46 protein-coding genes (1 of these 46 running past the window's edge) are annotated in these 57,671 nt (G+C 54.8%); 27 read left to right on the forward strand and 19 right to left on the reverse strand.

Translation table 11 applies throughout. The features are described 5' to 3' along the window. Positions 1 to 595: 595 nt before the first annotated feature. The 6 genes from JE47_RS0101245 to JE47_RS0101270 all read right to left on the reverse strand — a co-directional run bounded on the left by JE47_RS0101245 (position 596) and on the right by JE47_RS0101270 (position 15,787). Positions 596 to 2,257: a phytoene desaturase family protein gene (locus JE47_RS0101245; protein WP_031458020.1), complete on the reverse strand. Its 1,662-nt coding sequence runs from the start codon at positions 2,255 to 2,257 to the stop codon at positions 596 to 598. Positions 2,258 to 2,363: 106 nt separating this feature from the next. After that, on the reverse strand, positions 2,364 to 4,826 hold the full coding sequence (locus tag JE47_RS0101250) for a DUF2298 domain-containing protein (protein ID WP_031458021.1): 2,463 nt from the start codon (positions 4,824 to 4,826) through the stop codon (positions 2,364 to 2,366). Continuing rightward, complete coding sequence (locus JE47_RS0101255) at positions 4,823 to 12,298, reverse strand: DUF2298 domain-containing protein (RefSeq protein WP_031458022.1); 7,476 nt, start codon at positions 12,296 to 12,298, stop codon at positions 4,823 to 4,825. Before JE47_RS0101255 ends, JE47_RS0101250 begins: the two co-directional genes overlap by 4 nt. Before the next feature lie 75 nt (positions 12,299 to 12,373). Next, complete coding sequence (locus JE47_RS0101260) at positions 12,374 to 12,625, reverse strand: (2Fe-2S) ferredoxin domain-containing protein (RefSeq protein WP_031458023.1); 252 nt, start codon at positions 12,623 to 12,625, stop codon at positions 12,374 to 12,376. 535 nt (positions 12,626 to 13,160) lie between these two features. Continuing rightward, positions 13,161 to 14,009: a 2-oxoacid:ferredoxin oxidoreductase subunit beta gene (locus JE47_RS0101265; protein ID WP_031458024.1), complete on the reverse strand. Its 849-nt coding sequence runs from the start codon at positions 14,007 to 14,009 to the stop codon at positions 13,161 to 13,163. A gap of 41 nt (positions 14,010 to 14,050) precedes the next feature. Then, positions 14,051 to 15,787: a 2-oxoacid:acceptor oxidoreductase subunit alpha gene (locus JE47_RS0101270; RefSeq protein ID WP_031458025.1), complete on the reverse strand. Its 1,737-nt coding sequence runs from the start codon at positions 15,785 to 15,787 to the stop codon at positions 14,051 to 14,053. Positions 15,788 to 16,807: 1,020 nt separating this feature from the next. Between JE47_RS0101270 and pufB the strand changes: the two genes are divergently transcribed. From pufB to JE47_RS0101295, 5 genes are all read left to right on the forward strand, one after another. Further along, the gene (gene pufB, locus JE47_RS0101275) at positions 16,808 to 16,969 is read left to right on the forward strand and encodes a light-harvesting antenna LH1, beta subunit (RefSeq protein WP_012257957.1); all 162 of its coding nucleotides are present in this window, start codon (positions 16,808 to 16,810) and stop codon (positions 16,967 to 16,969) included. A 28-nt stretch (positions 16,970 to 16,997) separates the two neighbouring features. After that, positions 16,998 to 17,171, forward strand: a complete 174-nt coding sequence (pufA, locus tag JE47_RS0101280) for a light-harvesting protein (RefSeq protein ID WP_031458026.1) — start codon at positions 16,998 to 17,000, stop codon at positions 17,169 to 17,171. Between the two features lie 262 nt (positions 17,172 to 17,433). Then, entirely contained in the window at positions 17,434 to 18,678 is a 1,245-nt protein-coding gene (gene puf2C, locus JE47_RS0101285) for a cytochrome c-554 Puf2C (protein ID WP_031458027.1), read from the forward strand. Positions 18,679 to 18,751: 73 nt separating this feature from the next. Then, positions 18,752 to 19,675: a chlorophyll synthase ChlG gene (gene chlG / locus JE47_RS0101290; protein ID WP_236631100.1), complete on the forward strand. Its 924-nt coding sequence runs from the start codon at positions 18,752 to 18,754 to the stop codon at positions 19,673 to 19,675. Between the two features lie 28 nt (positions 19,676 to 19,703). After that, positions 19,704 to 20,963 (forward strand): geranylgeranyl diphosphate reductase, encoded by a 1,260-nt coding sequence (locus tag JE47_RS0101295; RefSeq protein WP_031458029.1) that lies wholly within the window; start codon positions 19,704 to 19,706, stop codon positions 20,961 to 20,963. A gap of 66 nt (positions 20,964 to 21,029) precedes the next feature. Here the strand turns inward: JE47_RS0101295 and JE47_RS0101300 are convergent, their stop codons facing one another. Together JE47_RS0101300 and nifJ are read right to left on the reverse strand one after the other, a co-directional pair. Further along, positions 21,030 to 22,094 carry a dihydroorotate dehydrogenase-like protein gene (locus JE47_RS0101300; protein WP_031458030.1) on the reverse strand — a complete coding sequence of 355 codons (1,065 nt, stop codon included), beginning with the start codon at positions 22,092 to 22,094 and terminating at the stop codon, positions 21,030 to 21,032. Then, positions 22,091 to 25,669: a pyruvate:ferredoxin (flavodoxin) oxidoreductase gene (gene nifJ, locus JE47_RS0101305; RefSeq protein WP_031458031.1), complete on the reverse strand. Its 3,579-nt coding sequence runs from the start codon at positions 25,667 to 25,669 to the stop codon at positions 22,091 to 22,093. The genes JE47_RS0101300 and nifJ overlap by 4 nt, the downstream gene beginning before the upstream one ends. 243 nt (positions 25,670 to 25,912) lie before the next feature. Between nifJ and JE47_RS0101310 the strand changes: the two genes are divergently transcribed. The 11 genes from JE47_RS0101310 to JE47_RS0101360 all read left to right on the forward strand — a co-directional run bounded on the left by JE47_RS0101310 (position 25,913) and on the right by JE47_RS0101360 (position 35,740). Further along, a complete protein-coding gene (locus JE47_RS0101310; protein WP_031458032.1) occupies positions 25,913 to 26,464 on the forward strand; it encodes a DUF2064 domain-containing protein in 552 nt (183 codons plus the stop codon). 136 nt (positions 26,465 to 26,600) lie between these two features. Then, positions 26,601 to 27,725, forward strand: coding sequence for a heat-inducible transcriptional repressor HrcA (gene hrcA, locus JE47_RS0101315; protein WP_031458033.1), 1,125 nt, complete (start codon positions 26,601 to 26,603; stop codon positions 27,723 to 27,725). Between the two features lie 26 nt (positions 27,726 to 27,751). Continuing rightward, positions 27,752 to 28,354 carry a nucleotide exchange factor GrpE gene (gene grpE, locus JE47_RS0101320; protein ID WP_031458034.1) on the forward strand — a complete coding sequence of 201 codons (603 nt, stop codon included), beginning with the start codon at positions 27,752 to 27,754 and terminating at the stop codon, positions 28,352 to 28,354. Between the two features lie 36 nt (positions 28,355 to 28,390). Continuing rightward, positions 28,391 to 30,235, forward strand: a complete 1,845-nt coding sequence (dnaK, locus tag JE47_RS0101325; RefSeq protein WP_031458035.1) for a molecular chaperone DnaK — start codon at positions 28,391 to 28,393, stop codon at positions 30,233 to 30,235. A gap of 47 nt (positions 30,236 to 30,282) precedes the next feature. Next, positions 30,283 to 31,401 carry a molecular chaperone DnaJ gene (gene dnaJ, locus JE47_RS0101330; protein ID WP_031458036.1) on the forward strand — a complete coding sequence of 373 codons (1,119 nt, stop codon included), beginning with the start codon at positions 30,283 to 30,285 and terminating at the stop codon, positions 31,399 to 31,401. Positions 31,402 to 31,553: 152 nt separating this feature from the next. Continuing rightward, on the forward strand, positions 31,554 to 32,312 hold the full coding sequence (rlmB, locus tag JE47_RS0101335) for a 23S rRNA (guanosine(2251)-2'-O)-methyltransferase RlmB (protein WP_031458037.1): 759 nt from the start codon (positions 31,554 to 31,556) through the stop codon (positions 32,310 to 32,312). Between the two features lie 78 nt (positions 32,313 to 32,390). Further along, complete coding sequence (locus JE47_RS21910) at positions 32,391 to 32,543, forward strand: hypothetical protein (RefSeq protein ID WP_173424539.1); 153 nt, start codon at positions 32,391 to 32,393, stop codon at positions 32,541 to 32,543. 12 nt (positions 32,544 to 32,555) lie between these two features. Next, positions 32,556 to 33,203, forward strand: a complete 648-nt coding sequence (locus JE47_RS0101345; RefSeq protein WP_031458038.1) for a GNAT family N-acetyltransferase — start codon at positions 32,556 to 32,558, stop codon at positions 33,201 to 33,203. Between the two features lie 115 nt (positions 33,204 to 33,318). After that, the gene (locus tag JE47_RS0101350) at positions 33,319 to 34,584 is read left to right on the forward strand and encodes a Glu/Leu/Phe/Val family dehydrogenase (protein ID WP_031458039.1); all 1,266 of its coding nucleotides are present in this window, start codon (positions 33,319 to 33,321) and stop codon (positions 34,582 to 34,584) included. A gap of 71 nt (positions 34,585 to 34,655) precedes the next feature. Further along, the gene (locus tag JE47_RS0101355; protein WP_031458040.1) at positions 34,656 to 35,024 is read left to right on the forward strand and encodes a response regulator; all 369 of its coding nucleotides are present in this window, start codon (positions 34,656 to 34,658) and stop codon (positions 35,022 to 35,024) included. Positions 35,025 to 35,038: 14 nt separating this feature from the next. After that, positions 35,039 to 35,740: an HAD family hydrolase gene (locus JE47_RS0101360; protein WP_031458041.1), complete on the forward strand. Its 702-nt coding sequence runs from the start codon at positions 35,039 to 35,041 to the stop codon at positions 35,738 to 35,740. Between the two features lie 100 nt (positions 35,741 to 35,840). On the opposite strand, the gene JE47_RS0101365 is transcribed toward JE47_RS0101360, so the two are convergent. The 5 genes from JE47_RS0101365 to JE47_RS0101385 form a co-directional block, all read right to left on the reverse strand. Further along, positions 35,841 to 36,599 carry an SDR family oxidoreductase gene (locus JE47_RS0101365; RefSeq protein WP_031458042.1) on the reverse strand — a complete coding sequence of 253 codons (759 nt, stop codon included), beginning with the start codon at positions 36,597 to 36,599 and terminating at the stop codon, positions 35,841 to 35,843. Positions 36,600 to 36,807: 208 nt separating this feature from the next. Beyond that, positions 36,808 to 37,065 (reverse strand): hypothetical protein, encoded by a 258-nt coding sequence (locus JE47_RS0101370; protein ID WP_031458043.1) that lies wholly within the window; start codon positions 37,063 to 37,065, stop codon positions 36,808 to 36,810. An 81-nt stretch (positions 37,066 to 37,146) separates the two neighbouring features. Continuing rightward, positions 37,147 to 38,100 (reverse strand): thioredoxin-disulfide reductase, encoded by a 954-nt coding sequence (gene trxB / locus JE47_RS0101375; RefSeq protein ID WP_031458044.1) that lies wholly within the window; start codon positions 38,098 to 38,100, stop codon positions 37,147 to 37,149. A gap of 114 nt (positions 38,101 to 38,214) precedes the next feature. Beyond that, positions 38,215 to 39,423: a DUF58 domain-containing protein gene (locus JE47_RS0101380; protein WP_031458045.1), complete on the reverse strand. Its 1,209-nt coding sequence runs from the start codon at positions 39,421 to 39,423 to the stop codon at positions 38,215 to 38,217. A gap of 18 nt (positions 39,424 to 39,441) precedes the next feature. After that, on the reverse strand, positions 39,442 to 41,004 hold the full coding sequence (locus JE47_RS0101385; protein ID WP_031458046.1) for an ATP-binding protein: 1,563 nt from the start codon (positions 41,002 to 41,004) through the stop codon (positions 39,442 to 39,444). Positions 41,005 to 41,447: 443 nt separating this feature from the next. Between JE47_RS0101385 and JE47_RS0101390 the strand changes: the two genes are divergently transcribed. The 8 genes from JE47_RS0101390 (at position 41,448) to JE47_RS0101425 (ending at position 48,532) form a co-directional block, all read left to right on the forward strand. Then, positions 41,448 to 41,741, forward strand: coding sequence for a helix-turn-helix domain-containing protein (locus JE47_RS0101390; protein WP_031458047.1), 294 nt, complete (start codon positions 41,448 to 41,450; stop codon positions 41,739 to 41,741). A 67-nt stretch (positions 41,742 to 41,808) separates the two neighbouring features. Then, positions 41,809 to 42,174, forward strand: coding sequence for a roadblock/LC7 domain-containing protein (locus JE47_RS0101395; RefSeq protein WP_031458048.1), 366 nt, complete (start codon positions 41,809 to 41,811; stop codon positions 42,172 to 42,174). A gap of 71 nt (positions 42,175 to 42,245) precedes the next feature. Further along, entirely contained in the window at positions 42,246 to 42,740 is a 495-nt protein-coding gene (locus JE47_RS0101400) for a roadblock/LC7 domain-containing protein (RefSeq protein WP_028458431.1), read from the forward strand. A gap of 65 nt (positions 42,741 to 42,805) precedes the next feature. After that, positions 42,806 to 43,393: a GTP-binding protein gene (locus tag JE47_RS0101405; RefSeq protein ID WP_031458049.1), complete on the forward strand. Its 588-nt coding sequence runs from the start codon at positions 42,806 to 42,808 to the stop codon at positions 43,391 to 43,393. A 47-nt stretch (positions 43,394 to 43,440) separates the two neighbouring features. After that, positions 43,441 to 44,238 carry a DUF4388 domain-containing protein gene (locus JE47_RS0101410; protein WP_031458050.1) on the forward strand — a complete coding sequence of 266 codons (798 nt, stop codon included), beginning with the start codon at positions 43,441 to 43,443 and terminating at the stop codon, positions 44,236 to 44,238. Positions 44,239 to 44,317: 79 nt separating this feature from the next. Further along, the gene (purH, locus tag JE47_RS0101415) at positions 44,318 to 45,835 is read left to right on the forward strand and encodes a bifunctional phosphoribosylaminoimidazolecarboxamide formyltransferase/IMP cyclohydrolase (RefSeq protein WP_031458051.1); all 1,518 of its coding nucleotides are present in this window, start codon (positions 44,318 to 44,320) and stop codon (positions 45,833 to 45,835) included. A 56-nt stretch (positions 45,836 to 45,891) separates the two neighbouring features. Continuing rightward, the gene (hisIE, locus tag JE47_RS0101420) at positions 45,892 to 46,509 is read left to right on the forward strand and encodes a bifunctional phosphoribosyl-AMP cyclohydrolase/phosphoribosyl-ATP diphosphatase HisIE (RefSeq protein ID WP_031458052.1); all 618 of its coding nucleotides are present in this window, start codon (positions 45,892 to 45,894) and stop codon (positions 46,507 to 46,509) included. Positions 46,510 to 46,534: 25 nt separating this feature from the next. Beyond that, positions 46,535 to 48,532, forward strand: a complete 1,998-nt coding sequence (locus JE47_RS0101425) for a hybrid sensor histidine kinase/response regulator (RefSeq protein ID WP_031458053.1) — start codon at positions 46,535 to 46,537, stop codon at positions 48,530 to 48,532. A 7-nt stretch (positions 48,533 to 48,539) separates the two neighbouring features. Here the strand turns inward: JE47_RS0101425 and rimM are convergent, their stop codons facing one another. From rimM to ffh, 4 genes are all read right to left on the reverse strand, one after another. Next, entirely contained in the window at positions 48,540 to 49,049 is a 510-nt protein-coding gene (gene rimM, locus JE47_RS0101430; protein WP_031458054.1) for a ribosome maturation factor RimM, read from the reverse strand. A 62-nt stretch (positions 49,050 to 49,111) separates the two neighbouring features. After that, positions 49,112 to 49,339: a KH domain-containing protein gene (locus tag JE47_RS0101435; protein ID WP_031458055.1), complete on the reverse strand. Its 228-nt coding sequence runs from the start codon at positions 49,337 to 49,339 to the stop codon at positions 49,112 to 49,114. Positions 49,340 to 49,362: 23 nt separating this feature from the next. Next, positions 49,363 to 49,632, reverse strand: a complete 270-nt coding sequence (gene rpsP / locus JE47_RS0101440; protein ID WP_031458056.1) for a 30S ribosomal protein S16 — start codon at positions 49,630 to 49,632, stop codon at positions 49,363 to 49,365. An 85-nt stretch (positions 49,633 to 49,717) separates the two neighbouring features. Beyond that, complete coding sequence (gene ffh, locus JE47_RS0101445) at positions 49,718 to 51,070, reverse strand: signal recognition particle protein (RefSeq protein WP_031458057.1); 1,353 nt, start codon at positions 51,068 to 51,070, stop codon at positions 49,718 to 49,720. A gap of 338 nt (positions 51,071 to 51,408) precedes the next feature. Here ffh and JE47_RS0101450 point away from each other — a divergent pair, with 338 nt between their 5' ends. Then, positions 51,409 to 53,391, forward strand: coding sequence for a PAS domain-containing protein (locus tag JE47_RS0101450; RefSeq protein ID WP_081909975.1), 1,983 nt, complete (start codon positions 51,409 to 51,411; stop codon positions 53,389 to 53,391). Positions 53,392 to 53,524: 133 nt separating this feature from the next. Here JE47_RS0101450 and JE47_RS0101455 read toward each other — a convergent pair whose 3' ends face one another. Then, a complete protein-coding gene (locus JE47_RS0101455) occupies positions 53,525 to 53,716 on the reverse strand; it encodes a hypothetical protein (protein WP_031458059.1) in 192 nt (63 codons plus the stop codon). Positions 53,717 to 53,722: 6 nt separating this feature from the next. Here JE47_RS0101455 and JE47_RS0101460 point away from each other — a divergent pair, with 6 nt between their 5' ends. Continuing rightward, positions 53,723 to 56,173: a hypothetical protein gene (locus JE47_RS0101460; RefSeq protein WP_031458060.1), complete on the forward strand. Its 2,451-nt coding sequence runs from the start codon at positions 53,723 to 53,725 to the stop codon at positions 56,171 to 56,173. Beyond that, positions 56,170 to 56,697, forward strand: a complete 528-nt coding sequence (locus JE47_RS0101465) for a hypothetical protein (RefSeq protein WP_031458061.1) — start codon at positions 56,170 to 56,172, stop codon at positions 56,695 to 56,697. Before JE47_RS0101460 ends, JE47_RS0101465 begins: the two co-directional genes overlap by 4 nt. Before the next feature lie 67 nt (positions 56,698 to 56,764). On the opposite strand, the gene JE47_RS0101470 is transcribed toward JE47_RS0101465, so the two are convergent. Beyond that, positions 56,765 to 57,671, reverse strand: the 3' portion of a protein-coding gene (locus JE47_RS0101470; protein WP_031458062.1) for a RecQ family ATP-dependent DNA helicase. Its footprint extends 791 nt past the window's final position; only the last 907 of its 1,698 coding nucleotides appear in the window; the start codon falls outside the window, past its right edge — the gene reads right to left on this strand; the stop codon is at positions 56,765 to 56,767.

Below are 57,671 nucleotides of genomic sequence, written 5' to 3' on the forward strand. Positions count from 1 at the left end.
GGGTACGCGGGCCTCTGGCCCGCTGGTGCAGTGGTCGGCTAGAACACATTAAGCCACCCCCTGCCCCCCGTAAGCGGGGGGCTTATCTTATAGGGGGCGAGTTAACTCGGGTTGTAGCCTTCCCCCTGCTTTGCAAGATGTAAGGCTTGCGGGGGGCTTACAGGAGGGGGCTTGCGAGGATCTTACAGAGGGGCTTACAAGAGGATGCTTGCGAGGGGGGAAAGGGAAAGCTAGCGGAACAGGCCATCGTTCGTTTACGCAAGGTAGATGCGGGCCAAAAGCTAATGACAAAGAGCGGTAAGCAGGCCATTTGGTATAGGATTGCCAACATCATTCATCGAAGCAATCACAGGGTTATTCTGTCAGTCCCTACCTCGGCAGTACGAAGAGGTGTTATCCGGAAAACGGTATCACATTAATAGAGGCAGGTTGGAAACCCGCCCCTACCTGCCATGTTGCCCGGAGAAGATGAAGTCGACCGAGCTAATGGACGTCGTTACATCTGATACCGCTACCGCGTGCGGAAGAGCAATATCCTATTGATAACGACGACCACTTCCACAAATCTTTTCCTTGCACCCAATTTATCAACCGATTACGGACGCAATAGCTTCCTTCCAGCCAATATCGCCCCTGCGGCCAGGGCTCCGGCGCCAAGGGCTAGTGGCCCCCAGCGACGAGTGCGCGTATCGGCCAGGACGACACGAGCCGTATTGTAGCCGCTCGCGCCGAAAACGCCACCACCCGGATGGGTACTCGCCCCGGTCAGGTACAGCCCACGGATAGGTGTGCGATAACGGGCCAGCTCTGGCAGTGGCCGGAAGAAGAACATCTGGTCAAAGCTCATCTCGACATGCATTACATTGCCGTGCAACAAACCGATCCGACGTTCGAGGTCAAGCGGGCTTTGGATAAAACGGTCAATAATCTTCCCGCGCATATTTGGTGCGTAACGGTAGAGGACTTCGAGAATGGAGTCGGCAACTGACTCACGAATGTCATCCCAGTGTCGGCCATCACTGAGCTTGTATGGAAAGTATTGCGACCACAGGAAGACAGTGTGTTTGCCAGGTGGTGCAACATCGGGATCAATCGCCGAAAAGGTCATAGCGATGACCGCAGGTTCCCGACTCGGTTCGCCGCGCAGGTAGTCTTCGTAGGCGCGTCGTACATAATTCATACTTGGGCTGAGCAGTTGCAGCCCGTAGTGACTCTCGTGTGGCCGACCGTAGCTGCGCGCCGCGATATAGTCGGGCAATTCCTCAGCGGCACAACGCACCGTCATACCGAAGCCATTCCCGATCCGAATATGTTTAAGGCGACGTACCAGTTCGGGACTGAGGTGTTCGCTGCCCACCAAGTGTAGGAATGTCGTTAGCACATGTGCATTTGAAACGACAATCGGTGCCGAGTAGCGTTGCCCATCAGCCGTCTCTACTCCCTGCACACGACCATTCTGTACAAGAATGCGACGTACTGGCGCATCGAGCGCCACTTCGCCACCCATAGCCTGGAGCGAACGCGCCATCGCCTGGGTCAGCATGCCCGAACCGCCACGCGGGTGTTTTGCACCGCTGTAATGAAGCATCGCATGCCAGCCAAAGAAATCGCCGGCCCCGATCTCGTCTGGTGGTGGCCCACTTTGCGCAGCCAGCCAGGTCATGGCAGCCCGCATTGCTTCACTTTCAAACGTCTCTTCAATCAGTTGCGCATAGCTGGTAAAGAGCCGTCGTGTTACTTCAAGCACTTTTCGTTCTGCTTTGGGCAAGTAGGGAATGCTGGAAGCTACTTTGCCAAACAGTCGGGTGACCGATGGTGGATTGAGAAAAACGTCGAAAACCGCTTCGTTCAGCGGTGTCCAGAAATCAAGAAAGCGCCGATAGGCCTCGGCATCACGCGGACTAACAGTGGCGATGCTCTGGCAGGTACGCTCGACATCGCGGTAGAAGTAGATCGCACCACTACCATCGGGAAGCGGATAGAAGGCATACGGATCCATGTCAATGTACTCGAGACCGTAACGCTCGAGTTCGAGATCACGCACGATCGGCGTCAGATGGATCATGATGTGGGCTGATGAGCCAACATCAATCTTGTAACCGGGAATGACCTCTTCGGTGCAGACGGCCCCACCCACAATGGGGCGTCGTTCGAGCACCAATACACGCTTGCCGGCTTTGGCCAGATACCCGGCACAGGTCAAACCATTGTGACCGCCACCAACGATAATCACATCGTAATCGCTAGTTCTGGGCATGGGCAACCTTTCTCGCAGTGTTCACAAATCTCTCCATGATCAGTATACATCCATCTTGCTGGAGGTCTGGTCGAGATATTGCAACTCAATCTCAAGTACCGCCAGTCTACCGCTCTATCCGATAGATAACAACTTCATCTTGAGCAAATACGACATTTCCGACCTGCGCCAGGACTGCCAGACTGTCGGTCGGATACCGTTCACGCTCTAATTCGCCAACGTAAATGTAATCGATGGCATACTGTTCGATCAACGAGCGAATGCGGTTGAGATCGCCACTTCGGTAGATGGTATCAACGGCGATGCAGCGCGGCCCTAGCTCGGCGAGCGCCTTGGGATCGCCGCCACGCCATTGCAGCTCGTGACCCACCCATCCCAGCACTGTTGGGAAGCCACTCGCTGCGGCTACCCCTCCAAATCCCTGCCAGTTGTACGAGCCACCACAACGCGGCGACTCACGTCCTGCTGCGACCGCGGCTTCGTTTTCAACCGCTACCGCTTCGAGGACGACACTGCCTGCCGGTGCGTGGCGACGCAACCAGGCAATCGCTGCCGCTCCTGCTGCTGTTTGTTCACGAGGGGTATAACCGTTTAGTCCGATCAATGGCCCTTGTGCTATATCACGTACTACAAGCAATGGATAGATGAATGCACCGCTGAGTAGCAGCAGGGTACCGACACTAACCAGGCCGGCAGTCAGCCGCTGTCGGCCAGGTGCCTGTGCCCAGATCCACCAGAGCGCGACCGGCGCCAGAATGCCCCAGAGCAGCCAGACCTGGTAGTAGAACTTGAAAACGGTATTCATCCGAGCCGATAAGCCCTCAAAGACATCACGGATGTAGATAATTTCAACACCGAACAGAATGATACTGCCGAGAGTAGCAACGATCATCCCGAAACGAAATCCGGTTTCGGAGGAGATCAGCGCACGCCATCCAGTGTATGCCGCCAGACCACCGAGTGCGAGCAGCGGAAAGCCAACCAGGAGACCACCGATCAAGAGTATCAGTGGCAACCAGCGTAACCAGCGGGGTGTTGCTGCCTCAGACTCGGTGACGTTTGCTACACCAGATGGGTAGAGGTAACTACCGGCAATAATCGGCAGGGCCATTAGGCCAAAGATAATGACGAAAGTGTGCCAGCCGCTCCGCTCACCGAGGTAAACGCCGATGATGCTGGTTAGCCGTCCAAGCAGAGGTATATCGAGCCAGGGAGTGGCGCCGCCAACCGGTGTCCGAAAGGTGAGGTGAAAAGGGAGAAACATGACAGCAGCGATGAAGATGCTGATAACAACCTCGCGGAGCCATTGCCACCACCGAAATACCGTTGGAGAGTGCCTGTATGTCAGCGCCAGGCTTCCCCAGTAAAGCAGAAGATAGGTCGGTAGTTCCCAACTGTTTATTGCGTAGAGACTACCCAGGATGATACCGTGTAAGATGCGGATGAACCAGTCGGTACGCTGGTTGCCAGTGTCGGTCGGTGCATGGCCGGAACCCGCCAGCGCACTAACCGCCAGTGCCAGACCGATTGCCAGAGTTGCGAAAGGCAATGCCATCACATGTGGATGCATGTCGCCAAGCCGCAGGCTAAAGAAGGGGAACTCGGTAATCGTATAGCGGCGCTCACGCCGTGGCGGTTCACCAGCAATGGTGTAGCTATCCCACAACGAACGCGATGGCCACCACCAATTAAAGTTGTTCCATTTGTCAGATCGCCGCCAGCCCTCTACAACACCAAAATCCTGTGCGTTCGTCGGATATGGCAACACAATGACGGATTCACCTCGCGATGCCTGCCCTAATGCGGTCATCAACTGACGGTCATCAAGTACTACTGCCCGTTCGTCACCTACAATGACCTGGATTGCTCCCGATTGATTACCGGCAACCAGAATCATGAGCGCGCCTAAGATACCGAGTGCGTTCCGAATCAAACCGGGTGGTGGTCGGTGAAGTAGGTTCAATAGTGTGTCAATGAGACCGGCAGCTCCCTGGGCAGTCATTCCGGCCAACAGTGCGAGGGCCAGGTTGTACGCTGTTGCCGGTGGTAAGCCACTCACCATCGCCGGAACAGCCATCAGTAAATAACCGAAATAGTAGTAGTTAATGCTATATCCGGCCAGCCACGGGTCTTTGGGTGGAAAGAGACCACTCCGCTGGATGGCGTTGAAAAAGGCAAAATCCATTGGGCGTTCGGTTCCCCACGGTGTGGGGTCATGCACTCGGAGCCAGACTATTCCGATGAGCGTGATGAGAAAGATCGTTTCACCGCTTATCACTGCATTGAGCGGCGGTAAGCGGCGTTGCTTGTCGCGCCATAACCAGAACCACCCACTCACGCCGGTTACGAGCAGGCAGATCACAATCAGCGGTAACTCGAAACGGCCTAAGCCGAGCATTGCCAGCAACCACGCGGTAAATCCGGTAAGCAGCAGGCCAAGCGGGCGGGCCAGGGCAAAGGCCATACCCGGAAGATGACCAAACAAGCGCACGGCAGCCGGCCAGCCAACGATGGTAAAGAGCTGCGCTGTTAGCCACCAAACCAAAACCTCACCTGCCAGCCCACTCATGGCTGTCCTCCGTTGAGCTGCGCCAGCATCTGTCGGGCTTCGGCGGCCCAACGTCCGTCTGGCGCCAGTTGCAGATAGCGCTGCAACGCATCTTGTGCCAGTCGCGGCTGATTACGGGCCAGAAAGAGGCGTGCTAGTTGGAAGTAGGGGTCGGGTACGCTTGGATCAGCACTCATTGCCTGCCCAAGTGCAATCTCTGCTTTATCAAGCCAGCCCCAATCAATCAGCGCCGTTGCCAGTTTGTTGTAATTCCCGGCTGTCGGGCTGGCCTTGATTGCCGCCAGGTAGGCTTGCTCCGCTTCTTCGTACCGTCCGGCGTCGGCCAGAATATCACCCCAAAGATGATGTAAGCCTATATCGTTTGGATTGGCTGCCGCCGCCGTTGCTAGTATCTGCACGGCCTCGGCAAGTCGCCCCTGGCGACGATAGGCATCGGCAAGGCCAAATGCCAGCGGTGCATTGGTTGGCTGTGCAGCCACTGCCGCTTCCAGTTCAGAGAGATCAATCGTCGGTTCATTGGGTGGTGGCGGTGGCGGAGGTGCAACTGGTGGTGTTTCGGCGCCGAAGAAGCGATAACTATCGGGTAACGGAGGAACAGCGTAAATCGTTACCCCGTCTTGCTCGTATACCGGGCGCAGGTAGCGATCGCGCAGCACGGCAAACTTGGCTAACCCGGTCGGGTAGAAGGCACGCTCTACCCCACCAATATAGACATAATCAACATCGTACCTGGCCAGAATCCGCAAAGCAACCTCCGGATCGGTGGTGGTAAAGAATGTTTCAACATCGCGCACTCGTCTGGCGGTTGTTACCGGGTCACGCTGTTCATCAGCATGCAGGGCGCTGATCACCGTCGGTAAACCGGTAGCTGCTGCAACCCGAATCCCGTAAGCTCGGTAGAACCAGAGACTAGATTGCAAGACAACCGGTGTGCCATCGATCTGCTGATTGAGCCAGCGAATTGCGGCTGCATCACCGCGTAAATCAATCTGCACCGCAGTTGTGTTCGCTTCACACCCGCCAAAAGCGTTGCAATCGTAGGTAAACGTTGCCTGTTTCATAAAGGCCATGCCATCGAGTGTTGGTTCGGTATGAACCGCAAAACGGGTCACAATCCGTGATGGAATAGCAACCGGTAGGTAACTCCCGGCAATCAATGCGGGAATAGCGATCACTGCGATGCCGGCTGCCATTGCGCTGGTACCGTGACGTACCATCAGGTGACGTAAGAGTCTGGGTAAAAGACCGGCGGCTGCCAGTCCTAACAACACCCAGATATGGAGGCCAAACTTAAACACGGTGTTCATGCGGTACCATTCGCTACCATCGAGATGATCGCGGATGTACACGATCTCGATGCCCAGAGATACCGCCCAGGCTACCCAGGCCAAGAACAACGCATACCATGCCGGTTCCCCTGCTGCCCGTCGGACCAACAACGCTGTGGTGAGGAGGAGGACGATCAGCAAGCACAAACGCAGCGTAAGTTCGGGGAACGCAGCACTCAGAATGATGACGATCCCCAATCCGCTTACTAGTAGCATCCCCGGTTTTGGCGGAATCCGGTTACGCCAGCGCTGTACCGCTGCGCCAATAATGACCGGTACGACGATGGTGAGCGGTAGACCGTAGATGAGGAGATAGTCAAATGGCAGGGTGACGCCAGACGTGACGAATCCGAGACCGCGTACCATCGGCCAGTAGCGATCAAAAAATGGCGTAAAGAGGAGTAACGATCCGACTCCCAGACCGATTGCGCGTGTAACAGCAAGCACGAGAGGTTGCCAACGCCAACCGTGGCGACGAACAGCGCCAGCAATGATCGCCAATCCACTGAGCAGCCCGTACGTTGGAAAGTCCCACGAGTTGGTAACCGCCAACGTTCCCAATGTTAATGCACTGAGTGCCCAAAGTGCCTTGCTAGGGCGACGTATCAACTGCCAGCCACAGGCAATCGCCAGCAGTGATAACGGTAAGGCAATCAGATGTGGATGCAGGTCGGCATAAAGAAAACTAAACAGCGGAAACTCGTTGATCGTGTTTGGAATCACCCGGCTCGGCCCAACAAACCAGTCACTTAGTAATGTTATGTCTCCGTTTAACAGCAGGCGCAGTCCGTTTACTCCCTGTGACCAACCGGCAGGAATCAGGCTGGTGAGATTGCCAACTAGCCCGATCAGGGCCAGCGCAACGATGCCGTATCGCCGACGTTCGCCGAGCCGTGTCCCCAATTCGTAAGCGCCGGACAGCAGCATACCGTACAGAGTTGCCAGCGCCAGATTGAACCCTATCGCCGAGTCGAGGCCGAGCAGTTTTATCGGCAACGACATCAGGTAGAGGCCATAGTAGTAGTAGTTGATGTAGCCGTTGCTGTAGAATGGATCGTAGGGCGGCATTACCGGACTGCGCAAGATAGCGTTGAGAAAGCCTTGCTCCATCGGTTTTTCGCCACCCCAAACCGGATGCCACAGATCGGGGTTAAAGGCCCGAATACAGACCATCATGAAAAAACCGGCCAGGAAGATCAATTCACTGGGGATGATTGCACGCATCATCGCCCAATCGGGCCGTACCCCACGCCACCAGAGCACGACATTTACCCCTATGATAATTGCCAGTCCACATAGAACACCGACGTTGTCGTATCGCCATACACCAAGACTGGTCGGTAGCCAAATGGCGTAACCGAGCATGATCAGCCCGATTGGACGCGCCCATACCAGGCCATGATGACCCAGGGCGGCGTATGCCGGTAAGATACCCAGGCCAGCAATGAGATACCAGATCCCCAGCCAGGCAATGAGTGCCAGCCACTGCTGCTCGCTTAGCACGGTATTCCATCCCAGGTGACCAACTGCGGGAAGTTGTTGAACGGGTTGCGTCAATTCCAGGGCTGGCGTTGTGCGCATGGTCGGCGGTCTAATCGGGAGATCGTTGGTGAGCATCTGGGGTTGACCAGGTGTGCGCACTCGGTACAAGACGCTCTCGCCAGTCTGAAAGACGCGCTCGAGCGCACCACGCTCGACCAGTGTTTGAAACTTTGCTAATCCCTCTGCGCTGTAAAGCTGTCGCTCAACACCACCAACATAAACGTATTCAACGCCATAACGTCCTAATGCTGCCAATGCAATATCTGGATCAGGCGTATTGTAGATAGTAGCAATGATCTGTTGGCGATAATTGATCACCGGCGTTGCATTCACTGCACTTCGCTGCTGAATCTGATGCCATTCCCAACCGAGCAGTGTAGGCAGGCCGGTGAAGGTAGCGATACGTCCTGCCCACTGGTACGACGGTTGGTGCGCTTCGAGGATGATCGGTGTGCCACGCGCATTGCGCCGTAACCAGTCAATGGCGGCGGCATCTTCATCGAGCGAATACGCAGGACCATGTTGGGCGGCATTGATGCTGCTCAGAAACGCTGCGCCATCCAGGGTACGTGGCGCGTCCGGATTCCAGCGATCGGCAATTCGTGCCGGTATTGCGGTCAACGGGTATACCAGACCGGCAGCCAGAACCAACCCACCGATTGCTCGTAATAGCCAGCACCAGCGTGGTGCCAAGAGCCTGGTCGCTGCCCATCCCCATGGCATCGCGGCAGCCGCAGCCAGCGCCAGCAACATCCACGAGTGGAGGCCGAATTTGAAGACAGTGTTCATGCGGCCAACATCACCGCGCACGACCACCACCTCAACCATCGCCCACAAGCCGATCCCTGCCAACGTCCAGAGTACCGGTACCACAAATCCGATAGCCTGATTTCGGATGCGCCACAGGACCCAGGCAGTTATCACCAGCATAACCAGGAGCGGCAGCACTGCCACCAAGTCGAATATGAGCGCTAATACCCAGAATGCCAGTGGCCCGATCACTATCAAGAGTGTTTCACGCCGACGCCACGCCCACAATCCGATTCCCAAGAGCCAGAGAACTACCCAGTGACCGCCAATGGTAAACAGTTGACCGGCAGTCGTGCGTTCGGCGTTGATAATGGCCTCGAGCAGAGAGAAGCCAGGCCCTTGCCAGAATGCAATCCCGCTCGACTCGGTAACGAAGTTGGCAATGAATGGCGCAAAGAGCAGATTACCGATCAGTGCCGGTGCAACACCGACGACGATTGCAGCCAGCCCTGTTGCAGGCCAGCCCCATCCTGCTCGTCGCCAATGCCGTCCACTTGCCAGGGCCAGCATAATTCCGGCCAAGCCGACAAAGGTGGGGTAATCCCAGGTATTGGTTGCCCGAATGGCGCCTGCGACCAGTCCCAACCAGCCGATAATCCACCAGTGGCGTACCGTTCCCTGCCGCATCCACGCCAATGCCAATCCCAACGCGGCCAGGCTGAGCGGCATCACGAGCATATGGGCATGGAGATCGGCAAACAAAAAGGTGAAAAAGGGGAATTCGTTAATCGTTCCCGGCACAATTCGGGTGGCATCCCAGAAGGCCCACTCGTAGCGGCCCTTCCTCATCTGCTCGGCTGCATAGCCATTCAAGAACCAGCCAACCTGAGCCAGGTTCCCGATCAGCAGCATCAATACCGGTGCACTAACACCGGCAATCAAGGCTACATTGGTCCGTCGGGATTGTGGGGCCTGTGTCGCTACCAGGTTATATACGAGGCCAAAGGCCCCTAGCGCAGTCAGTGCGAAGATAGTCGCAACCCCCAGATTGTATCCGACCGCCGGCGCAACTCCGCTGAGGTGAATGAGCGCGCCAACCAGCACAAATCCGAAATAGTAGTAATTGATGTATCCACCAGCATGCCACGGATCGAATGGCGGGAAAGCTGCACTACGTAAGACGGCGTTCAGATAGGCGAGATCCATTGGCTTTTCGCCACCACGTGCCGGATGCCAAAGATCAGGGTTCAACCAGCGCAATGTGATGCCGAGCAGCAAAAAGCCCAAAAAGATGATTTCGGCTGTGAATAACACCGGCCAGCGTTCTTGCCAGATGCGACGCAGAGTTGCGCGCTCGCGCCAGCCGAATACCCCGCCGAGCGCCAGCACGACCAGCCCAATTGACCAGAGGGTTGTTGGACTAAACGGTACCAGGCGTAGGCTGCCTCCTAGCCACGCCAGATACGCTACCAGCAATAATCCCAGGATTTTTGCCAGACTGAAACCACAATCGGGAAGGTGGCGTAACCGTAGCCCAATCACCGCAAAGACGGCTAGGGCCGGTGCTTCGAGCCAGAACATCCACCATAGTGCGGTAAACGGCGCCGTTCCCAGCCATGACCACCAGTCCCCACCCTTCGTATAACGCGGCCAGATGCTCTCGGTCAGGCGCAGTGCGGTTGGATTCCGGTCGGCAATCAACAACGGCGATTTGTAAACTTCACCCCATTCGACATTGCCGGTAATCAGTTGCTCGGCTCGCTCACGACTGTAGAGCGGTGTCTTACGAAAGATCAACACTCGCGGATGGTCATAGACACTAAATGCCTCTTCTGCCATCCAATCAGGGATCCGAATGCCGAGGATCGTTGGATATGAGGTGATCTCCGCGACTAACTCAAAACCAAGTTCACCGTTAAAGAGATAATGATAGTAGCGCATTAATGCCGGATAACGCATGCGCAGCCGTGATGTGCTGTCATAGACCCGATTGCTGGTCAGTGTAATGTAGTCAGCCTGATCGAGCTGATCGAGCAGCCCAGGTTCATCCCCACGACCAAAGTATTTAACCGGTTCATCCTCGGCATACGGTGATGACTCGATACCAAAGAAGGTAACGTTCCAGGCCGCGTTTCTCGTTGCCTGCAACGGTAACGGATCATCCCAGCGCTCGTACATCACAGAGCTGCCAGGAGGTGCATGATCGGCCAGCCAGCGTGCTGCCTGTACCCGTGAATGCGGAACAGTATAGATGCGCGAGAAGGCGTATGCCCATAGTGCCGTTGCTACCAGTACTACCGGGAGCGCATACCTGGCCGACCAGACCAGGATACGCGCTATTGTTAGGCCAACGCGCCGAAACCGGTTAGTGACCCTGGTATGTGAAGATGTACGTTGTCGCCATCGTCCCCAGCGCGCCAGCACGACCAGTGCCCACGCGGCCAGGATCGTGAGTGCACCATAGATCGGCAACAAATACCTCATCGTGATCGCGAATTGATTGCCTTGCCACCCGAAGTAGAAGGCCACCCAACACCACAACACCCATGCCGGATGCCACGAACGTCCGATCAACGGTGCAGGATGCACCGCCCATTGCCAGCCACGCCGAATATGCCGACCGGCAAAGAGGAACCAACCGCCCCAGGCCGCCAGACCGAGGAATGCTCCCATCCCCCACACAACCATATTGATCCATGGGAAGAGGTACGCCGGTCGTCCAACCCATTGCTGACCAGGGGGAAAGTCGTATTCGCCGGTAACCAGCGCCCGCACCGTTGTCAGATTCTCGCGAAATCGCGGTTCGAGTCGAATATCGAAGAATCCAGCCCCATGCAAGAATGATGGGCCTTCAATGAGCGGTGAGTCAGGACGTGAGCCGATAAACGCATCAGGAGCCAGTACCCGAAACGTCACCAACGAGATGCTACCGGCCAGAATGAGTAGCCAGATTTCACGTTGCAACCAGCGATTAATCAACTCGCTCCAACTACGTCCGCGCAAGGCTCGTTGTGCGGCAATAATGGTTGCCACAATGGCCAATCCACCAATGGTCGCCATCGTAATGCGGTTGGCTGTAGCCGCACCAATGCTGAGACCGAGAGCCAGATACGAGCCGATACCACCCCCTTGGGCAATCCGTACCGTCCAGTACAGCCCCAACAGACAAAAAAAGGTTGAGAAGGCAGGGTCCACAAAAAAATGACTTTGCTGGATGTGCATCACCGTCAGCGCAGTCAGCAGTGCCGCTAGGAGCGCAATCTTGCGGTTGAATAAACGTCGCCCGATCAGATAGACGATTAGGATGCTCCCAACATCAAACGCTGCTGCCAACGCTCGCCCAACATTGACGATCTGACCATAACTGGTGAGGTCAACTCTGTCCGGATTCAACAACCAGATGAGAGGGATCAACCGCGGCCAGTTTCGTTCGGGATTATTCACCAATGGCCCATAATCGGTGCGTTTTTCGGTTGGCGCTGTCGGGTTCGCTCCAACTCGTGGTGGCCCGGTGATAGTCAGCACTTGGGCTGGCAATACTTCAGTCGGCGTCAACAGTACTGCCACAACCCGCGTAAGCATAATGGGCAATGGCCCATAGACGTACAGCGGAAACTGCTCATAGTTACGCGGATTGAGCGGTGAGCGGCTGGAGTCGTAGAATTCACCGATGGATCCTGGTAAACGAACAGTTGAGGCAACGTAGGTGAAAAAGCGCTCATCAGGATGTTGACCGGTTCGCGAATCCCAGTCGAAGAGGTTGAGAGTCCGAAAATAGATTCCCAACAGTAAAATGGCCGTCAGCCCGAGGCGGACGACCCATGGCTGATAACGGGTTACAGCCTGTCGCACAGTGGTTCTCTCGGAAAGTCCACGCATCTTGTCTAATAATGGATCGCATAGATAACAATAGCGTACACGCTGGCATTATACACCGCCATCGATAAGCTGTGCTACAAGTGACCCTATTGCCTGCAATGTGACGCAGTGCATCTGCCGTCCACCTGGATAGATACGTAGATTCGGTCCGAGTGCACAGCGATCCTGACAGCCGCCTGCGATACACTCGATCCGTTGCAACAAATGAGCCTGGCGGAGTTGTTGTTCAAGCGTTGATAGGATGTCGGCTGATCCCCGACTACGGCAATGAGGGCCAAGACAGATGTAGATACGAATCATATTCACGTGCTCAGCAGAAAAATTCAATACCAGTGTACAGATTGTATCAAAAGGTCGCTCAGGCGTAACCTGCACTATTTCCCTGGGCGCGCGGGCCTCCGGCCCGCCTCTTGCCCGCTTGCCTGGGTGCGCGGGCCTGTGGCCCGCCTCTTACCGGTCGGACACGTTTGTGGAGCGCCGCAGGCCTGGTAGCGCAGGCCTGTGGCCTGCGCCTTACCGGTCGGACACGTTTGTGGAGCGCCGCAGGCCTGGTAGCGCAGGCCTGTGGCCTGCGCCTTACCGGTCGGAAACGTTTGTGGAGCGCCGCAGGCCACAGGCCTGCGCCTTGCGGTGTATAGCCAGCACCCGGCGGGAGGCGGAGCAGCTTGCCTTGTAGCGCGGGCCACAGGCCCGCGCCTTGCCGGTCGGAAGCTCTTGGTAGCGCCGCAGTACGCCAGTGGGGTGGGATTGTTCCGTAACTTCTCTCCGAACTTGCAACAAAATGGGAGGGCAGGTTTCCCTCCCTCCTGTGCAATGAAACAGACAGAATTGACGGCTATACCCGGAAGCGTTCCAGATACGCCTGCGTATCAAATGGTTTCGGAGTGGGACGCGGTAGCGGTTCAAGTGGTGGCCGACGATAAAAAATGCCAAGCGGCAGGCGTTCACGCTCAACTGCGTAGTGCATCGCTGCATCGAGATCTGATGGATCGTGATCTGCGGGCAAATTGTACACCAGCTCCTTATACAGTTTATACGTATCGTAAAAGGTGACGCATGGACTTAACACGTGAATAAAGGCAAAACCGCGATGCTCAAGCCCGGCTTTGATCAGTTCTGCCAACTGCTTCGGCTGACTCGAAAAACCACGGGCAACGAATGAAGCTCCACTCGACAACACAATTGCCAGTGGATGAAGGGGTTGGGCCGATTGACCGTAGGGTGTGCTCTTTGTAACGTGTCCGCGCGGTGAGGTCGGAGACGTCTGCCCTTTCGTTAGGCCATAAATCGCGTTATCCATCACCACAACAGTAATATCGAGATCACGCCGTGCAGCGTGCGGTAAATGCCCCAGCCCGATACTGAAGAAATCGCCATCACCACCCACCGCCATCACGGTCAAATCGGGGCGGGCAATTTTCAGCCCAATTGCTGCCGGTAACGCACGACCGTGTACCGTATGCAATCCGTATGTCTGCAAAAAGCCGGGTAGTCGTGAACTACAACCGATACCGGAGACCACAGCCAGGTCTTTCGGATTCATTTGCGTTGCGGCCAACGCCTGCTGAATAGCAGCCAAAACGCCGAAATCACCACAACCTGGACACCAGATCGGTTTCAGATCGCTGCGGTAATCGGACGGTTTGTAAACAACGGGCGGCGTAGTAATTGGTACAGCAGTCATAATTGTCTCCGCATCTAAGCTACGTGTGAAGCATATCGTCATCAAGACAATACCGGTTCAGCAAGCCCATTTAGGACGTGAATCTGGCGTAGAATCTCTAATCGCGAGAACGGCATACCGGTATATTTGGTCATTGAGAGCACTTTAATCCCCAGTTCAGCCTGGAGTAATTTAGCAAACTGACCCTGGAAATTCACTTCCGGTACCAGCACAATCTCGACCTGTTCAAGAAATTCGTTAATCGCATCAACCGGTAATGGCGCCAGCATCTGAACCTGCAACATTGCTACCGGTACTTCTTCCTGACCGGCCAGATAGACTGCACCACGACATGGGCCAGCAGTAGTTCCCCAGCAAATAATTCCTACTTTGGCCCGCTCGGCGCCAAAGCGGCGAACGTACTCGCGTGAATGTTGCAAGGGGGCCAGCTTGCCCCAGCGCTTCTCGGTCATTAATGCGTGATTCTTCGGTGTGTAATCGGGGTTGCCATACTCATTATGTTCAAGGCCGGTTGCAGTGTATTGCGCATACGCCACGCCCGGCGCAACCATCGGCGAAATCAGGTTTGCGGTTATCTCGTAACGGCGATACTGTTTGGGTGCTAGCGAACCGTTTGGCCGCAAGCGATCAACGCGCGGATACTTGTTCAGATCAAATGGTTCGACGGTCTCGGTGCGGAACGAGAGCGAATAATCGCTGAGTAAGATAACCGGCGTCTGATATTGCTCGGCCAGATTAAACGCCCAAACCGTCAGATGAAAACACTCGGCAACGCTGGCCGGAGCAAGCACGATCCGCGGACTATCACCGTGGCCCCCGTGCAGCGCAATATTTAAATCCGACTGCTCCATCTTGGTTGGTAGGCCGGTGCTGGGACCACCTCGCTGAGCATCCACGATCACCACCGGTATCTCGGTCATACTAGCATAGCCGATTGCCTCACTCATCAGCGATAGCCCTGGCCCAGAGGTTGCGGTCATGGCGCGCTTACCGCCATACGAAGCACCAATGCAAGCCATAATCGCTGCAATCTCATCTTCAGCTTGCATATAACCGCCACCGATTTGAGGGAGCATCGCTGCCATTCCCTCCATAATATCCGAAGCGGGAGTAATGGGATAACCGGCAAAGAACTCAACGCCGGCATGCAGCGCACCGGCAACAATCGCCTGATTACCGGTCATCACGTAGCGTTCGTGTTCGGCGACCGACTCCATCCAGAACGGATCGCGTTTCTCCAGCCGCTGAGCATAGGCAATGCCGGCGCGCAACGCTGCCAGGTTGCTCTCTAGCAAGTCGGCTTTTTTGCCCAATTTTGCCCGTACAATGTCTTCGAGCTTATTCAAACCTAAGCCAAACAACGTGGCCACCACACCGAGCGCTGCCACATTCTTTCCACGGCGATTGCCGACCTCCTGCGCTATGGCGCCGATTGGTACCGGATAAGCGACACCACGAAACTCGGTTGGCAGCTCAAATTCTTCGGGATCGTAGAGGAGTACCGCGTTCGAAGCCAAATCAGCATGGTGTAAATCCCACGCTTCACGGTTAAATGCGAAGAGCACATCAACCGCATCGCCCATTGAGCGTACCGGGCTATTCGACGCACGAACCTGGAACATCACCGGGCCACCCTTGATCTCGGCTGGAGTGGTCCGAAAGGTAAAGACATGCAAACCAGAACGGGCAGCCGCTTGCGCGAGCATCTCGCCCGTCGCCGTGCTGCCATCACCGCTTTCGCCAGCTACGCGGATGACGATATCTTCCTTCTGAATCATGGCAACCTCGCCGCAGCTTCGTTGCTTTGTACCTGCGTTGGTACATAAAGCAAATGAGAGATGGATTGTCCCTATCATAGCACTGCCACAATCGCACTGCAATGCCCTTTTTATTGTGATAACTAGTGCGATGTTTGTGCAAAAATAATGCGTGATGGAGGGCAGTGTATGACAAAGCGGCGCAGCAGCCAATTGTTAGGACGAACATTGCCGGGCTATGAAAGGGTGCGCCCTGGCATACCCATTCACGGTGTGTATGCAGGTGCGCTGCTTCCCGTTCCGCATAAGCGTTATCGCCTCATAACAGATAAACCCAAGCGATGAATGGCACACAATGGACGATCAGTGCATGGTGGGGCAAGATGCCGTCTTGCCGGAGAAGTGGTTTGCGAACCTCTCCCATTGATCTTCGCCTGCAATTCGGGTATCTCGGCCAGGTTTTGTAGATGATTAAGAGCCTGATCAAAAGCCCAGATTTCTCATTGGGCATGTAGCGAACCTGCCTATCATTTCGTGTGGAGGTGCTAACATACTTTCGCATCAGCCACACTTCGTCCCCTCTTTCAACTGTGTGGGAGCGGAAGGGAGGGCAGGGGGAAGGTGAGGGGCGCCAGGCGTGCGTCGCAGCACTGGCGCTGAACTCGGTGCCACCCGTTGCTACCGCGGCGAAGAGAAGCCTGTGTTGCCTGCAACCGTTCCCGGAACCATTCTGGAGATGCCCTTGCCTGGCGCGGGAAGTGCCTCTCGTAGTCGCAGCGATGAAGGATGATGCCTTCCACAGAGGTGGCCGAGGTCGAAGCGAGAAATGCGGGAAAAATCGCAACCTACGATTATCTTTTTTCTTAAAAGCAACGGATTGACATTTTTCGTTGATTCCTATATAATTTAGGCAACACACCACCGTTGCATGGTCTTCAACGAATACCGCTGAAGGGCGCTCGAATGTAGCGGAAGTTTCGCGGGAGACCAGCCGGGTGTCGGTCGCAATCTCGCTAATAGCAGAAAAGTGGAGGTTCGCCCATGCGCGACGACGACGATCTGGTTCCACCGAAATGGCGTCCGCTATTTAACAATCAAGACTGGCTGCTGCACGATATTGTGGTGAAGTCGTTCTACGGCTTCGGTGTCATCGCCGCAATCGCGCACCTGCTGGTCTATCTGTGGAAACCGTGGCTTCCTTAGTGTAGAGTAAGATGAGGAGGGATTATTCATGCAACCTCGCAGCCCGGTGCGGACGAATATCGTCATCTTTACTATTCTTGGCTTTGTTGTAGCGCTACTTATCCATTTCATCGTGCTCAGCAGTCCGGCTTACAATTGGCTATCGAATGCCAACGGCGGAGCGCTGCTCCTGAGCGCCGTGCGTATGTTGTTCGGAGTCTGATGTGGTGGCGGGCCGGCTACGGCTCGCGTAAGACGGCAACCGCCAGCAGCGCCTCTGCTGGCGGTTGTTGTTCGCAGGCGGTTGAGATTCGGCTTTTTGCACATAGATAAAAAATTGACCTTTAGAAATAATTCGTGTATACTGAGAATCGGTGTATACTGGTTATTAGGATCGTTAGGGGCGGCGTCGCCCTTCCGCCGCAATCTCACGCTTGCATTGGCGTCACTATGTTGGGGACGCCGATCTGGATCAGGAGAGACCCATGCAATCGTCACGACCAAGTGATCGGCAACTCGCGATCGTTGTCTCGGTGGCGGTAGGACTCGTTGTCGCAGTGATTACAACAGCCACCTTCTGGTGGGTCTACGATTTGACACTAGGCCGTGCCCAACGGGAGGCTGCAAAAACAGCCGGTGCGCGCTGGAGTCCGAGCGATGGAATTACGGTTATCACCAAGTCGAAACCAATCACGCCTACCGATGGACGGCAGAATTGGTTAGGTGCGCAGGCATGGCAGGAGGGAGTACAGGCCGGTCAGGCCTGGGTTCAAAAGTATCCGAATACGGTTAATGTACAAGTTCTGGTCGGGATGAGTTCGGCCCAAATCTGGACGTACATGCAACAATACGTGTCGGGTGCGCTGGGGGTTGGTTGCCAGTACTGCCACAATATCAACAATTTCGCTAGTGATGAGTATCCGCAAAAGATTGCAGCGCGCAATATGCTGCGTCTGGTGCGTGATGTCAACGCCGAGTTTATTGTCAACTTGCCGGCCTGGAAGGGTAACTACGTTCAGTGCGCAACCTGCCACAACAACGCGCCAAACAATCTTGAAAGCTTCGGCGCCCAATTTATCAACTCGATACCACCGATTAAGGTGACTGTTGATCCGCTTGATGCCAATGGACGTGCAATCCTCGATCCCGCTCAGAAGCCCGAAGCTATTCGCGACCAGGTCTTGTTGAAGGATGCTATTCTCTACTACATCTATAACTATCAGGTCTGGAAGCCATTCGATCCAAACGATCCAGAGAGTGGTCGCGGCTCGCTGGCACTGACCTACGATGGCGGGCGCACACAAGATCAGGTGACGATTAACCAGAATGTGATGAACTATCAGTCCTGGTCGCTGGGGGTTGGTTGTACGTTCTGCCACAACTCACGTAATTTCGTTGCCTATGAGCTGAATCCCGCCGGTGACAATGTGCTTAACCCGGCTTATGCGTACAACAAACTGAAGGCGCAGCGGATGTTGCTGCTCACGACATGGCTGGCCGAAAACTGGACGCGCTACGGTGCGATTGGGAAGCCTGAGATTCCTACCGGCCCCGGGGCGGCAAGTCGCTATTCATACCAGCGCCTTGGCGATGGACAGGTGTACAACGTTCCCGGTTGTTACACGTGCCATCGTGGAAACAATATCCCGCTGGCTTCGATCAATCAGGCCGACATCCCCAATAACGATGCCGGTGTCGTGATCCTACCACCGCAGATTAGAGGCCGCTAACCTACTCCTTGAAGGGGGCGCTTGGGCGCCCCCGCGCCGCTGGCGCGCTAGAGAGCGATGCTCTATGAGCGATATGAGCGACCGAACCAGTTTGACTTCACCACCTTCACTTCCGCTACCCAAACGTCTGCGGCTACGCCTGGTCTGGCTAACGCGATCCATCCAGCTCATGAAGCCGGTAACCTGGTTTGCACCAACGTGGGCGTTTATGTGTGGGGCAATTGCCAGCGGTGCTCTGGGATGGAACGAATCGATTGGCCGCCTTCTGCTCGGTATGTTTATGGCTGGCCCAGTATTGTGTGGTTTGTCGCAGGTGGTCAACGATTACGCTGATCGTGATGTTGACGCCATTAATGAGCCACACCGGCTTATTCCATCTGGTCAGGTTTCGTTGCGTCACGTCTATATTCTGACGGCAGTGCTGACATGGCTTGGCGCGAGTATTGCGCTATTTTTGGGGCGAAATGTGGCCTTTTTTGTCGCGCTTGGTCTGATCTTCGCCCTGGCCTATAGTCTACGACCGATTCGCGGAAAGCGTAATGGCTGGATCGGTAATGCGCTGGTTGCTATTTCATACGAAGGCCTAGCCTGGATGGCCGGTCATTCGGCATTTGCTCCACTCACCGGCGAGAGCGTCACGATTGCTTTGCTCTATTCCCTCGGCGCCCACGGGATTATGACGGTTAATGACTTTAAGAGCATCCGTGGCGATACGCTGATGGGTATCCGTTCCATTCCGGTACAGTATGGCAAGGTTATCGCTGCGCGGATGGTGGTGATAACTATGGGAGTGGCCCAAATTGCAGTCATTGGTTTACTCTATTACTGGGGCCATCCTGTGGCGGCAACGGTTGTTGCCATCTTACTGGCAGCGCAGAGTATCCCGAATGCGCGCTTCATCCGTGATCCAGAGAACAATGAGGTCTTTTTCAATGCAACTGCGATCATGCTTTATGTGTGGGGCATGTTAGCAGCAGCAATTGGTCTGGCAGCTTGATGGGCATCAGCCCCTAGAAGTGTGTTCGATGGCACCACGAGTTCTGATCGTTGGCGCATCGGTGGGTGGCGCAACCGCAGCGATTACGCTGCGGTCGTTTGGTATCGAGACGATCATGATCGAGAAGGAGCTGAGTAAGGCCAAACCATGCGGCGGCGCTGTCCCACCAGCAGCGTTCCGTGAGTTTGACTTACCGACTAGCCTGATTGATCGTAAGGTTCGTCAGTGCCTGATCGTTTCGCCGTCGGGTCAAGAGACTCACGTGCCGGTAGCCGGTTCTGTGCCTAGTGATGATGATTATGTGGCGATGGTGCGGCGTGAGGTGTTTGATAGTTTCTTGCGTCAGCGTGCGCAGGAACGTGGGGCAGAATTGATCCACGCTCAGGTTACCGGTTTACGGGTTGATCGGCATGGGGTGACGGCTACCTACCGTACTCCTTCAGGTTATGAGGGTTCGGTTTGGGCCGATGTGGTGATCGGTGCTGATGGTGCTTATTCACCAACCGCAAAATTCCTCGGCCTGCCGAATCTGCCGCGGGCTGTGGCAATGCAAGAGCGGATCAAGCTGCCACCTGATAAGATGGCGCGTTGGGAAGAAACTGCTGATCTCTACCTCGGCCACGAAGTCAGCCCCGATCTGTATGCCTGGGCTTTTCCCAAACGTGACCATATTGCGGTAGGTATCGGCGCCGGTCCTGGTCATGGATCGGCTGCCAAACAATTGCTGGCTAATCTCAAACGTCGCCTTGGTTCGGCCCTCGATGGTGGTCAGGTCATTTTGCGCGAAGCGCATGCATTGCCGATGGAACCGCGTCCGCACATGGCTTTTGATCGGGCAATGCTGATCGGTGATGCCGCCGGATTGGTGGTGCATACTTCCGGTGAAGGCATTTATTGGGCAATGAAGAGTGGTCAGATGGCTGCGCAGACCCTGGCCGAGTATCTCGATGTGCCTAGTGCTGCAAACCTGCGCCACTACGAGCGCCGCTGGTGGAAAGAATACGGCACAATGTATCGCTTCCTGCGCTTTTTGCAAATCTGGGGCTATGGTAACGAGCGGCAGATGGAGGTCTTTACTGAAATGTGCCGTAACCCTGATGTGCAACGGTTAACGTTTGATAGCTACATGCACAAGAAGATGGCACCAGCGCCCTGGTTGGCCCAATTGCGTATGACCGCTGAGATTATTGTCAGTGAAGTGCGCAATTACCTGCGACCTCGCACACCGTTGCGCGAGCAGTTGGGGTTAACGGTGATCGAAAAGCAGCGGATGCTTGCCGCCGATTGATCGGCACTTACCCCACGTGATCGGCGGGACGCAGTGACTTGCACTGCGTCCCGTTAACGTTTCTGGCTACACCTCATCAATAAAGGGATACAGCATCCGACCGGTTAGATCGGTGTGACTGCCCAGCGCATAAGGCGGACGATAATCTTCAAGGACGCGCACGTAGTTGGCCCGCTCGAAGGCTGCCGGTTCAGCTACCGCTTTTTGGCTCATACTCCCGCGTAGTTGGGTAATCGACTCGTACTCGTGCTCGGTGAGCCACGCTTCCAGATCGTGTAGAATACCGCGCAACACATCAGGCGCCCGGCCACGGAGGAGCGCCGATGCCATCATTGCCACATTTGCTCCGGCCATTAGCCCTTTGAGGGCATCAATCGCACTATGGACACCACTGCTGATCGCAAATTCAAGCGGGACACGTCCGTAGAGTAAGGCGATCCAACGCAGCGGTAGTCGCAATTCAGCCGAACTACTCAGTTGCAAGTTCGGTCGTACCTCCAATTGTTCAAGGTCGAAGTCGGGCTGGTAAAAGCGATTGAACAGCACCAGCGCATCTGCTCCTGCTTCACGCAGACGGGTAGCAAAGTGTGGCAGTGCTGTGATGTATGGGCCAATCTTTACCGCCAGCGGGATCGTGATTTCGGCCCGTACTGCACGCACCAGCTCGACGTAAATATCCTCGAGTGCGCTACTGGTGATGGTGGTATCAACTGGGATGAAGTAGATATTGAGTTCGAGTGCATCAGCACCCGCCTCTTGTATGAGACGGGCATAATGAACCCATCCGCCTGCCGAGACGCCATTGAGACTACCGATGACCGGGATGCTCAACGCTTTTTTCAGTGCTACAACCTGTTCCAGATACCGTTCGGGGCCGACGCTATACACACCATGTTCGGGGAAATAGCTGAGCGCTTCGGCAAAGCTCTCGGCCCCATGACTAAGCATGCGATCAATCTCAAGGCTGTTTTGAATGATCTGCTCCTCGAAGAGCGAATACATAACAATCGCTCCCAGGCCAGCCTCTTCGAGCTGACGAGCCAGCTCAACGTTGCGACTGATGGGTGATGCGGCAGCGACTAACGGTGTGCGCAGCCGCATCCCCAGATAGGTCGTACTCAGATCGATCATCGCAGCCCCTCCTTCGTCTCGGCAGCTAACTCATTGGCCATCCACTGCAAATGTGCCCACTTCAATGCTACCTGCCGCCGTAGGCTGGCGACCAGTTGTTCGTAGCGAGCCGGGTTGGCTTGTTGCAACATCTGGAAACGACCTTCACCGCGCAAATAGACCTCTGGATCAATGGTCGGTGCTTTCGAGTCGATGGTCAATGGTGAACCCTCGTGAATGGCCGGATTGTAACGATAGAGTGGCCAGACACCAGACTCAACCGCCAGCCGTTGCTGCTCTAGACCACGACGTAGATCATAGCCATGGGCAATGCAGTGGCTGTAGGCAATGATGAGCGAGACCCCAGGATACGCTTCGGCCTCCTGGAAGGCGCGTAGCGTCTGGACATCATCGGCACCAAAGGCCACTCGGGCCACGTATACATCACCGTAGGTCATTGCAATCTGGGCCAAATCCTTCTTGACCCCACCTTTCCCACTGGCTGCAAACTTGGCGACAGCGCCAGTTGGTGTTGATTTACTGGCCTGCCCGCCAGTGTTAGAGTAGACTTCCGTATCTAACACCAGGATATTGACATCGCGCCCTGACGCAAACACATGGTCAAGCCCACCAAAGCCGATGTCGTAGGCCCAACCATCACCACCGACGATCCAGATACTGCGTCGGATCAACACATCGGCCAGGGCTAGCAGATCACGCATTTGCGCTGCCTCTGGCGGATCACTGCTCAGCAGTTCACGCAAACGCTGTTTAAGGATTGCGACGCGCTCGCGTTGCTCACGAATACCGGTTTCACTGTGTTGATCAGCATGCAGCAGGTCTTCGACAAATTCAGCACCAAGAATGGGCCGGAGGCGATTAAGCAGCATTCGGGCATGGTCAAGCTGCTGGTCAATACTTAAGCGCATACCCAACCCAAACTCGGCATTATCCTCGAAGAGTGAATTGCACCATGCTGGCCCGCGCCCCTCGGCGTTGGTTGTCCATGGTGTTGTTGGTAAATTACCGCCGTAGATTGACGAACAACCGGTGGCGTTGGCAATAATTGCGCGGTCGCCAAAGAGCTGACTCAGCAGCTTGAGATAAGGTGTCTCGCCACAACCGGCACAGGCCCCTGAAAATTCCATCAGCGGCACAAACAGTTGCGTATGCTTTACACTGCCAGACGGAATCTGGGTGCGATCCACATCCGGCAACGAGAGGAAGAAATCCCAATATGCAGCTTCACGAGCACGAATAGGCGGTTGCGGTTGGAGATTGATCGCCTTACGACCGGTTGCACGCTTGTCCTTGACCGGACACGCTTCAACACAGAGGCCACAGCCGGTGCAGTCTTCGGGCGCAACTTGTAATGTGTAGCGCTGACCGGGGAACTCTTTAAAGCGGGCCGGTGCGCTCTGGAATCCTTCGGGAGCGCCAACAAGTGCCTCTTCGGGGTAGACCTTCGCACGAATGGTAGCATGTGGACACACAAAGACACACTTGTTGCACTGGATGCAGATAGCCGGGTCCCAGATTGGTATTTCAAGCGCAATATTGCGCTTTTCCCATTTCGTCGTTCCGGTCGGGAAAGAGCCATCGATGGGGATCGCACTAACCGGTAACTCATCACCCCGCCCGGCGATCATCGGTCCCAACACATCACGCACGAACGGCGGTGCATGATCCGGTACCGGTGGTCGCATCGGCAACCCATTGTCCTCGGTCGGCGGTGGAATCGGTACCTCGTACAGCCGGTCGAGCGTGCGGTCAACTGCTGCCCAGTTCTGCTTGACCACGGCCTCGCCGCGCCGACCGTAGGTCTTCTTGATCGACTGCTTGATCGCCGCAATTGCGTCTTCACGAGGTAAGACGCCACTGATTGCGAAGAAGCAGGTCTGCATCACGGTGTTGATGCGTCCGCGCATACCCACTTCATTGGCAACAGCAGTTGCATCAATCACGAAGAAGCGCAGGTTCAGCTCGCGAATTTTACGCTGGACAACCGACGGCAACTGATGCCAGACCTGATCAGGACCGTAAGGGCTATTGAGCAAGAACACACCATTCGGTGCTGCATACTGCAATACATCAAATCGTTCGAGGAAACTGAACTGGTGGCAGGCTACAAACTGGGCCTGTCCCTTACCGATCAGATACGGTGTTGCCAGCGGCGATGGCCCAAAACGGAGATGGGAAATCGTCACCGACCCCGATTTCTTCGAGTCATAGACGAAATAGCCCTGCGCGTAACGCTCAGCCTCGCCCTCACTGCTATCACCGATAATCTTGATGCTATTCTTATTGGCGCCGACCGTGCCATCAGAACCAAGACCCCAGAACACACAGCGCACCGTACCGGGCGGATCGATGCAGAGATCGGGATCGTAACTCAGACTACTCTGGCTGACATCATCAATGATCCCAACCGTGAAGTGCTCTTTGGGGTGTTCCTTTGCCAGCTCGGCAAAAACGGCGGCTGCCATCCCCGGCGTAAACTCCTTCGATGAAAGGCCATAGCGCCCGCCGATCACCTTGATCGGCTGACCACGGAGTGCCGCAACGACATCGAGGAAGAGCGGCTCACCAGAAGCCCCCGGCTCTTTGGTGCGGTCGAGTACGGCAATTCTCTTCACGGTTGGTGGCAATACGGCACGAAATGCGGCCTCGGCAAAGGGTCGGAAGAGACGCACTTGCACGACCCCGACCTTCTCGCCTTGCTGGTTCAGGTAGAAAGCAGTTTCGCGGGCTGTCTCACCTCCTGAACCCATTATTACTATCACCCGCTCGGCATCAGGAGCACCGAAATAGTCAAATAGGTGGTACTGCCGACCGGTAATTTCGGCAAACCGATCCATCTGTGCTTGTACAACGGCTGGGAAGGCATCGATGATCGGCTGGATACGCTCACGGGCCTGAAAAGCAACATCAGGGTTCTGCGCCGTGCCACGAATCACCGGCTGTTCTGGTGAAAGCGCATGAGCGCGATGATCGTGAATCCATTCGTCCTTGATCATTGCCCGAATCTCTTCCTCTTCGAGCAGGATGATCGTATTCACTTCGTGCGAGGTACGAAAGCCATCGAAGAAGTGTATCACCGGCAATTTCCCGGCCAGCGAGCTGGCGTGGGCAATCAGGGCTATATCCTGCGCCTCTTGTACCGATGCTGATGCCAACATGCCAAGGCCGGTAGTTCGTGCGGCCATAACATCTGACTGATCACCAAAGATGGAAAGAGCCTGCGTTGCTAACGCCCGGGCCGCAACGTGGAAGACGCCCGGTCTTAGCTCGGCGGCCATCTTATACATATTGGGAATCATCAAAAGCAGACCCTGCGAAGCGGTAAACGTCGTGGTTAGGGCGCCGGTCTGCATTGCCCCGTGGAGGGCGCCTGCGGCGCCACCTTCCGACTGCATCTCGTAAACGGTCGGTACTACTCCCCACAGATTGGGCTTACCGCTAGCAGCAAATGCATCAGCCAGTTCACCCATTGGCGTGGAAGGGGTGATTGGGTAAATTGCTATCACTTCACTCAATTGATAGGCAACATTCGCAACCGCCTCATTGCCATCGAGAGTGACTCGTCGAGTGCCCATTATGTTCCTCCTTACCTGCAAGCAGAGGTCATGATGCCTGCTCTGTATCAGTATAGGAGGGGTAGCAGTATAGTTCTGATAAAACTCAGGCAACCATCAGTAATGATTGCTTCATTCTAGTGATAGAAGCGGTGGGAAAATGTTCATCAATTTTTTAACTTTCGTGCCATTTTCCTGTTTTAGCGAGTGCTACGACAGTCTATAATAAGAGTGATTTCGTGTTCTACAGAGATGGAGCAGCGCATGCAGCGCGTAACCTTGATCCTCGACCGATCGGCTGCTCTGCGCGAAACCTTTGGCCTTGAAGCCAATTGGTGGGTTAATGCGTTCATTGCCGATCTTCAGGCGCTCGTACTTCGTGTGACTGGCTCGACCGCCTATGTTACTTCGACCGTTCAAATCGCGACGGAAGCCAGTGAAGGGCCATTATTGATTCTTAGTGGTGATACGCCACATCTTCCTGAGGCACGGATTCGCGATGCCTGTACCCTCTTAGACAGTGACACCGATGTAGTGGTAGGGTTGTGCGATCGTGGTTCCTGGTATATGCTGGGTATCCGCTACCCATCAGTTGTTGGAACGATTCCGCTTGTCTCAGAAGAGGTGCGGCCATGGCTGAGCGGTTTGCACCAGCGCGGTGTACGTATCGCTCATCTGCCACTCTGGTTTCGGATTGTGTATGTATCGGATTTGGCCACCCTTTCAGTTGCGCTCCGCACAATGCCAGAAGATTACGCCCCTTCAACCCGACGACTCCTTGGCAATGGCGCCCTCGAACGTGAATGGGGGGCATAACCGCATGACAACTGGCGCAACTTGTGGTATACTCTTTATCGGCGTGCATCAGATGCACGCCAACCTTTTACGTTGGAAGCATTAGCACTCTCACTTAGCGAGTGCTAACAATCGACCTGCAAGGCAGGATACAGCGATGAGCGGACCTCTGACCGAACGCCGGCAGATGATTCTCAAGCTGGTCATACAAGAGTTTGTCGATACGGCAACGCCGGTCGCTTCCGAGACGCTGGTGCGCAAATATCGCCTCCCCGTCTCGCCTGCGACGGTGCGGAATGATATGGCCGCACTCGAAGAGTTGGGTTTTCTGACCCATCCGCACACGTCAGGCGGGCGTATCCCGACTGATGCGGGTTATCGCTTTTTCGTTGAGAACTTGATGGAGCGCACATCGCTCTCTCCTGCCGAACAGCGCATGATTCGCCACCAGTTTTACCAGGTACGTGGCGAACTTGATCAGTGGGTGCAACTGGCATGTGCTGTGCTTGCCCGTACAGCGCATAACGCTTCGGTTGCCACCGCTCCCCGCGCCGAGCAGCTTCGCTTCAAGAGCCTGGAGTTGATCGCAATCCACGAAACAATGGCACTGGCGGTTATCGTCTTTCACGGCGGGATTATCAAACAGCAGACCCTGCCCATCGAGCCGGGTCGTACACCAGAGGACCTGCGTCGGGCTGCCGGTGTGGTAAGCGATCTGCTCGCTGATGCAACCTTAACTCGGGCTGAGGAGCTGGCTGCCGTGGCGACCTTCAACGGTGTCCCGCTCAGTGAGTTTGAGCGGACACTGGTTGATATGGTGGTGCGAGCGATGATTGCCTTTGAAGAGCAGGCGCAAGAGCAGATCTATTCTGATGGTCTGCTTGAGATGTTGAGTCAGCCTGAGTTTATGCCTGCTAGTGGCCGTGATGATGCCGAGCGAGCCATCGAACGATTACGCCGTACTCTCGAAATTCTTAAGAGTGGCCGCGGTCTTGGTCCACTCATTCCCCAGGCCCTCGCCTCCGGTGGGGTGCAGGTGATTATTGGTGGCGAACACGGCGAAGACGCTATGCGCGATTACAGTGTGATCTTGGCGCGCTACGGCGTCGAGGGGGCGTTGGTTGGTGTGCTCGGTGTGATTGGGCCAACCCGTATGGCCTATCCACGTTCGATCTCAACAGTGCGCTATATCGCATCATTGATGAGTAACCTGTTGGCCGATCTCTATTACGCGAATCCTCGTCCTTCGGAACCAGATGTTGATACTCCTGCAACTTCGTGAATTGAGATATACCTTGTGAGGGAACTATGGCAAATACGGAAGAAGTGAAACCCGATACAGCAGTTCAAGACGCGGCTGCTAATGCGCAGAACGAAGGAGCAGACGCGACGACGGCTCAGCCATCGGTGGCTACCGCCGATGGCGGAGTGGTTGACTCGGAGGCGTTGATCGCCGATCTGCAAAACCGCCTGGCTCAGGCTGAAGCTCAGGTCGCCGAATATAAAGATCAGTGGATGCGGGCCGTGGCTGATTATCGCAACTTCAAGCGCCGTACCGAAACCGAACGCAGTGAGCTGATACGTAATGCCGGTGCAGCACTTATTTTGAAGTTGCTACCGGTCCTCGATGACTTCGAGCGGGCGATTGCCAATGTGCCACCTGAGATTGCCGAAACACCGTGGTGGCAGGGAACGCAACTTATTGCTCAAAAATTACGTACAATCCTCGAAAGCGAAGGGGTCAAGCCGATTGAGGCGTTGGGGCAGGACTTTAACCCCAATTTGCACGAGGCGGTGATCTACGAAGAAGCAGAAGGGCAAGAAGGTAAAGTTATTGCAGAATTACAGCGTGGCTATCTGCTCCACGACCGTGTCATCCGTCCGAGTATGGTTAAGGTGGGTCGCGGTTAGGAACTAGAACGTTTTTTGAGATGAAGGTAAGCTCCCATGCCAAAAGTAATTGGGATTGATCTGGGCACAACCAACTCGGTGGTCGCTGTGGTTGAAGGCGGTGATGTGGTTGTTATCCCCAATGCTGAAGGGTCGCGTCTGACCCCGTCGGTGGTGGCCGTTACCAAATCTGGCGAGCGCGTCGTTGGTCAGGTGGCCCGTCGGCAGGCGGTAACGAATCCTGAAAATACCATCTTTTCCGTGAAGCGCTTTATCGGTCGGAAGTTTAACGAACCCTCAGTGCAACAAGACAAAGAGCTGGTTCCCTACCAGATCACCGCTGCACCCAACGGCGATGTGCGCGTGTTGATGGCCGGTCGTGAGTATGCGCCACCTGAAATCTCGGCGATGGTGCTGCAAAAATTGAAGGCTGATGCTGAAGCCTATCTCGGCGAGCCGGTGACGCAGGCGGTGATCACAGTACCGGCCTACTTTAATGATAGCCAGCGTCAGGCTACCAAAGACGCCGGTAAGATTGCTGGTCTCGAAGTGCTGCGGATCGTTAACGAACCAACGGCCAGTGCCCTTGCCTATGGGCTTGACAAGAAGGGCAAAGATGAACTGGTCGTCGTCTACGATATGGGTGGCGGTACCTTTGATGTTAGCATTCTTGAACTCAGTGATGGTGTGGTTGAAGTGAAGGCCACCAGTGGCGATACGCATCTTGGTGGTGATGACTTTGATCAGCGCATTATCGACTGGCTGGCCGATGAGTTTCAAAAGGAGCATGGGATTGATTTGCGCGCCGACCGTGTGGCGCTGCAACGGTTGAAAGAGGCGGCAGAAAAGGCCAAAATGGAGCTTAGCTCGTTGATGCAGACCGAGATCAGCCTGCCCTTTATCACCGCCGATCCGAGCGGTCCGAAGCATCTGCATGCAACGCTCACCCGCGCCCGCCTTGAGCAACTCTGCGCTGATTTGATCGAACGCAGTATGGGGCCAGTCCGACAGGCACTGCGCGATGCAGGTCTCCAACCAGGTCAGATCGATGAAATTATTCTGGTAGGAGGACAGACCCGCATGCCGGCGATCCAGGCAGCCGTGCGCAACTTTTTCGGCAAAGAACCAAACCGCAGCGTTAACCCTGATGAAGTAGTTGCCATCGGCGCAGCGATCCAGGCTGGTGTGCTGGCCGGTGAAGTGAAAGATGTGCTCTTACTCGATGTGACACCGTTGACGCTCGGTATCGAGACGCTTGGTGGTGTGATGACGCCCCTGATTGAGCGCAATACCACTATCCCGACCCGCAAGAGCCAAATCTTTTCTACCGCCAGCGATAACCAGACGAGCGTCGAGATTCATGTGTTACAAGGTGAGCGTGCGGAGGCGCGTTACAATAAGAGCCTGGGCCGCTTTGAGTTGTCGGGTATTCCCCCCGCTCCCCGTGGTGTCCCGCAGATTGAAGTGACGTTTGATATTGACGCCAACGGGATTGTGAGTGTCAGTGCTCGCGATAAGGCGACCGGTAAAGAACAGCGTATTACTATCACGGCTTCTTCAGGCCTCTCGCAGGAAGAGATTGAGCGGATGGTGCGCGATGCTGAGCTTCATGCTGAAGAAGATCGTCGCCGCCGTGCGTTGATTGCCGCCCGCAATCACGCCGATAGCCTGCTATACACTGCGGAAAAGACGTTACGCGAAGCTGGTGAACACGTCGATCCGAGCGTGCGGGCGACCGTCGAAGAGAAGATGATGGCGCTCCGCAGTGTTGTCGCCGAAGATGACGAGCAGACGATTCGGAATCGTATCGCTGAATTGGCCGTTGCGTTACAGCATATCTCAACCGGGGCAACATCAAACGGTGCTGCCGGTACCGTTGTTGATGAATCGGTAGGCGAGTAGGCTTATACCAGGCTACTGGCCGGTAGCACACGTCGTGAGGACACCGTATGACAGCGGGAGCCAAACGTGATTATTACGAAGTACTCGGGGTGAGTCGGAGTGCGACGCCCGATGAAATCAAAAAGGCGTATCGTCGGCTAGCCCGCCAATATCATCCCGATGTGAATAAATCGCCGGACGCTGAGGCGAAGTTCAAAGAGATCAACGAGGCCTACGAGGTGCTCTCTGACGAACAGAAGCGGGCGATGTACGATCGGTTTGGTCACAATCCGCCCGGTTTCGGTGGCGTTGGCGCTGATCCGTTTGGAGGCGTTGATCCCTTTAGCTCGATTTTCGATGCCTTTTTCGGTGGTGTCGGGGCGGGACGCAGCACCCGTGGGCCGCTGCGCGGAGCCGATCTGCGCTATACACTGCGGCTTACCTTTGAAGAGGCAGTGTTCGGGACCGAAAAGGAGATCGAGTTCCGTCGTCTCGAAACATGTCCGGTATGCTATGGTTCTGGTGCCGAACCTGGTACCGAACCAACGCGCTGTCCTCGTTGTGGCGGTACCGGTGAAATCCGTCAGCGTGCACCCATCTTCAATATGGTGACGGTGACGACCTGTGATACCTGTGGTGGCACCGGTTACGTAATCCCTATTCCCTGTCGTGAATGTCGTGGTGAAGGTCGGGTACGACAGACCCGCAAAATCACGGTGCGCGTACCGGCGGGTGTCGATAGTTCACAACAGATTCGGATTAGTGGTGAAGGTGAGGCCGGGCCGCGTGGTGGGCCACCGGGGAACCTTTACGTTGCCCTTGATATTCAGCCGCATCCCCTTTTCGAGCGCGATGGCAACGACATTATTCTCAATCTGACCATCAATGTTGCTCAGGCCGCGTTGGGTGGAGAAGTCAGTGTGCCAACGCTCGAAGGGACAGAAAAGCTGCGCCTGCCACCTGGCACCCAGCACGGCCAAACCTTCCGCTTGCGTGGGAAGGGGGTTCCCTATTTGCGGCAACAGGGTCGCGGTGATCAGATCGTAGTGATTCGGGTAGAGGTTCCGACGAAACTGACCGATCACCAGCGTCGCCTTTTCCAGGAATTGGCCCAAACCTTTGCGTCCCACGACGACAACCACGACGATGGGTTCTTTGGGCGGATTAAAGATGCGTTTGGTTTGTAAACCACGGTATTGGCATTGCGGTTTCACCTGCAATCTCAGGTGCGATGAGGGGGCGAGAGGGTCGAGGAGGCTGGGTGAAACATTGCTCACATCCAGCCAGGTCTGTTCGCGCCGATGGAACCTTTGTGAGCTTGAGTACTGAGTGAATAGTCATGACAACGGAACTCCTCTATGGGCGCAATGCGGTGCGCGAGGTACTGCGTGCTCGTCGCCGTACATTGCGCCGTTTGGTTCTCTCGCGGAGCGTCCAGGAAAGTGGCGTCATCGCCGAAATTATTCATCTGGCGCAACAAGCCGGTATTCCGGTGGAGCGTATCGAACGCCAAATGCTGGATCGCCAGTTGCGCGATGTTAATCATCAAGGGGTAATGCTCGAAGCTGGCCCCTACCCTTACGTTGATCTTGATACCTGTCTCAATGCTGCGACAGAACGACGGGAAGCGGCCTTACTGCTATTGCTCGATCATCTGCAAGACCCCCAAAACATCGGTACTCTCCTGCGCACGGCAGAGGCTGTCGGATGTCATGGTGTCGTGATTCCCGGTCGGCGGGCGGCTGAAATTACTCCAGCCGTTGTTAATGCGAGCAGCGGTGCGGTCGAGCATCTACGGGTAGCAATGGTGTCAAACTTGAACCAGACGATTGAAGAATTGCAACGAGCTGGTGTCTGGGTGGTTGGTCTCGAACAGGACGATCAGGCGCAAGACATCGATGCGGTTGATCTCGATCTGCCGCTGGCACTCGTGATCGGTGCCGAAGGTACCGGCATTGCTCGCCTGGTGCGCGAGCGGTGCGACTTTCTGGTTCGTTTACCGATAATTGGCCAGGTTGGATCACTCAATGCAGCGATCGCGGGGAGTATCGCTATCTACTACGCCTGGCGTCAACGCCATCGCCCGGTTGCTGACTGAGACAGGATCATTTCCTCTGACTTGAAGCTCTATTGGGTCTGCGCTAGAATACGCAACGTAAGAACAGAGAGGAGGCGTATGCGCTGGATTATACTCGCTGCTTTTGGTATCGCGTTGGGATATATCGTATTCCTGCAACGCAAGCTAGCCGCTGCCGAGCGTCGTGGTGATATGTACCGCGATATAGCCCAGCGGCTGGAACTACAGCTTGCCGGCCTCAAGACTCAGTAAGTGTACGTGAGCATGTCTGTCGCCTCTGATATATCGTCTGGTGTATCAGCCAACGGTATTGTCATTCGGTCGGCACGTCTGAGTGATATTGATGCTATCGTCGCCCTGCATCGTGAAGCCTTTGCCGACACCTTTGGCGCTGCGTTTGGCCCGCACGGCGGTGAGCGTGGCGCCCAAGCGTTGGCGGTTGGTTGGCGCCGGCAGGGTGCAGCCGCCTTGCAAGGGATGCTCGTGGCCGAATACGACAATCAGGTCATCGGTACTACCAGTTTGCGAACTCGTGATATGATGAGTGGCGGCGGCTTTGCCGAATCGGCATTCTTTGAAATTCTGGGCTGGTGGGGGGCGCTTCGCTCACTCTTCGCGCTATCGTTACTCGATCACCAGATCGGGCACGGTGAAGGGTTTATTGCCGATGTTGCGGTCGCACCGGCCTGGCGCCGACGCGGGGTAGCTCGTGCACTGTTGCAACAGGCCGAACAGTATGCTCGCTCACGTGCCCTGACCTACCTTGGCCTGTACGTGCGCGAGACGAACCAGCCGGCCCGCACGTTGTACGAGCGGCTTGGCTTTCAAGCGCTGTATGTACGGCACTCGTTCTTTGGTCGCTTGTTCTTTGGTCAAAGTGGTTGGATCTACATGCGCAAAGACCTGGATTGAAACGTCTGGTAACCGGCACGGTGCCAACCATCACTGTTGAACCCTTGCTCTTGTACGTCCGGATTATGCACAGGTATCAGCAGCAACAGCTAAATACCAATGGAGAACACAGACAATGACGTCTCACCGTATCAATCCGTTTCACGTTGCCCAACAGCAGTTCGATCAGGCAGCCGAAATGCTCCATCTCCCGGATGACATTCGGGCAATTCTGCGCGTGCCCCAGCGCGAATTGACGGTCAATTTTCCGGTACAGATGGATGACGGTAGTACACGGGTTTTTACCGGTTATCGAGTCCAGCACAACCTGAGCCGTGGCCCGGTGAAGGGAGGTATTCGCTACCATCCGAGTGTTGATATCGATGAAGTACGTGCCTTGGCGATGTGGATGACCTGGAAGTGTGCGCTGGTCAATATTCCTTACGGCGGTGCCAAGGGTGGCGTGATTGTTGATCCTAAGCAACTCTCGCCTGGTGAACTTGAACGACTGACCCGACGTTTTGCTACTGAGATCAGTATCTTGCTCGGCCCTGAAAAGGATATTCCTGCACCTGATGTGGGTACCAATGCCCAGATCATGGCCTGGATTATGGATACCATCTCGATGCATCGTGGCTACACGGTACCCGCTGTCATTACCGGTAAGCCGGTGAATGTTGGTGGCTCGTTAGGTCGGGTTGAGGCAACCGGTCGTGGTGTCATGCTGATGGTGCGTGAGATGGCACGGCAGTTAGGCTGGTCGCTCGATGGATTGCGCGTGGTGGTGCAGGGATTCGGAAATGTGGGGAGCACCGCCGCTTATTTGCTGCATCAACTCGGTTGCAAGGTGATCGGGGTGGCCGATGCCTCCGGTGGTTACTATTGCGCGCAGGGACTTGATATTCCGGCAATGCGTGCCCATACCGAACAACACTCGTTCCGTCTGCTCGACGGCTATAGAGCAGCCGGCGTCGAACGGATCAGTGGCAGCGAATTGCTCGAACTAGAGTGTGATGTATTGATACCGGCAGCGCTCGAGAATCAGATTACCGGCGAGAACGCTGAACGAATCCGTGCTCGCCTGATCGTCGAGGGGGCGAACGGGCCAACGACACCAGAAGCCGATGCCATCCTTGGTGAACGAGGCATCATCGTTGTGCCTGATATTCTGGCAAATGCCGGTGGTGTGATTGTCTCTTACTTCGAGTGGGTGCAGGGCTTGCAAGAGTTCTTCTGGGACGAACAAGATATTAACGAGAAACTCGAACGGATTATCGTTGGTGCATTTCAACAGGTGTACGCGATGGCTGGGCAAAGACAGATTCCATTACGGCTCGCAGCGTATCTCCTGGCCGTACAACGAGTCGCCGACGCTAATCTCACTCGTGGCGTTTATCCGTAAAGGGATTGTGACGCAGCGCCAAGTTCGATTCCTCTGGTCGACCCTCGCTGCATCACCGGGCAGGAGGAGTTATGCAGATTGTGCTTGTCGAGGATAATCCGCTAATGCAGCAACTGTTCACCATCTTCCTACAGGGGCAGGGATGTAACGTAACGGTCGTTGCTACCGGCGCTGCGGCATTGGCCGTATCGGTGCCACTTCCGGCGGTGTTTATCATCGACTTGCGCTTGCCCGATTGTAATGGATTTGACCTTGTGCAACAACTACGTGCCCATCCGGTGTATCACCGTTGCCCGACGATTGCGCTGAGTGGTCTCGGCGAGAGTGATCGTCGGGTAGCGTTGGCCGCAGGTTTCGACCGTTTCCTCACGAAACCTACTGATCTCGATGAATTGATGCAGGTGATTACCGAATTAGCAGAGCAATCTTCTCCATACTAGATGTGTGGCTGGCAATGAAAGCAATCGCACGACGTCTCATCTTGTGGGATATTGACGGAACTCTTCTTTCAACTGATGGTATTGCGGCTGAGGCGATGCGTACTGCCCTCCGTAAGCTGATAGGCCCCGGTGTACATCTCGAGCGGACTTCGTATGCCGGGAAGACTGACTGGCAGATTATCCGCGAGAGTATCCCTTCGTTTGATGCAGCAACTGCCCATAAGCGCCTGCGTGAGTTTATCGAATTGTATACTGCCGAGCTGAATGCGCAACGTGAAGCATTAATTGCGCGCTCTACAGTTTTTACGGGAGTTGTTGAAGCGCTGCGAGCCTTGACTGAATATGGATGTCAGGCGCCACTGACCGGAAACGTTGTGGCTGCGGCGCGCATCAAGTTAGAATGTACCGGCCTGCTCCCATGGCTTGATCTCGAAGCCGGTGCGTATGGCGACGACCACTTTGATCGGCTGGCGCTACCGCTGATTGCAACCGTTCGTGCGTCTAGTCGTTATCGTTATAACTTTTTACCCGCTGACGTCGTAATTATCGGTGATACCCCGCGTGATATTGCTTGTGGCAAAAGCTTTGGCGCTCGTACTGTAGCCGTGGCAACCGGTCCCTTCACAATGACCGAACTGTCCTGGCATCGTCCTGACGCACTACTCCCTGATCTCAGCGATACTTCAGCCGTACTGAAAGCGGTGTTGGGTACGTGAACACGTGATGTAGGAAATGTGCAACCGATATTGGCGAGAGGCGGGTTGGGTACCCGCCCCAGAAATCATTCCAGATCAGGCAAGTGATACGTTTTACTGATTACTGCGCTACCAGGCCACCATCAACCACCATCAGATGTCCGATCACATACGATGCAGCCGCCGAACAGAGCCATACGACTGCCCCGGCAACCTCTTCAGGGGTGCCAATTCGGCCAATCGGCAAGGTTGCCAGCGCACCGGCTTCTACGCCAGGTTGGGCAAGGAGACGTTCAAGCATCGGGGTATAGATTGATCCCGGACAAACAGCATTAATGCGGATGCTTGCCTTAGCATACTCAATTGCCGCTGCCTTCGTGAGTTGTACGACGCCTCCCTTAGCAGCACAGTACGCCGGTAGCCCCGGTGCACCTACCAAGCCCACCACAGAAGCCGTATTGACAATTGCACCACCGCCCTGTTGTAGCATCTGGCGTATCTCATACTTCATACAGAGCCACGTTCCCTTGAGATTCGTGTTGATGGTGCGATCCCAGTCATCTTCTGGATAATCAGCGGTAGGTGCAATGATACCTTCAACGGCTGCATTGTTGTGGACGAAATCAAGCCGTCCATAATGGGTGACGGTTTGTCGAATTAACTCTTCAACTTCCGCCGCTTTTGAAATGTCAGCCTTAATAAAGAGTGCTTCACCACTCATCGAAGTAATCATCTGTGCCGTTTCTTCACCCCCCGCGACCTGAATATCCGCCACAACAACTCGTGCCCCTTCACGGGCAAACGCGAGGGCACTGGCCCGCCCGATGCCAGATGCGGCCCCGGTAACAAGTGCAACTTTGCCATGGAATTGAGACGTCACGGTATGCTCCTATGCTGAACGAAAAGGCTCCTGCAACGGCTGTAGTATACAAGACATTGTTGTAGCTGTGCAACAGAAGGAAGCAAGGGGGTAGTTTAGCGTCGTTTATGGTGTTTTCTTTGGTGATAGAGATTTGCTGAAGTTCTCACAAGAAGAGCGGGTTGAAAACCCGCTCTTGCGCTCCTACTGGCAAGACATCTTCACCGTCCTACAACGAGCGTGGCCCACCGTGTAGTTCTTCCACCAAATGCGCACGTGCCTCGACAACGCTCATTTGGGTCGAAGCATAGAGCGATGCCGTGCGCATAATCTCTTTGGCCTGCTCTTTGGGCATAGCCCGTACTTGTTCAAGGGTCAGTCCTTGACTGCGTAGATACTCCAGGATGTAAGCTTGTTCGAGGTGCTCGTAACCTTCGCGTGCGCCGACATCAACCAGCTCATCATCTTTTTCAGGCATCGTTGCCATACCGCACCTCCTCGTTGCATACTGTCAACTCTATTATATTGGTGCCGGCGCACACTGTGAAGAGCAAATTTCACAACTCTTTTAGACGGCAGTCGCAGTGGCTTTGGTGCGAGCATGTTCCTGCTCGGCCAGATACCAGGTTGCTTCCATTGCGGCCCGACAACCATCGCCGGCCGCAGTAATCGCCTGACGGTAAATGTGGTCGGTCACGTCACCGGCAGCAAAGATACCGGGGATGTTGGTGCGGGTACGACCATCGGTAACAATGTAGCCACCTTCATCAAGCTCAAGGATACCGCGGAACAGATCGGTATTTGGTACGTGCCCGATATACGGGAAGACACCGTCGGTTGGCAGCTCACTCACCTCGCCGGTCTTCAGATTGCGTAATGTGACCGACTCAACCTTATCTTTGCCGTTGATCGCAATCACAACCGAGTTCCAAATAAAACGTACCTTTGGATTACTGAAGGCGCGTTCCTGCAAAATTGGATCGGCGCGGAGAGTGTCGCGTCGATGAACGATGACCAGCTCATCGACATAACGGGTAAGGAACAGCCCTTCATCGAGCGCACTGTTACCCCCGCCAACGACCACCACTTTCTTGCCCCGGAAGAAGAAACCATCGCAGGTTGCACAGTAGCTCACCCCCCGATTCGCCAGCTCCTCCTCACCAGGCACCCCAAGTTTACGTGGTGAAGCGCCCGTACTGACGATGATGGCATCGGCGGTCACGATCTGGCCGCTATCGGTATGGATCACGAAGGGGCGTTGGTCTACTTCTACCTTCGTCACCATCGTATCGAGATACGTTGCGCCAAAACGGGCTGCCTGCTTCTCCATGGCCTCGGCCAGCTCAAAACCACCAATCCCATCTACGAAGCCCGGATAATTCTCTACTTCGCTGGTGGTGGCAATCAGACCTCCGGGTTGCAAACCGCGAATGACTAGCGGCTCCAGGTTGGCACGTGCCGCGTAGAGAGCCGCCGTCAGACCGGCTGGACCCGAACCAATGATAACAACTTTGTGATGCATACGACAGCAATCTCCTGGTATCAATTTCGACACATAATCACTCTTGCGACAACGGAATTGTCGCTCACAAAAGGGAGTATAGCACGTCCTGGCGATTGTTGTCTGTAATCCAGATTACCCCCCTGGGGTATGGGATTGATTTATTGCTTGTTGATCAGTAATTCGTCGTGGTGTCCAGTGGGATCGGACGCCGGGTATCGGTGGTGGTGGTCGGTCGCCGCAGAAAAGCCAGACGATTCGAAACCCAAGCTCATGCAACCGCAATAGTGCGGCCTGAACCGGTTCAGACGCGACTGCGCCGATCAACACAATCGTAGCCCCGGGATGCAGGTCGGTGGTGATCAACCGGAGCAAGCGGGCAGCGGGTAGCACTGAATAGGCTGTCAGTCGGGCCAGGGTTTCCATGATCTGAGCAAGCTGGTTGGGACTACGACCGGGCGGCAATCGTACCAGATGTTCATCTTCAACCGGCGCGCCATTGACGTACAATCCAACCGCATGGCCTGCATTGATACTATGATGAGCCAGCGTAGCCGTTACGCCGATCAGATGTTCGACCAGTTCAGGATCGATACCCTGAAAGTAGAACTCAAACGTATCGAGATCGAGAACCAGTGCCAGCACGTGAGCGGTTGTCGGTTCGTAGACGCGGGTTTGGAGGGTACCGGTGCGCGCCGTAGCAGCCCAGTGCACATCTTTAAGCGGGTCTGAAGGCGTATAGTCACGTACTCCGACTACTCGCAACGGGTCACGCACAAGAGCCGCTGCTCGTGTCAACCCAAGTGGATCGCGGGCCGGTAAACCAAGATCGGTCAGATTGAGGAGTTTTGGATAAACGAGTAACGTCACATCGGCAGCAAAGGTCTCTGCCGTGCGAAAGAGACCAAACGGATCACCACTCTGCACCTGGGCCGGCCCGAAGCGAAATGCACCGCGACGCTCGCAGTGTAATCGGTACCGCCAGATGACCCGTTCGTACCAGCGTAAGCCGGTGCTTCTGCGGATGATGCTGACCTGGCGACTTCCGCTAAAGATCACCGGCGCTCCCACCACCGTGATCCCGTTGGGAATGGCATCGAACACCTGAACCTGTGCCAGCGGCAATAGCTTCCGATTGGTCATGGTGATCGTCAGTGTAAGCTCATCACCGGGAAACGCACGAAGTTGACTCAACGTGCGTCGATATTCCACCCGTCGCAATGCCCAGCGCTGCCAGAGACGGGCCATGCCAAGACTGACCAGGATCGTTGCCACCAACAACGCCAGTGCTGACTGACGAAAGATCAGTGCCAGGATAAACACTACGAAGAGTGCCAGTATCATAACGATATCACATCTCGTTTATTCACCGGGTAATCGGCGTCGGCTCAAGGGGATGGTGAAAAAGAACCGTGAGCCACGACCGACCTGGCTCTCAACCCAAATGCGACCGCCGTGCGCTTCCACAATTGCTCTGGCAATAAACAGGCCCAGACCACTGCCGGGCTGGTCACGCCGCAGGCGCGTATCGACTCGATAAAAACGTTCAAAGATCAACTCTTGTTCTTCTGGCGGAATACCGATCCCCTGATCGGCGACATAGACAATGGCCATGTCGCCTTCGGCGCGGGCGCCGATCCGAACGACGCCGCCATTTGGGCTGTACTTGACGGCATTTTCGATCAGATTATTCAGCACCTGGCGAATCCGCTCGTAATCGGCGTAGACCGGTGGCATATCATCAGGTACCCGTATCTCGAATTCGATCCGCTCACCAACCTGGGTGGCGAAGCGACGTACTACCTCGGTCACCAATAGATGCAATGACACATCACTTCGTTCGAGCCGTAGTCCTCCGGCAGCAATGCGTGAGACATCGAGCAAATCTTGAATCTGACGAGCCAGGCGGTCAGCCTCTTCGCCGATGACCTGGAGTGCTTCGCGGTATTGTTCGACCGTGAACTGACCATCAGGACGAAGCATCGTTTCGGCAAAGCCCTTGATGATACTCACTGGTGTCCGCAACTCGTGCGAAATGACCGAAATGAACGTGTTCTGGCGCTCTTCCTCAATCTTTTGGTCCGTAACATCACGTACATTTGCGATGGCGCTCAACAGTTGGCCGTGGCTTCCCCGTTGCGGTGCATAGCGATTCTGAATAAACAACTCACGCCCATCACGAGTAGTAATCCAACCTTCAACGACAGGGTTGGCGAGGTCGGGATGGCGTTGCAGCGGACACTCGTTTAGGCAGATATTTACTCCCTGTGCATTGCGAATCCCAAGGATTTCGGCGCATGGACGGCCGATTGCCTCTTCACGTGACCAGCCGGTCAATAATTCCATCGTGTGGTTGAAGGTAGTAATTCGCCAGCGGCCATCGATAATCATCACCCCATCGGCTGACTGCTCAATTAGCGCATTCAGATGTTGTTTCTCGCGTAACACACTTTGAAACAGGCGAGCATTTCCTACGGCGATAGCTGCCTGATCGGCGAAATCTTGCAGAATCTGGCGATCATCAGCCGAGAATGCCACATTGAGAGCAGCACGGAAAACGTAGATCACACCGAGTGAGGTATCACGAACCGTCAGTGGTAATGCGATCATCTGGCGCAGTGGAATACCGGTATCAAGGGAGACCTCACGCAGTACCTGCGGGCCGTAGCGACTGAGCTCGGCAATCGGGATGTGCAGCAGCGGGGCAAAGGCGGGCCAGAGATCGCGCGGCAATTGCGCTGAGGCTCGAATACGGAGCATTCCATCTTCTTCGTCGAACAGGGCAATAAAGCCGAGTGTGCCGGCTAATAATTCGACCGCATACGTGATCACCAGATTTAGCACACTGCCCAGATCGAGCTGTGCCGTGAGGGCCCGGCTAATTTGCAGTAGATATTCGCGTTGTCGGAGGCGTAGATCGGTCATAATCGTCTATTGTAACACAGGAGTGTACGCTCCTATCGTCGTGAGCATGTGTAAACTTTTACACTTCTTATTCCACGCAGAAGGTGTCGTTGTCAAATATTACACAAGTGCGTACAGCCCTTGTATCTCAACATCGGTGTGATAATCCTTGTCTCATACAATGGCGTATCGTGCGCATGGTCTCTCCTCCGTTCTGCCCACCCGGTTACTATTTACACAACGACTCGACAATATTGCTGATACGTGGTATGATGATAAAAAATTATACCGTCAACCAATAACATTACATTCAGAATTCCTGAGTACACGGGTATACGTGACGGAGATCGGTAACCGTAGGCCGTTTAACCTGAGCGCGAGGAGGGTAGGTGAGCAAGTATTCACCACCAATGCCTGGCACAGGCAGCGAAGCCATTGCTATCCGGTGTGGCGAGGAGATCGGCATGAAAATCAACCAAAGCAGCAAACGTGCCCAAAAACTCATTCGCGAACACAAATTAACGCCCGAAGAGATTCAGCAGATCATTGCGGCTGCACGTATCAACCTCGCCACATTTGATCCCGGCTATCGGGCTAACGTCACCCAAATTGCCGATGAACTACAGAAAAGTCGCCCAACCATCTATGGTTGGGCTGATCGGGCCCTGGCCGCAACTATCCACTCCCTGCGGAACATCCGCGCCGGTCGCCCCCCGAAAGATCGGGAACGCAACAATGTGACTGGTGAAATGGAGTGACGATATGGAAACATTCTGGTTCAACGACAGTGTATAATACACAGTGCGTGCGGTAAAGTGAGGTAGCATGAGTAGCGAGCTGAAAGAGCTTCTAACCCGATTTCGCATGGTCGAAAGCGTTGAAGCTGCTGCGGTAGTAGCCACTGATGGTCTTTTGATCGAAAGTGTCACTCGTCTGGGGGTGGATATTGATGCTATCGGTGCAGTGGCATCCAACGGGCTGGCCATGGCCGATGCGCTGGGACGAGAAGTCGCCAAGGGTCGTACCGTTCAGGCAGTGCTTGAATACGATGATGGCCTGGTCATTATTGAACCGATCAGTAGTGATGCCATGCTCTTGTTATTGACCAACTCACGCGATGATCTTGGCTTCCTTCGTTTTCTTGCTGCCAAACATCGTGACGAGATGATCGATGCGCTCAGCGCAATTTGACAACGGTATGTTATAATTTGAAGCAGTAACGCATCGACACCCGCCACTCTCATACGTGAAGGTAGGCTGCGATGGATCCTCAGTTGACAAGTATCATCGTACCTTCGGAAGAGATCGCTCAAATTGAAGAGTGTCTCTCCCGGCTGGTGGAAGACACCGGCAGTGACTATGCATTGCTCCTCGATAAAAGTGGTCAGGTCATCTCCTCGAAAGGCGATGGCGACCGGCAAGACATTACTGCGCTAGGTGCCCTAATTGCCGGTGTGTTCGCTTCCTCGCGAGAGGTGGCCAAGCTCTTGCGCGAACGCGATTTTCGGGCATCGTTCCAGCAAGGGGTGCGCGAAAATATCTTCATCGCGTTGATCGAGGAACAATGGATTCTGTGTATCATCTTCAACAAGGGCACACATATCGGTCTAGTGAAGGTGCTAACCAAGAAGGCGACCGATGAGTTGGCTGCCGTTCTCGAACGGGTACGGCAACAGCATAAGGCGCGTGATGAAGTGCTTGGTTCCGCCTTCCGTACTTCAATGGAAGATACCATTGATCTGTTGTTCCGTGATTAGCCGCGCTTCCATCCTGCTGATTGGTCGTGTCGGGGTGTGATCCGACCGGCTCCGCGAGAGAATCTATGGCTCTGATCAATGTCGCTGCGCGTGAAATACACTGCAAGATTGTGTACTATGGGCCTGGGATGTGCGGCAAGACAACGAACTTGCAGTATATCCATAGCCAGGTGCCAAAAGAGGTAAAAGGCGATCTCCTCTCTATTGCAACTGAAACTGAACGAACGCTCTTCTTTGATTTCTTGCCACTTGACCTCGGTAAGGTGCGCGGATTTCAAACGCGCTTTCATCTGTATACAGTACCGGGGCAGGTACTCTACGAGCGGACACGGGTGGCAGTGTTGAACGGTGCTGATGGGGTGGTCTTCGTGGCCGACTCGCACAAGAACAAAATGCAGGAAAATATTAACAGCCTGCGTGAGTTGGCCCAGAATATTACCCGCCAGAATAAGCGATTTGCCGATTTTCCGATCGTATTGCAGTACAACAAGCGGGATTTGCCGCCAGAGGTGCTCACACCAGTGGCAACTATGGATCATTTCCTCGGTGTGAATAAGATGAATTGGCCGCGGATCGAGGCAATCGCTACCAAAGGCGTGGGGGTCTTTGAAACGCTGCGGGCAATCAGTCGGGTTGTCATTAGCAAGCTGTGATGTTGCTCTGCAACGTCGCACGCGCTAGTCAAAGGTGAGGCGCAGCTATGGCGCTGGCAGGTGATTTGAGCGAGTTTTCGCTCACTGACCTCATCCAGTTGTTGCAATTGAGTAAGAAGACCGGTGGAGTTGAAATTGATGGCCGGCGTGGTGCGCAGAAGTTGGCCGGTTGGATCTTTTTTCGTGATGGAAAGATTGTTGATGCAAAGCTGCCCGGTTTAGAACCACTGGAAGCGGTCTATGCGTTCTTTACCGTGACGAGCGGCCCGTTTCGTTTCCACGAAGGTGTGACGTCGCCCCAGGTCACGATTACCGTTAGCAATGAGTCGATCATCATGGAAGGGATCCATCGTCAAGAGACCTGGTCGCAGCAACAAGCAGCGCCCACGTTGTCGATGGTGCCCCGTCTGGTTCCTAACCCGTCTTCAGGTACCGTCGAGATCAGTCTCGATGCGGAAGAGTGGCGGGTGCTGACGATGATCAACGGCAAACATACAGTTGCTCAGATCGCTCAGCGTAGTGGCCTGGGAGAAGCACGAACCTGCGAGATTATTGCAAAATTGATGCAGAGCGGGCTGATCGAGCGTCGCGAAGCGGCAGCCGGTGAGTCATTGGCGCCCGAATTTGAACAGATTGCTGCCGGTTATCTCGGCGCTGGCGCCAATGTGCTGCTTCAGGAAGCGTATCGAATTGCCGGGGTGACCGATCCTTCACGGGCATCGGCAGCCGAGATGTTGGCGGCAGCCGATGCGTTTGAAGCCGAAGCGCGTCGCTTGATCGGTGCTGATCGCGCCAGTCAGGCTGCTGCCCAACTACGCGAGCGAGCGCGTGAGGCGCTGGTTTGATTTGTGGTACAATGGCGATACACGACCCTGCCCGTCGCTGCAGGCAGGGTTTGGTCTTGAATAGGGTGAGGAGTATGTTGTGCGTGCGTTGATGAGCGTTTACGACAAGACAGGGATCGTTGAGTTCGCACAGGCATTACACAACCTCGGTGTTGAGATTATCTCCACTGGTCAAACACAGCGAGTGTTACGAGAGGCCGGTATTCCGGCCCTGGCAGTGAGTGAGATAACCGGGTTTCCTGAAATTCTCGATGGCCGAGTCAAAACGTTGCATCCAGCCATTCATGCTGGCTTGCTGGCCCGCCGCGATCTCCCAACCCACATGGCCGAACTGGCCGCCCATCAGCTCAAACCGATTGATCTGGTTGTCGTCAATCTTTACCCGTTTGCGGCAACGATTGCCCGCTCTGATGTTTCTTTGCTTGAAGCTCAAGAGCAGATTGACATCGGTGGAGTCGCGCTGTTGCGTGCAGCGGCGAAGAATTTTTCAGATGTGATCGTCCTCGTTGATCCCGCCGATTATCCGGTTGTGCTTGATGGTTTGCGTACCGGTGATGTGCCACTTGCCGAGCGACGACGACTGGCTGCCAGGGCTTTTGCCCATACGGCTGAATATGATGCTACAATTGCAGCCTATCTCTGTACGGAACCCCTTCCTGAAATTTTGCCGCTCGCGTGGCGTAAGTATCAATCGCTGCGTTACGGCGAAAATCCGCATCAGGCAGCCGCACTGTATGGTGATTTCGGAACGTTTTTCCGCCAGTTGCACGGCAAAGAACTGAGTTATAACAATATTCTCGACACCGCAGCCGCGCAAGAGTTGATCGAGGAGTTTCCCCCTCATGAGGGTGCGGCAGTTGCTATCATCAAACATACCAATCCGTGTGGTGTTGCCGTCGCCCCTGATCTCCGCAGTGCCTGGGAAGCAGCATTTGCCACCGACCGAGATGCCCCCTTCGGGGGCATTATTGCGGTCAATCGCACGGTTGATCTCGCTTTTGCCGAAGCGGTCAACGAGATTTTCTCGGAAATTATTATTGCCCCTGCTTTTGATCCTGATGCCTTAACATTATTGCAGCGCAAGAAGAATCGTCGTCTTTTACAGAGTCTGCGACCGGTTGCCGGGGCTGCCCGCTGGCAAATCCGCAGCGTTCCCGGTGGGGTGCTGGTGCAAGAACCGGATAGTGCTCCGCTGGCAGCCGAGGAGTGGCGGGTGGTAACCAAACGGGCACCAACCGATGCCGAAGTTGCTGCGTTACGTTTTGCCTGGCGTGTTGTGAAGCACGTGAAGTCAAATGCGATTGTCTACGCAGCTACCGACCGTACTCTGGGTATCGGTGCGGGTCAGATGAGTCGGGTTGATAGCTCGCGCCTGGCAGTATGGAAAGCGCAGCAGGCCGGCCTTGATCTGCGCGGGAGTGTGGTGGCCAGTGATGCGCTCTTTCCCTTCGCCGATGGAGTTGAAGCGGCGATTGCTGCCGGTGCTACGGCGATTATTCAACCCGGTGGTTCGGTGCGTGATGAAGAGGTAATTGCTGCGGCTGATGCTGCCGGTGCAGCAATGGTCTTTACCGGCCGCCGCCATTTCCGCCATTAACGAGGAGCGGTGACCACCGCTGCCTTATCAAACAGACACGGAGACAGAGTAAGCCCATGGTTGATATTGCTGAACCTTCGTTACTACCTGTTATCGTACAGCATGCTCGCAGTGGTGAAGTGTTGATGCTGGGATACATGAATGAAGAGGCACTGACTGCGACTCGCACAAGTGGCTTTGTGACGTTCTATAGTCGTTCACGTCAGCGGCTATGGCAGAAGGGTGAAACTAGCGGCCACACGTTGCGCGTTGTCGAAATCCTGCAAGATTGTGATGGCGATGCTCTTCTTATCCTGGCGGAACCGGCTGGGCCAACATGTCATACGGGCCGGCCAAGTTGTTTCTTCCGTGATCTGAGCGAGAGCGAAGTGAATGGCCCGCTGCCAGCCGTGGCAATTCTGGCCCGCCTGGCTGACCGCATTCACGACCGTCGCGATACCGATCCTGCTACCTCGTACACTGCCAGACTGCTCCACGGCGGTATTGACCGTATAGGTAAGAAGATCGGTGAGGAAGCAGCCGAGTTGATCATCGCCGCGAAAAATGGAAATCCGGCAGAGATAGCCTACGAATTGGCCGACCTGATTTACCATAGCCTGGTCCTACTTGAACAACAGGGGTTAACCACCGAAGCGGTTTGGGCCGAGCTGACCCGTCGTTATCAGGCCTCGTAATCGCAGATGATTGCGGGATAACTGTATGCATCATTGGGCTGGTCGAGTGTTGGTTGTAGATGATGATCCGCTCTTGCGTGATCTATGCCGACAGACCCTGGCACGTGCCGGGTTTGTTGTGGTGACTGCCGCCAATGCAACGATAGCTCTTGAGGCCCTCGAACAGACCATCTTTGATCTGGTCATCGTCGATCTGGCAATGCCGGGCGTCGATGGTATCCAACTCCTTGAATTGATCCGGTTACGCGATATTAGCGTCCCTATCTTAATAGTCAGTGGTATCGCTTCGGTTGAGCAAATTGTCCAGGCCATGCGTCTTGGGGCGCGCGGTTTGTTGATCAAACCGTTCCACGCCCAAGAACTGACCAGTATTGCGCACGAATTGGTCAGTAAACGGCAGGAAGTTCGTACCCGTGACCGATTGGCAACCCTCCGGCCGCTGTTGCAGATCAGTCAGCACTTGTTAACCGAGCTTGATCAGTCGCGTCTCTACGCCTTAATCATTGAAACGGTGCGGAGCGAAGTTCGTGCCGAACGGGCGTCGCTTCTGTTGCTGGAACCTGATGAGCAGTCGCTACGGATCGTAGCATGTACCGGCTTACCTGATACCGTTGGTATCGGTGCGCTAATCCCGGTTGCCAGCAGTATATCGGGTTGGGTTGTGCGTCATCGTCAGTCTTTGTTGATTGATCAACGATTGACTTCATCACCATGGTTTGCCGAACTACGCCATTACCTGTTGGCCCCTGAATTGACCACTGCTTTATCGGTACCGATTATGGCTGGTGAGCGCGTCTTAGGGGTCCTCAATGCAGCCAAGGCGGCACCGGATACTGCTTTCACGATTGCCGATCAAGAATTGCTACAACTGTTGGCGCGGCAGGCAGCGGTTGCGATCGAGAATGCTCGCCTCTACGCTGAGGTCTCGCGCTCGGAGGCACGCTATCGCGCTTTACTACGCCACGCGAACGATGCGGTGCTCTTGCTTGATGTCACCGGTACTCATGTCCTTGATGCCAATCTGGCTCTGGCTCGTTTGTCAGGTTATCCGCACGAAACCCTCTTACAGCTTCACCCGCACCGATTACTCCCTACCCTGCCTGGCCTGTTAGCAACTGCGGTCAATGGTCGAAGTGAACAGCACGAGATTGAGACAACGCTTTGTACTGCTGATGGTCACGAGACTGCGGTAGCCGTAAGTGTGAGCGTCGTACCTGAAGGCGAACAACACCTCTTTTTGGTTATTGCCCGCGACATCAGCGAACGACAACGGCTAGCGCGCGAGCTTGCCCAAGTGGAAAAACTGGCGGCTATTGGTCGTCTTTCGGCGGCGATGGCCCACGAAATTAATAATCCTCTTCAGGCGTTTTCCAGTACGATACGCCTGTTGCAAAACCCCGATTTACCACCCGAGCGACGAGAACTCTACCTCACAAAAGCTGCGGCTGAACTCGACGGATTGATTCATCGCGTGCAACGAATTCTCGACATCTCGCGTCCAAACCTAGACGGGCGGCGTCCGGTTGATCTTAATCAGGTGATCAATGATGTAATTATCGCCTATCGACCGCAGATGAATGCTCGTGGGATTCGGTATATCGGTGAACTGACCTCAACCTTACCATGGGTCACCGCAGTGATCGGCCATCTCAAGCAGGTCTGTCAGACGCTAGTTCAGAACGCGATTGAGGCGATGCCGAACGGAGGGACGCTCCATATTCGCACCTATCCTCGACCCCCTGATGGCGAACCAGATCGGGCATTGTTCTGGCGGGCTGGTGGCGGATCGCGGCAGTTATCTGATCAGGCGGTTGTGCTGGAGATCAGTGACACTGGGGTAGGTATTGCTGAAGCGGAATTACCCAAGATTTTTGAACCGTTCTATTCGACGCGGTTCGACAGTCTCGGTTTAGGGCTGCCGCTCTGCTACAGCATTATAGATTTTCACGGCGGTGAGTTGCTGGTACGGTCGCAACCCGATCAGGGAACAACGTTCCGTGTGATCCTTCCAGTTGCCCGCTGAACGATTGCTAATCTAACAGACCAGCAATTGGGCGAATCACCAATCGCCGTTCAAGCAGATCGATGGCTATAATAAAATCGCGCACCATTGGGACAAGTGCGTCGGCACGTCCGCGTCGCTTAATCACCGCAATCTCGCCAGCACCTGTTTCGAGAATATCGCACACCTCACCAATACCCTCTCCGCTCTCGGTAATAGCCTGCATGCCGATCACATCGTGATAGAAAAACTCATCGTCAGCAAGCGGAGCAGCATCGCTGGCAGCGATATAAACCTCGGCGCCGCGAAGTTCGGCAGCAGCATCGCGATCGGTAATACTTTGTAGTTGGATAATGATCAGGCCCGGTTTGTGCATGAAGAGGCGTGTAACCTGATGTGGAATCCGTTTCGGACCGATGAAAACGGTGCGCAGGTGGCGGATCAGATGCTCGGGATGGCTCGAAATAGAATGGAGCTTGATCTGACCACGCACACCGAACGGAGCACCCAGAGCACCGATATACAAGAGATCATCCATAGTAGCCAACAGCAAAGTAAGCGGTCAGTCAGAATGACCGACCGCTACCACCCTCTTTACACCTATTCGATGTCAACATGGACCCGCTTCTTTTGGCGGGCGGCGGCTACACCCATCAGATCACGGATCGCCTTGGCGACCCGGCCATTGCGCCCAATCACCTTACCGGTTTCGGAAGGTGCAACGGAAAGATGGTACGTAACAGTAAAACGCCCACTTCGCTCTTTGATGCGCACAGCTTCAGGCGTATCAACCAGATTGCGGGCGATGTATTCAAGGAGCGCTTTCATAGAGGCCCCTCCGGTAATAGTGATTACGCCTCGGCTACGACCTTACCCTGCTCGTCGAGAATGTTTACCTGCTTTAGCAGCCTGACGACAACCTCAGTTGGTTGGGCGCCAACGCTGAGCCAGTAACGAGCACGGTCGGGCTTGATTTCCAGCACTTTGGGCTGGCGGGTTGGAAGATAGTAGCCGATGGTCTCGATAAATTTACCATCACGCGGTGAGCGCGAATCGGCAACCACAATACGATAGCTTGGCTGCTTAGTCTTGCCGGTGCGGCGCAGACGAATTTTAACCATAGGTCGTTTTGTTCCTCATACTCAGACCAATAATAACACACTAGCCCTAGAGTATAACACAGATTTGCGTTTTTGTTGCAACAGATCAGCGTAATCGCCGTAGCAGTTCATTTGGATCGATCCCGCCTCGGCCTTTACCACCTTTACCGGCAAGTTGCTTCATCATCCGCTGCATCTGCTGAAACTGTTTCACCAACTGACTCACCTCTTGCACCGAGGTGCCACTGCCGCGGGCAATCCGCTCGCGGCGACTACCCTTAATGATTTCCGGTCGCCGACGTTCTTCAGGCGTCATCGAATAGATAATCGCTTCAACCCGCTTGATGTGTCGTTCATCGAGTAGCTCCTCATTACGGGCCAGTTGATTCAGGCCGGGAATCATCGCAATAATCTGCTGTAGTGGGCCGAGCTTGCGCATTTGATGGAGCGAGGTCAGGAAATCTTCAAAATCGAATTCACCCTTGCTCAAGCGCTTCTGCATCTTCTTTGCCTGTTCGGCATCGTAGAGCTGTTCAGCACGCTCAATAAGGGAGAGCACGTCACCCATGCCCAGAATACGTGAAGCCAGCCGGTCAGGGTGAAAGACTTCGAGCGTGTTACCATCGACCTTCTCACCAGTAGAGAGGAACTTGATCGGTACGCCGGTAACGGCCCGTACCGACAAGGCCGCACCACCCCGTGCGTCGCCGTCCATCTTCGTCATCACTACGCCGGTCAGCTTCACCCGCTGATTGAAGGTTTCGGCCACGCGCACCGCCTCTTGACCGGTCATTGCGTCAACGACCAGCAAGCGTTCAATCGGATGCACACGGCTCTCAATCTGTTCCAGCTCTTGCATGAGCGGTTCGTCGATCTGGAGCCGACCAGCAGTGTCGATGATTACCACATTAAATAGCTCTTTGCGGGCATGTTCGACCGCGTGTTCGGCAATATCTGGAGGACTGGCCTGCGTTCCTTCGCTGTAGACCGGAATATTCAGTTGCCGACCCAATGCCTGCAACTGGGTAATTGCTGCCGGGCGATATACGTCAGCCGCAACCAGTAATACCCGCTTCCCCTTCTTACGTAGATGGAGCGCTAATTTGGCGGCCAGCGTTGTTTTACCGGTGCCTTGCAAACCGACCAGCATGATCACGGTTGGGCCGGGACGGGCCTCTTGTAATGGCACGTGCTCGGTTCCCAATAGATTAATCAGTTCTTGATGAACAATCTTAATAACCTGCTGGTGGGGGGTGAGGCTCTTGGTGACCTCTTCACCAATCGCCTTTTCGGTGACTTTTGTCACAAAATCTTTAACGACGCGCAAATTGACGTCAGCTTCTAACAGCGCAAGGCGTACCTGCTTCATCGCCTCGCGCACATCATCTTCGGTCAAAATTCCTTTACTACCGAGTTTTTGAAAAACGGCCTGTAGTCGGTCGGAGAGACTCTCAAACATAGGTCAAACTCATTTCTACGAGTGTATTACCCAATGCTATTGCTGGTTCCATTGTACGAGTGAAGCAGGCACACGTCAATGCACGTACTCGGCAGAAATGAGCAGCGGGTGCGTGATGTTCGTTGGTGTCACTTTGGCTGCGTTCTTTTCGCTCTACCCAGGATGGATGTGACGATGGTGTACGTATGTAGCGCAATTGCAAAGTAATGATGTTTTCTAAACCATTGAAGTCTCTGTGTTTTCTCGGTATAATGAGCGGTACCACATGCAGCCACGTCGCTTCCATTGCCAGGCCCGCAAATCAATCATTCCCAACGAAGTTGTTCTGAGGTAACACTATGCAGGATTCTCAGGTAGCGATATTGCAGGCAGAATGTGAACGTTTGCAGTCACAGGTAGCCGAATTAACACGCTTTCAACAGATTGTTGAAGATACCGATCAACTGGTCACCGAGGTTGACAGCAATGGTATCTTTACCTATGTCAACCCGGCAGCGGAACGATTCTTTGGCTATCCTCCTCAAGACTGTATCGGTCGCTCTTCGCTAGAGTTTTTGCATCCAGACGATCGCGAGCGAGCACAACGGGCGCTGGGCGAATGGGTACAACGGGGTGAGCGGACGGTCACGGTTGAGAATCGGGTGGTACACCGTTCGGGTGCTATCTTTCCTATACTTTGGACAATCGCGATTCGTTATGATAATCAACGCCAGTTTGCCGGTGCGACATCGATTGCGCATGACATCAGTCACATCCAACGCCTGCGCCACGAATTAGCCGAAAGTCGATCAATGTTACGCCTGATCATTGATAGTTTGCCACAGGCAGTATTCTGGAAAGATCGTGACGGGCGTTTTCTTGGTTGTAATCAGCAACTGCTTCGTGATGCCGGTCTCAGCTCTGAAGCAGAGATCGTTGGCAAAACCGACTTTGAAATGCCGTGGCGCGATCAGGCCGATGCGTATCGGGCCGATGATCAAGAGGTTATGTGCAATGGCCCCAAACTTAATATTGAGGAGCCGCTGACGCGCAGTGATGGCACAACGATCTGGTTGCGCACCAGCAAACTGCCGTTGCAGCGCGATGGTGAGGTAATCGGTGTTCTTGGCATGTATGAAGATGTTACCGATATTAAGCTGCAAGCCGAAGAGCTGCGCACCTTCAAATTGCTCGTGGAAAACGCCCCTGACGGGATTGCGATAGCTGATCCCCATCTGGTTATAACCTATAACAATCCGGCTTTGGCGAAGATGCTCCAGTATCCTTCACTGGTAGGCAAGGCAGTTGCCGAAATTGTCTACCCGGCTGATCTTCCGATACTCGAACAGATAGCACAACAGGTGATGCAGGGCCTGACGCCACGGGAAACGGTTCGTTATGTGCGCAGTGATGGTGCCCTGATTACGATTCAGGCCTCAGCACTGGCGTTACGCGATGAGCATGGCAATCTGACCGGCTACGCTTCGATTAATCGTGACATCACCGAGCAGTTGCAAGCTGAAGAGAATCTCCGCTTGAGCGAACGGCGTAAGCGCGCATTGCTCGACGCAATTCCCGACTTAATGTTTTTGCTCAGGCCAGACGGCGTATTTCTCGACTACAAAGCCGACTATAGCGGTGAGTTGCTTATGCCGCCAGAAGCATTTTTAGGCAAGCGAGTTGACGAAGTGCTGCCGCCACCACTAGCCGCGCAGGTGCTACACCATATGGATCAGCTCAAGCGCACCAATGAAATGCAACAATTCGATTACCAGCTTATCATTGGCGATCAGACACTAGAGTATGAAGCGCGCATGGTATTCAGTGATCGCGACATTCTGATTCTGTCGCGCAATGTGACCGAACAGCGCCGCATTGAACGTGAGCGCACCGAGATGCAAGAACAGATCATTGCAGCCCAGCAGGCAACATTGCGCGAACTCAGTACACCACTGATGCCGATTGCCGATGGTGTGATAGCAATGCCGCTGATCGGGGCGATTGATACGATGCGCGCCCAGCAAATCATGGAGACGCTCCTGAATGGGGTAGCCGAATATCGTGCGCAGGTCGCCATTATTGATATTACCGGCGTGAAAGTGGTTGATACCCAGGTGGCCGGTGCACTGGTACGGGCTGCACAGGCGGCACGTATGCTCGGTGCTCAAGTTGTGCTGACCGGAATTAGCCCAGAGATTGCCCAGACCCTGGTGCATATTGGTGCTGAGTTGCGTGATATGACGACGCGCGCAACATTGCAAGAGGGCATCGATTACGCTTTGAAACGTCGGGGTACTGCTCCTCATGTGGTGGGAAATAATCGACAAAGCAGGCCGCGATGAGGTGGATGGCGAAGCCGGTATGCCGATGAGCGAGCGACGATGCACAACACACAGAGCCGGGGTGTAACCTCTTACCCGTTGTCGGTAACGGTTTTCTACAGTGTGAGAGTCTATCCAGACATTCGTCGTCACGTCATAACGCATCAACCCAGGCGATGGCTGGAACACGATGGATGTACAGCCTGATCTCGATGGTGTTGCATAGCGAAGCCAGACGATGCTTTGCCTCCACGAGTGACCCCTGACGAGCGAGCGCAGCGACGCTGCGCCCCGACCGATCTGACGTTGCCGGTGCTACCACAATGGCTTCATCTGGTATAATCATTGTGGTATGCAACCACTTGAGCTTCAAATTGACCACCGTGTCGTGGTGGCCGGGACAACTTTAGCGGAAAGTGCTCGCACACTGGTCGTGACACCTGCCCCTCAGCAGTTGGCAGCCGCTGCCCGTGGGCAACTTTTTGTGTTGTGTGAACCGATTGGTCCGGCTGAGCGTGCCGAGCATGCCTGTCGGGTCGTTACCCAACGTATCCGCCAGGTCTTTTATGAGAGTGATGCAACCAGTGTTGCATCCGCACTGCGACTGGCGATAGTTGCCGCTAATAAGGCGCTGTATCAAGACAATATGCGGTGTGCGCCTGCTCACCGCATGACTGTTGGGGTGACTGCAATTGCACGACTTGATGGCGATCTCTTTATCGCTCAGGTGCAACCGGCACAGGTCTTCTTACGGTGCTGTAACAAGCTTCGGGCTATTCCTCCCCATCCATCCTGGGAGCCAGGGCAAGTCAATGCCGCACAGCTTGCATTAAGCGGCGCGCTCGGCGCCAGTCTGTTCGTTGAACCCGAGTTCTTTCGAGCGGTATTACAGCCCGGTGATACGGTTCTCCTCAGTAATAGTGATTTGATCACGCGATTTGATTCACCGACGATGGCGGCGCTCCTTGCCCAGACTGATGTTGCAGCCATTCTGGATGCGGTGCAGTCGCGCATCGATCAGCTCGCGGAGATCGAATTACTGGCCTTCACCGTTCATGCGGCAGCATCACGTGCAGCATCTCTACCCCAGGCAGAGCATAGACATCAGTTTTTTCAGCGACCGAACCATAAACCGGTGCAGTCTGTTGCATCCCCTGAAACAAAGCCTGATCCACTTTTTACCTTACCATCACAACCGACGTATTCATCAAACCCGTCCCCCCGACCAGCACCGATTGATCTCGGTGAGTCGCTGGCCGAACGAGTAGCCCAGCAGCAGATGCCGCTGCCGCCATCGAGTATGTTAGGCGAAAATCCACCATCAGCACCGCCGATTGATCTGGGTGATACGTTTACCGATGCTCGTCCATACGGTCTGCGCCGCCCGCTCCGACCACCAGAAACCCTGACGTTGCTTGAACGACTGAGCTGGCCTCTCTTGGTGGTAAGCGATCTGATCCGCGAGTGGCGACGCGAGCGAGTATTGCGGCGGAAAGCCCTCACCGTGAGCAGTTATGTGCCCCGTGGTCGGGGTCTCACCTATCGCCGCACTGCTCCGCCATTTCCGTGGTCACTGATAGTAGTTACCATCTTAGTGGTGGGGATTGCTATTTTGTACGGGATCAACCTCTCGCAGCAGAATAACCTGCAACTGGCTACTGAATATCTGGTAGCCGCTGAAGAACGAGTAGCGGCAGTCCGTACAGCGCCTGATGAAACCGCCGCCCGTGAAGCATTGATCATTGCGCAACAGGCTATCGAAACGGCCCGCACTAGCCCTGAGATCACGACAACGAATCCAGGGTTATGGTTACGCTTTAGCGAACTCGAGCGTGAATACGAACGGTTATTAGCTGCTGTTGATCGCATCTCGTTCCTCGAACCTGTGTTACTGGCAACCCATCCGCTCCCCAACGGTGTTTTTAGCAGCGTTATTGTTCCACCTGCAACAAGTAGTGTTACGGATACGGCACGTCTGACCGCCCTGCGTTACCTGTATGCGTTAGATAGTGCCCCCAATGCTGCTCGTCTCTATCGGATTCCACGAGATGGTGGAGCGCCAGAACCGTATCTCGAACCAGGACAAATCGTAGGTGCCGCTGTAGTGGGTTCGTTGCGTGCCGCACTCTGGCGAATCGATCAGGTGGTCGCAATCGATCAAGCGTCAAACGGCTTCGGTTACTACTTTCGCCAGAATGACACGTGGAACTACTCGAAGTTGGGTGGTTCTGAGATATGGATCAACCCCGAACGTCTCGATGTTGAGGAGTATGCCGGTAATCTTTACGTTTGGGGTGTCCAGCCGGGCGAAGTATTGAAATTCTCGTCGGGGCGCTATGGCGACACACCTGAGTTCTGGCTTAACCCCAGTGTTACGCGCGATGCAGCCGTGCTCTCGGCGATTGATATGGCCGTTGATGGCAGTATCTATCTGCTCCAGAAAAACGGTACGGTGTTGGTCTTTAGTTTCGGTCAACAGGTAGGTCAGATCACGCCACGCAATGTCTCACCACCAATTGTCGAAGTGACTCGCTTTGTGATCACCGGTCCACCCGATGCGGGATACATATTTATGCTTGAACCAGTAAACGAGCGGATCTTGCAGATCGACAAACGTACTGGCGAGCTGATCCAGCAGTTACGAATACGAGTCGGGAACGATCTGAATCTGAGCCAATTGATGGCATTGAGCATTGATACCAGTAGTGCTCGTCCGATCCTCTACATTGCCAGTGGTGGTGACATCATGCGCGCTGAGTTGCCGCCACCACCGCGTAGTTTTCGTGAAGAAGCTCTGCGATGAAACAGTTTTTCCTTTGCTGCTGCCTGCTATTGCTGATCAGTGGCTGTAGTACGGTCAGCCTGGATGAAGATATTGGTTTAGGCGGAGTCACGCCTGAAGCAGTAGTAGAGAGCTTTCTCGAGGATTTCAACACAGCTCTGGCTGATCCGGCGCTTAGCGAGCCAACGGCCCGACAGGTGTGGGCTAACCGTCTGGCAAGCTATTTTGCGCCCAGCGAACGTGCCGATCAGCGTCTGGTCATGCGCGAAATGTTCGACAGCTTCGCTCGTAACAACCTCCAACCAGTACGTGGGAGTAAGGCTGAAGTGGTTATCACTTACGACCGTACCCGTGCGAATCGGATCGATGAAATGACGGCACTGGTTGAAGTAGTCAATGGGGTGATGACAGTACGCTGGCGTGATGCCGCAGGGAATGTCGTTTTTGAACGCAGCGGTGCCCTGCTGCGTCTGATCGGTCGCGAAGCAAATGGACTACCGGTTATTCGGGTCGATGGTCGCTGGTATTTAACCGAGGCTGGCTGAGAGCATGTCCATCTTGAGATGAACGGCGTATGGTCGCATCAACACGCTCTAGAGCTTCCTTTCTGCATCAACCGTGCCGTTTCCGTATCCCGACACTGAGGGCGTGTGACGGAGCACAGACATCACACGAAGTACGACATGCCGTGAGTTGCTGCCCAAAGTAGGCTGCCAGAAGCTGATGACGGCACCGCGCCTGGCGGGCATAATTGACTGCTGCTTCAATTCGTCGCTCTTGCCACTGTTGCGCCGTTGCTAGCCAGTGATCAATTCGATCACCGACATCAGGTGGCACAGGTAAACATTCGATGAGTGGCAATCGTAAGCCAGGACGATACAACAGTTGACCACTGGCCTGGGCTTCGAGCAGCACGGCTTCGATCTGTGGCACCGGAAGGTTGTATTGACGGGCAAGCATCACCAGATCAATTTCAACTGCTTCCTGCGGAAACTGTCTTAACCAGTCTGGTGTATGAAGATTAGCAGTGCGACGCTCGACGATAGCCGAGAGTGGCAGATCGAAATGACGGCGTAAAACACCGACCTGTTCGAGTACACTGATCCCTACTCGAACCAGTGTTTCACCGTCGCTACCCAATTGATCCTGCAAGGCATTGAGATCGATCACTCCTACCGGGTACTCGATCATCTTCCGAATATGCCGATACAGTTCGCGTAGCTTTGGGCGTGTAATCAAGGTAGACTGCAACCATTGGCGGAGGGTATTGGCATCACTCTCGCTGAAAAAAAGAATACAACGTGCCGGCCATCCATCACGTCCGGCGCGGCCTGCCTCTTGATAATAGGCTTCCAGCGAAGGCGGCAAATTGTAGTGAATAACCGCACGAATATCGGCTTTATCAACACCCATCCCGAAAGCGACTGTTGCCACTAACACCCGCGTCTTGCCATTCATGAATCGTTCCTGTACGGCTTCTCGATCAGGATGGAGGGCGTGGTAGTGGTCAGCAGCGATT

It is taken from the genome of Chloroflexus sp. MS-G (assembly GCF_000735195.1).
Classification (GTDB): domain Bacteria; phylum Chloroflexota; class Chloroflexia; order Chloroflexales; family Chloroflexaceae; genus Chloroflexus.

Coding starts and splice junctions, on each gene's coding strand:
- dnaK (WP_031458035.1), top strand. CDS start 28,391: ATGCCAAAAGTAATTGGGATTGATCTGGGCACAACCAACTCGGTGGTC.
- JE47_RS0101245 (WP_031458020.1), bottom strand. CDS start 2,257: ATGCCCAGAACTAGCGATTACGATGTGATTATCGTTGGTGGCGGTCAC.
- JE47_RS0101360 (WP_031458041.1), top strand. CDS start 35,039: ATGAAAGCAATCGCACGACGTCTCATCTTGTGGGATATTGACGGAACT.
- JE47_RS0101380 (WP_031458045.1), bottom strand. CDS start 39,423: ATGATACTGGCACTCTTCGTAGTGTTTATCCTGGCACTGATCTTTCGT.
- JE47_RS0101425 (WP_031458053.1), top strand. CDS start 46,535: ATGCATCATTGGGCTGGTCGAGTGTTGGTTGTAGATGATGATCCGCTC.
- JE47_RS0101265 (WP_031458024.1), bottom strand. CDS start 14,009: ATGACTGCTGTACCAATTACTACGCCGCCCGTTGTTTACAAACCGTCC.
- grpE (WP_031458034.1), top strand. CDS start 27,752: ATGGCAAATACGGAAGAAGTGAAACCCGATACAGCAGTTCAAGACGCG.
- JE47_RS0101465 (WP_031458061.1), top strand. CDS start 56,170: ATGAAACAGTTTTTCCTTTGCTGCTGCCTGCTATTGCTGATCAGTGGC.
- ffh (WP_031458057.1), bottom strand. CDS start 51,070: ATGTTTGAGAGTCTCTCCGACCGACTACAGGCCGTTTTTCAAAAACTC.
- chlG (WP_236631100.1), top strand. CDS start 18,752: ATGAGCGACCGAACCAGTTTGACTTCACCACCTTCACTTCCGCTACCC.
- JE47_RS0101410 (WP_031458050.1), top strand. CDS start 43,441: ATGGCGCTGGCAGGTGATTTGAGCGAGTTTTCGCTCACTGACCTCATC.
- puf2C (WP_031458027.1), top strand. CDS start 17,434: ATGCAATCGTCACGACCAAGTGATCGGCAACTCGCGATCGTTGTCTCG.
- JE47_RS0101345 (WP_031458038.1), top strand. CDS start 32,556: ATGTCTGTCGCCTCTGATATATCGTCTGGTGTATCAGCCAACGGTATT.
- JE47_RS0101270 (WP_031458025.1), bottom strand. CDS start 15,787: ATGATTCAGAAGGAAGATATCGTCATCCGCGTAGCTGGCGAAAGCGGT.
- nifJ (WP_031458031.1), bottom strand. CDS start 25,669: ATGGGCACTCGACGAGTCACTCTCGATGGCAATGAGGCGGTTGCGAAT.
- JE47_RS0101260 (WP_031458023.1), bottom strand. CDS start 12,625: ATGATTCGTATCTACATCTGTCTTGGCCCTCATTGCCGTAGTCGGGGA.
- JE47_RS0101385 (WP_031458046.1), bottom strand. CDS start 41,004: ATGACCGATCTACGCCTCCGACAACGCGAATATCTACTGCAAATTAGC.
- JE47_RS0101395 (WP_031458048.1), top strand. CDS start 41,809: ATGAGTAGCGAGCTGAAAGAGCTTCTAACCCGATTTCGCATGGTCGAA.
- JE47_RS0101460 (WP_031458060.1), top strand. CDS start 53,723: ATGCAACCACTTGAGCTTCAAATTGACCACCGTGTCGTGGTGGCCGGG.
- rimM (WP_031458054.1), bottom strand. CDS start 49,049: ATGGATGATCTCTTGTATATCGGTGCTCTGGGTGCTCCGTTCGGTGTG.
- JE47_RS0101350 (WP_031458039.1), top strand. CDS start 33,319: ATGACGTCTCACCGTATCAATCCGTTTCACGTTGCCCAACAGCAGTTC.
- pufA (WP_031458026.1), top strand. CDS start 16,998: ATGCAACCTCGCAGCCCGGTGCGGACGAATATCGTCATCTTTACTATT.
- JE47_RS0101400 (WP_028458431.1), top strand. CDS start 42,246: ATGGATCCTCAGTTGACAAGTATCATCGTACCTTCGGAAGAGATCGCT.
- trxB (WP_031458044.1), bottom strand. CDS start 38,100: ATGCATCACAAAGTTGTTATCATTGGTTCGGGTCCAGCCGGTCTGACG.
- JE47_RS0101435 (WP_031458055.1), bottom strand. CDS start 49,339: ATGAAAGCGCTCCTTGAATACATCGCCCGCAATCTGGTTGATACGCCT.
- rpsP (WP_031458056.1), bottom strand. CDS start 49,632: ATGGTTAAAATTCGTCTGCGCCGCACCGGCAAGACTAAGCAGCCAAGC.
- JE47_RS0101370 (WP_031458043.1), bottom strand. CDS start 37,065: ATGGCAACGATGCCTGAAAAAGATGATGAGCTGGTTGATGTCGGCGCA.
- JE47_RS0101455 (WP_031458059.1), bottom strand. CDS start 53,716: ATGATTATACCAGATGAAGCCATTGTGGTAGCACCGGCAACGTCAGAT.
- JE47_RS21910 (WP_173424539.1), top strand. CDS start 32,391: ATGCGCTGGATTATACTCGCTGCTTTTGGTATCGCGTTGGGATATATC.
- JE47_RS0101390 (WP_031458047.1), top strand. CDS start 41,448: ATGAAAATCAACCAAAGCAGCAAACGTGCCCAAAAACTCATTCGCGAA.
- JE47_RS0101295 (WP_031458029.1), top strand. CDS start 19,704: ATGGCACCACGAGTTCTGATCGTTGGCGCATCGGTGGGTGGCGCAACC.
- JE47_RS0101450 (WP_081909975.1), top strand. CDS start 51,409: ATGCAGGATTCTCAGGTAGCGATATTGCAGGCAGAATGTGAACGTTTG.
- rlmB (WP_031458037.1), top strand. CDS start 31,554: ATGACAACGGAACTCCTCTATGGGCGCAATGCGGTGCGCGAGGTACTG.
- JE47_RS0101355 (WP_031458040.1), top strand. CDS start 34,656: ATGCAGATTGTGCTTGTCGAGGATAATCCGCTAATGCAGCAACTGTTC.
- hisIE (WP_031458052.1), top strand. CDS start 45,892: ATGGTTGATATTGCTGAACCTTCGTTACTACCTGTTATCGTACAGCAT.
- pufB (WP_012257957.1), top strand. CDS start 16,808: ATGCGCGACGACGACGATCTGGTTCCACCGAAATGGCGTCCGCTATTT.
- JE47_RS0101405 (WP_031458049.1), top strand. CDS start 42,806: ATGGCTCTGATCAATGTCGCTGCGCGTGAAATACACTGCAAGATTGTG.
- dnaJ (WP_031458036.1), top strand. CDS start 30,283: ATGACAGCGGGAGCCAAACGTGATTATTACGAAGTACTCGGGGTGAGT.
- JE47_RS0101310 (WP_031458032.1), top strand. CDS start 25,913: ATGCAGCGCGTAACCTTGATCCTCGACCGATCGGCTGCTCTGCGCGAA.
- JE47_RS0101300 (WP_031458030.1), bottom strand. CDS start 22,094: ATGATCGATCTGAGTACGACCTATCTGGGGATGCGGCTGCGCACACCG.
- hrcA (WP_031458033.1), top strand. CDS start 26,601: ATGAGCGGACCTCTGACCGAACGCCGGCAGATGATTCTCAAGCTGGTC.
- JE47_RS0101250 (WP_031458021.1), bottom strand. CDS start 4,826: ATGAGTGGGCTGGCAGGTGAGGTTTTGGTTTGGTGGCTAACAGCGCAG.